This is a genomic window from Algibacter sp. TI.3.09 (genome assembly GCF_038154905.1).
Taxonomy (GTDB): domain Bacteria; phylum Bacteroidota; class Bacteroidia; order Flavobacteriales; family Flavobacteriaceae; genus Algibacter.
On record NZ_JBAKAN010000002.1, the window covers coordinates 692056 to 749726 of the forward strand.

The window sequence follows — 57671 nt, forward strand, 5'->3', positions numbered from 1 at the left end:
AAAACCTTTTTCTTCTAATCTTTTATATTTTTTGTAATCGAATTTATATAAGAAAGCACCCTTTTTAGAACCCGATTTATCCTTTTCATTTAATGGTATAAGTAATTTTAAAGACATTAATTTTTTTCTGAAATTTCTAGTATCTAGAGTTTTCTGGAAAATGGCTTCATATAAATTTTGAAACTGCGGAATCGTAAATTTTTTAGGAAGTAACTCAAAACCAATAGGATAAAATTTAGCCTTCCTGCGTAATCTATTTAATGCATCTTCAATCATTAAATCGTGATCTAAAACTAATTTCGGTAGTTTATCTACCTCGTACCAAATAGCATCGTGTTTTGCAACCAATTCCTTATCATAATCATCAATACGAATTAATGCGTAGTGTGCTACAGAAATACAGCGTGCACCAGGATCTCGGTCAATATTAGAGTAGGTTTTTAACTCTTCCATAAATATGTTCTCTAAACCCGTAATTTCTTTTAAAACCCGTCTAGCGGCCTCATTTGCAGCTTCGTTAGGTTTTACAAAACTTCCAATTAAAGATAAAGTACCTTTAAAAGGTTCTACGCGTCTTTCAAAAACTAATAATTTTAAAATGCCTTTATCAAAACCAAAAATGATACAATCTGTAGCCACATAAATGCGGTTTTCAGGCGCATAAATATCATTTAAGGGTAGGTTATTATGATCCATAAAAACAAATTTAAAAAATACCTTTAACTAAATTAGACTAAATGAAGTATTTAAAGGTTTTTAGTTGAGTAGGGTTTACTTTATGTGTTCTATTTGTTTTTTATAAATGAAACAGAACAATTTATAACCTTTTGAAGTTCTTTAGGTAGTGTATTCGAATCCCAAGGGTGTTTGGCATTAAATACATGATTTGCATCTGGTATAATTTCAATTTGGCTTTTCGGATTCCATTCATGAAGTTGATTAGCCTCATTAATAAGAACGCTGGTATCACTATCACCATGAATAATTAAGTGTGGCGTTTTTAAGTTAGAAACCGCGCGTTTTATGGTTAATCTTTCTTCGTTTTTAATGAAATCTTCATAAAACTGATAAAAATGTGGCATTTGTTGTTTTGTTCGTCCGTTTAAAACATATTTTACACCAGTGTTTTTCCACTCGGCCAAACCACCTGCAGTTGCTGTTCTTTTACCAAAGTCGCAAACACCAGCTAAGCTTATTACGGTTGTAACTCGTTTATCTTCTTCAGCTTTAATCAATACAATACCGCCACCTCTGCTATGACCTATTAAATTTAGACTGTTTAAATTTATTATAGGTTTAAGTTTTTTATTATCTGAAATCCAATCGATAACTGATTCTAAGTCATCTAATTCTTTTGTGTAATTATTGTTTCCGAAGGCATCTAAATCAGGAAAATCAATAGGCTGTTCCATGGTGCCACCATTATGCGAAAAATTGAATTTTATAAAACAAAATCCCGCTTCCGCGAAAGCGTTTGCCATTAAATTCCAAGCACCCCAATCTTTAAAGCCTTTGTAACCATGACAAAAAATAATAATAGGAATATTTGTTTTTTCGGCAATAAAACTAACATCAATTAAAATCGATTTTTTGTGCTTTCCGTTTATAATATAGCTTTCTTTGGATATCATATTATACTTCCTTTTCGGTGAATGGTATGTTAGGATTACAGATTTCTAAAATTAGTGTTTTTAATTCAACATAGAAATCATCGAGTGTTTCTTGAGTAATTAGAGCATCTTTTTTAGCGCCATTGCCAGCTTTATCTTTTTTAGAAAACTTTAAAAACCCTGCTTTTAAGTTTTTGAATGAAATAATGCCAGCTTCTACCGGAAGCGTAATTTCATTAGATAATAACATCATGTAAGCATAGGTTAACACCTGAAAGCTTTTGCTGTATTTGGTGTAGTCGGTCGTGATATCTTCCCAATTTACAATTTCAACTTTATTGGCATCAACACGGCCTGTTTTGTAATCTACAATTCTAGTTACACCGTTATATTCGTCCACACGATCTACTTTTCCTGTAAGTTTTACAGGGAAATCAAGTTCTGGAATTTCGATCAAAACATTGTTGTTTGATTCTATTGCAATTATTTTTATTTCATTTCCGGCTTTTAAATCTTCAATTTCTAAATCTAAAAAATTTGAAACATAACGTTTTGCAATTTCATAAATAATAAGATTTTTGCCTTTTGTAATATCACCTTCTTTAAATTCATTTTTAAAATGAAAAGTAACTTTTTCGTTAATTTGAGTTTTAAGCTTTTTAACAATATCAACCGATAAAAAAGAGTTTTCTAATGGTTTGTAAAAATCTTCTAACGTATTATGAACAACAGTTCCTAGAGTGTTTGCTGCAACGGTTTCTTCAACTTCATCATGTTCCTTAATTTTTAAAATTTTCTGATAATAAAAATCTATTGGGTTTCTAACGTAGTTAGTAAGCGAAGATGGCGAAAATCCTTTAGAGGCTATCTCTTTTAATCGGGTTTGCGAATCTTCAGTCTTTTCTACCACTTTTAATTCGGGAGTAATTACAGGTACATGTGGCGCTATAATTTCGTGGTGTATGTTATGGATGTTTTCTAATTCGAGTTGTGTAATAAAACGGCTTTTCTCACCACCTGTTAGCACATCTGCTTCTGTGTTATAAAGTATGTAAACATTTTTTGCACGTTGTAAAAGTCTATAGAAGTGATAGGTGTAAACGGCATCTTTTTCTTTATAAGTGGGTAGTTTATTTTCTATTTTAACATCAAAAGGGATGAATGAATTATTGCTTTTTCCTGAAGGAAGAATACCTTCATTTACCGAAGAAATAATTACGGTTTCAAAATCTAAAACACGCGATTCTAGCATTCCCATAATTTGTAAACCTTGCAAAGGTTCGCCTTGGAAATCTAAGGTTTCCGAACTCAGTAATTCTTTATAAACACCAAACAATGTTGAAATATCTTTGATGTGGTTGTATTTCGAGTTTAACAAGGAAAGTGCATTGAACAATTCATTAAAACGATACAGGTATTCTAAAGAAAGTAAATTAGCATCTTTGTTTTCGTCTAAATAGATTTTTATTTTTGAAATGATTAGACCGCAATTCTTTAGTGCTAAATCTATAGATGTATTCCAGTTTGAAAATAGTAAATCTAAAATCTCATTAGAGTGTTTGCTTATTTCTTTTAAACGGACTAGAGTAAGATACACCAGGTTGTTGCTATCTATGGTTTCAATAATTTTAGCAGCGTAATCGATATCGTCTATGTAAAATAACGGACGAACAAATTGATGGGATAACACTTTAACAACGTCTTTAAAATAAAAGGCGTTACCCGATGTTTTATGGATATGAAATAGACTTTTAAAAAGGGATGCTAATGGAATGGATTTTAATGGAAATCCCATGGTGATATTTAGCGCTTCTACCGATGATGGTATGGAGTTTAATACAGGGATTAATAGGTTTTCATCACCTAAAACAACAGCGGTGCTTTGTAGTGATTTAGTTTCTGCTTCTATATTTTTTAATAGTGTGCCGATATATTTGGCTTGCCCGATGTTTTTCGGAACGCCATAAATGTTTATATTTTTTTCTTTGGAATAATTTTCGGTAATCCATTCAAACGGATGGTTATCGAAATGTTTCCAATTTTTTTTGTGCTGTCTTGTAAAGAGTGCAGCATCATGTTTTGGATTGTTTATAAAAACACTATCAATATCCCAATAAACCTTCGCTAAGCCACGTTTTAAAAATTGCTGAATAATGTTCTCCTCAGCAGTATTTAAAGCGTTAAAGCCTAAGAAAACGTGTTGTTTATCGGTAAGGTTGTTTATATATGTGTCGCAGTTTTCTGCGGCCTTTCTATAAATTAAACCTTGGTAGCCAATGTTTTTATTTAAAAGTTCTTTTGTGAAATGTTTGTAATAGGTGTAAAGCTTATTCCAAAATTGTAAATATTTTTTAACAAACTCGGTTTGGTTTGCTTCAACAGACCAATGTGTTAATTCTTGAATGTCGCTTAAATAGTTAAATATATTTTCCTGAGGAATCAGGTAGCGATCAATTTCGTTAAAGTCTTGAAGTAATATTTGTGCCCATTTAGAAAAGGATTCAAAAGTATCTTGATCTTCCTTTTTTGTGAGTGCTAAATAGCTGTTGTAAAATTCGAAAAGTAATTCTGTGTTCGATGTGGTTTTAAGACCGGATAGATCTTCGACAAATTCTTCGATACTTATAATATCTGGAACAAATATCGTCTCTTGGATAACATGAACTAATTGATGTTTTAAAAAGAGACCTGCTCTTTTACTGGGTAGTACAAATGTGACTTTAGAAAGATTGTAGTTGTTCTTTTTTAAATCGTTTAAAACATCTAAAATGAAAGTTGTTATCATTTTATAAAAATAAAAAACGCTTCGGATATCCGAAGCGTTTTTTGTAAACTTATTTTATTTAAAGTTAACTTTATCTAATTACTTAGCTAAGTTAATTTCAACACGTCTGTTGTTTGCTCTACCAGTTCTAGTTTTGTTAGAGTCGATTGGTTTAGATTCACCGTAACCAAGTGCAGATAATCTAAATGCGTTGATACCGTTTTCAATTAAGTATTCTTTTACAGAATTAGCTCTTGAATCAGATAATCTTTGGTTAAGTTTTTCGCTACCAATACTATCAGTATGCCCTTCAACTGTAAATTTAGAAGTTGGGTATTCTTTTAAGATATTGATGATGTCACCTAATACAGTAGCAGATTGTGCTTTGATAGAAGATTTACCAGTATCGAATAAGATAGTTTTAGCATACTCGTTTAATTGTTTTTGAACAGCTGCAGTAACTTCTGGACAACCAGCGTTTGCAACAGTACCTTTTACTTCAGGACATTTGTCATCTTTGTCTAAAACACCGTCACCATCAGTATCAGGGTAAGGACAACCTTTGTTAGCAGCAGGACCTGCAACATCTGGACATTTATCATCAGCATCAGTTACACCGTCACCGTCAGCATCAGGACAACCAGCTAAAGATTTTAAACCTGCAACAGTTGGGCAGTTATCATCTTTATCAGCTACACCATCACCATCAGAATCAGGACAACCGTTAAATTCAGCAGTACCAGCTTCGTTTGGACAAGTATCTTTGCTATCTTCGATTCCGTCACCATCAGTATCAGGACAACCGTTGAAAGCAGCTAAACCAGCAACATCTGGACAAGCGTCATCTTTATCAAATATACCATCACCGTCAGTATCAGTTCCACCAAATTTGATAGAAATACCAGCAGTATGTTGGAAGTGAGTATCTAAGTAATCTTCAAACGCATGTTTGTAAGATGTTTGTAATGTTAAACCGATGTTTTCGTTAAACCAAACGTTTAAACCAACAGTACCATTTACAGTACCAGCACCAATTTCATCAATCCAAGTGTAACCACCACCAAGACCTACGAAAGGATCAATTGTAGTTCCATCTAAAAAGTTGTATTTAATTGTACCATCAACACCGTAGTATGATAAATCATCAACGCTGTTTTCTACATCTGGGTTAGAGCTAATATCTCCCCATTTTTCGATTTTATTTAAAGAACCTGTTACTCCAAAAGAGAAACCATCGCTTAAATATTTCGATACAGAAATAGTTGATAAAGAAGGTAAAATGTTCCAGTGATCAGAAGCATTTCCGAATTCATCTCCAAAAGAGTCACTCGCGAAACCGCCTCCAGCAAAAAGACTACCGTCTCCAGAAGGATAAGCATCAACTGCGTTTACACCGATGGTAATTTGCCAAGGATTGTTTTTGTCTTGCGCATTAGCGTTGCTATAACCAAGTACAAGCAACATAGCGAACAATAATCTGCTAAGATTTTTCATATTCAAAATTTTAAATTTTAAGTGTTAATTGTGAACAAAAGTAAGTTGTTATATGTTATTAACAAAGACAAATATATAAAAAATACATACAGAAGGGTAATTCGTCGGTACTATGGGTATGTTTTGGTTAAATTTTAACAATTTTATATCCTCTGCGATTGCTGTATTAACATTGTCTCGCCTTGGTTTAGTACAAGAAATTACATATTTTTTATAAATGCATACTTTTTTTTGTGGTATCTCAAAAAAAGCATCAAAAAGTGATAAATTTTATTTTTTTTTATAGCAAAATGAGATAGTTTGAGGTTTTTTCAAGATGTATAACATGAATTAAAACACGTTGTTATTTTCCTCTTTATTAATAAAATAAGGATTAAAGTGTTTCGATTTATTTATTTTGTATCAAATAAATAGGTCTTGTTAAATTAACATAAATAAGTTGAAAGCTAATTTAACATTTGCGCTTTAAAAAGGTAAGGATCGGACTTCAATTCCTTCATTAATGTATATTAGGTATTTCTGTTTTACTGTAAAATTCATACTCTTTAATACGTCTTGATAAACCTGTAATTGTTGTGCGTGTTTTTTGTCTTCCAAACCAGTTTTGTAATCTAAAATCACAGCATCGTTATTTTGGGTAATTACAACTCGATCTGGTCTTAAAATTACACCTTCTTTGGTTATAATATCGCGCTCGTTGTATATAGTGTTTTCCTTTGTGAAAAAGGTTTTTAGCGCCGTGTGGTTTACTATTTGTAAAACGAGTTGTTTTAGTTCTGTGGCTTGTTTTGGGTTTATAGTTGATGATGAAATAAAATCCTGAATTACCTCGTCGACATCATTTTTGGTTTCAATGTGCGACATAATATCGTGAATTAAATTTCCTTTTTCAATAGCTTCTTCCTGAGTAGTATCCCATAAAAAACCAGACTTTGTTACCACTTTTATATTATGATGCTCTTTTGAAGTTGAAATAAACTCATGCTGAATATTGGTTTCTTTTGAAGATATGGTTTCTTTTGATGTCTTTTTGCTGTCTCCAAAACTATAGGTTAATTCACTATCACTCCAAAGATTATTGTGTTCTAAATAGTTAATGAGCAATCCTGAATATTTTTTAGATTTCGCATCTTCTTTTAAGGCGCTATCATTTTTAGATATAATATAGAGCTGTTCTACAGGGCGTGTAAGTGCAACGTACAATAGGTTAATATTATCTAATTCTTGTTCAGCTTTATGATTTTCAAATATATGCTGGCCTTGTTCTCCAAAAAACTCAAAATCTTTATTGAAGTTTAAAAGTGTATGTGAGAAACCGTTATATTTTTCCTTATCAATTTCTAACCATTCTTTAGGTTCTATTTCTCTGTAGATGTCCAAATCTGCATAAGGGAAAATAACCACCGGAAATTCTAAACCTTTAGATTTGTGGATAGTCATAATCTGCACGGCATCTTGCCCTTTCGGGGAAATTATACTGAGGTTTTCTTTTTTCTTGTCGAAATATTCTAAAAAAGCCGGGATGTCCGACCCTTTTTTATGCGAAAAGTCGAGAACGATATCTAAATAGAACTGAACATAAGCATTCGATGTTTTTACTAAATTGAAATTTCTCACAATAGTTTCTGCTAAATCATAAAGCGGTAATTGTAATAGAGTATCACCGTTTATAAAGATATTAAAGGTTTCAAAACTTTTAAAGAAATCCGAAACACTTAATTTAATATGCTGAGAGAAAAACCCGTGTTTATCATCAACTTTAAAAAGCTTAGCTAAATAGTCTAAAACTTCAATTTTAAGCTCATCGTTTTTAGGTTGCATTAAATAACCTAAAACAGCATTAATAAAAACTACTTCTAGCGCATTATTAATAAGTAACGTTTCCGAAGAAATAATAGGGATATTATGCTGGCTTAAATAGTTGGCAACCGCAACACCTTCTTTTTTCTTTCTAACTAAAACACAAATATCCTCTAGCTTGTAACCGTTATCTAGACAGTTGTTTATGTTTTCTAGAACTTTTTCAGGAAACACTTCATCTTTATCGTCTTCCTTGTCGAAATCAAGAAAAGAAAGTTCTACATAGCCGGTTTCGTCTTTTTTGATGTTTTGACTAGCATTTTCATATAAATCTTTATAATCTTCCTTTTTAAAAATTTGATTAGAAAGAAATTTAAAAAAGCTATTATTAAAATCAACAATGGCTTTAAAACTTCGGTAATTATCTGGTAAATTATCAACAAACTGCTCTATTGGAAACGGATGCTCTTTTTTATTGAATAAATCTATAAATTGTTCTGCTTTGCCGCCACGCCAGCGATAAATGGCCTGTTTGGCATCGCCTACAAGCATAGTGCTTCCGTTTTCTGATGCTACTGAGTTTTCTAATAACGGAATTAAATTACTCCATTGACTCTCCGATGTATCTTGAAATTCATCAATAAAATAATGATTAAACTTTTCTCCAATACGCTCATAAATAAAAGGAGTGGGTTGGTTTTTTATTTCCTTGCTTATAATGCTATTAAATTCGGAAATCAACATTTTGTTTTGATCTTCTTTTAGTAAAGTAAGTTCTGTGTTTATGGCGTTTAAAACCGATAGAGGTGTAATGTTTTTATAAAAGGCGTTCAGAAATTTATGATTAAATATAGCTTGTTTCGTTTCATTAAAAACTAAAAATATGTGTGGTTGCAAACTGTCAATGGTTCCGGCTGTTTCTGGGGTAACGCGTTTTGGGTACAAGGTGCCGTTTTCTATATTGTCTTGCCATTTACTTCCAAAGGCTACGTTGAAATTTTTATCAGCTAGTTTTTCAAAGTGTTTTGGTAAATAGGCTCCGGAAAAATCTTTAAATTCTAATCCCGATGTATTAAATTGAGTTAAAAGTTGTTTGGCTTTTTCGGCAATTAGCTCCTCTTCTATATTAATATCTTTTTTAAGCTTGCTTTTTAGTGCTTTAAAATCATCGAGTGTTTTATCTTTTATTTTTTCAAAAAATGGAATATCGTTTTCATTAACAAGAAGCTTTGCTATTTTATTAAAATCGAAGGCTACATCGTAACTTTTATCATCATCGGCTTTTTCAATGGCAAAATCTACTAGCACTTTAGTGAGTACAGCATCGGTTCCTGCTTTAGAAATTAGACTATCTACGGCTTCGCGCAAAAGAGATTCTTGGTCTAATTCTACTTCAAAATTTAGAGGTAATTTTAAATCGTGAGCAAAGGTTCTTATTAATTTATGCGTAAAACCATCAATAGTAGAGATATCGAAGGCTGCGTAATTGTGTATAATGCTCTCTAGTAATGTTATAGCTTTTTGGTGTAATTGTTCTGGGCTTAAGTTTAATTCATCACAAATGGATAAAAACATCGGGTTTTCTAGCTTCAGAATGTTTTTGTCCGAGAATTGCTTTAAAGTATCTATAATACGGCCTTTCATCTCGGCAACCGCTTTATTTGTAAATGTAATTGCTAAAATATTCTTAAATAAATAAGGTTTATTCGAGCTAAATAAAATTTTTAAATAAGCTTTTACTAGGGTAAAGGTTTTTCCGCTGCCCGCTGAGGCGTTGTAAATAGTAAAAGGTTGGTTGTTTTGCATGAATTTAAATTTGCATACAAGGTAAAAACTATCAATGAGTTGATAACAATTTATTATTTTTAATTACCCCGTTTTATATGTAAATTTGAAATAAATTAAATATTAATTAAATAAATATAAAAATTATGGCTTTTGAATTACCAGAATTAGGGTACGCTTACGATGCTTTAGAACCACATATGGATGCACGTACTATGGAGATACACCATACAAAGCACCACCAAGGATATACAAACAATTTGAATAACGCTATTGCTGGAACCGATTTAGAAGGAAAATCTATTGAGGATATTCTTGCAAACTTAGATATGGATAATGGCGCTGTTAGAAATAATGGAGGTGGGTTTTTTAACCACTCTTTATTTTGGAGTGTAATGAACCCAGAAGGAAAAGGATATTTATCTGGAGATTTAAAAGATGCTATTGAGGCAGCTTACGGATCTGTAGACGATTTTAAAGATGCTTTTGCTAAAGCAGCAGCAACTCGTTTTGGATCTGGATGGGCATGGTTATGTGTACATAAAGGTGGTAAAGTAGAAATTTGTTCTACACCAAACCAAGATAACCCATTAATGCCAGGTGTAACTTGTGGAGGAACACCAATTTTAGGTTTAGATGTTTGGGAACACGCATACTACTTAAACTACCAAAACCGTCGTCCAGATTACATTAAAGCATTTTTTAGTGTAATTAACTGGAATGAAGTTGAAAAACGTTACGCTGAAGCAAAGTAAGCAACCAACATTAAATATTTTAAAAGTCGTTTCTGTTTAGCAGAAACGGCTTTTTTATTTGAAACAGTTTTATGTAAATGAATTTAGCTACGTTAAAATCTGTGGTGATAGCATGTGATTGGATATTAATAAACCAAAGAGAATTATGGAAAGCTTAATTAAGAAAAGCTTTTTAAGGAAATACGAAATTTTATAAAATGAAAAAGGTGAACAGATGTTCACCTTTTTGCCCCAAATCTACCATGAACTTAACCTACTTATGTTATGGTGAGACAAATATATGTTTGTAAGTCAGTTTGTTAAAATTTTTTAGTTAAACGACTTATATCTTGGTTTAAGCGGAGTATTAATTATATGTAGGGTTTAATTGAAGTTTAATAAAGAAAAACGAAAATAATGCGCATAAAAAAAGGCGAACAGAAGTTCACCTTTTTTTGCCCCAAATCTACCATGAACTTAACCTACTTATGTTATGGTGAGACTAATTTATGTGTATTTACTTTAAAGCTGTTATATTTTAGATGAAATACATTTTTTTAAGTTGAAATGCGTTTTTACTAATTAAATCCCTGAAAAATAGCAATTTCAAAATTAATATGCACGTTCATTATTACCTTCATAAAAATTGATAAAGGCACGATTTACAACACGATTACCACCATTAGTCGGGTAGTTTCCTGTAAAGTACCAATCGCCTAAATGTTCAGGGCAAGCTTTGTGCAGGGAATCCACCGATTGGAAAATAACCTTAACTTCAGTTTTAATAGTTTCATCACTTAGTAATTCTGAAATTTTATCTGAAATCTGCTCATCTGTAAACGGATCGTAGACTTCTTTCACAAAGTTTTGTACGTGTTTATCTTTTAATTCAGTTTGCTCGATACATTTTTTATAAACATCATCAATAATATGATACTGGTTGTTGTCTTTCAATAACGCTAAAGCTGCTTGGAAAGCAACTAAGCTTTCTAAGTTTGCCATATCGATTCCATAACAATCTGGATAGCGAATTTGCGGTGCAGATGATACAACAATAATCTTTTTAGGATTTAAACGATCAAGCATTTTTAAAATACTTTTCTTCAATGTAGTACCCCTTACAATACTATCATCAATAATTACTAAGTTATCGGTAGGCTTGATAACGCCGTAAGTAACATCGTAAACGTGCGCAACTAAATCATCACGACTACTGTCTTCTGTGATAAACGTTCTTAGCTTAACATCTTTAATAGCTATTTTTTCAACACGAGCGCGCTCCGATAAAATTTCGGTAACCTCTTCAGCAGATATTGAACGTTGTCCGTTTAAAATAGCTTCAGTTTTCTTTTTATTAATAAAGTCTTCTACAGTTTCAATCATACCAAAAAACGAAGTTTCGGCTGTATTTGGGATAAAAGAGAATACTGTATTTTTAGTATCGTTATCAATAGCTTTTAAAACCTTTGGCATAAGTAATCTACCTAGCATTTTACGCTCTTGATAAATTTCTGCATCACTTCCTCTTGAAAAGTAAATACGCTCGAAAGAACAAGATTTACGTTCTAATGGAGGTAGTATTTGTTTCAATCTAACTTCACCAGATTTTTTAGTAATAATAGCTTGTCCTGGTTCTAGTTCCTTAACATCTTCAAAATTTACATTGAAAACAGTTTGAATTACCGGACGTTCTGAAGCAACAACTACAATTTCATCATCTTGATAGTAGTAAGCAGGTCTAATTCCTGCAGGATCACGTAAAACAAAAGCATCACCATGACCTATTAATCCGGCCATAGCATAACCACCATCCCAATTTTTTGCAGCACGTTTTAAAATTTTGCCAACTTTTAAACGTTCGGCTATTAATGGAGAAGCTTGTTGTTTATTATAGCCTTCTTTCTTTAAATCACGGTATATTTTACTAACCGCATCATCAAGGAAATGACCAATTTTTTCCATTATAGTAATGGTATCTGTATACTCTTTTGGATGTTGCCCTAGTTCTATTAAGTTTGAAAATAATTCTTTAACATTTGTCATGTTAAAGTTTCCAGCCATAATAAGGTTACGGTGCATCCAGTTATTTTGTCTTAAAAATGGGTGTACACTCTCTACACTGTTTTTTCCAAAAGTTCCATAACGTACGTGCCCAAGTAAAACTTCTCCAATGTATGGAATGTTCTTTTTTTGTGCAGCCACATCATCCATATATTCTGGATGTTCTTTGAACTCTTTATTAACACGGTCGTTAATTTGTGCAAAAATATCTTGAATAGGTTGTTGTGCTATAGAACGTACTCTACTAATGTAACGTTCTCCAGGTTTTGTGTCTAATTTAATACTTGCAAGACCAGCACCGTCTTGACCACGATTGTGCTGCTTCTCCATCATTAAATACATTTTGTTTACGCCATAAAATGCGCTACCGTATTTTTCTTTATAAAATTCTAACGGTTTTAATAGTCTAATAACTGCTATTCCACATTCGTGTTTTAGGGCATCACTCATAGTCTAAATTATTTTATGCTTTGCGGTGTTTCTTTTTTAGATTCCTCGGTCTCCAAAGGAATTACATTTTAATGGTGGTCTCGAGATTTAGTCTCAAGAAAATATGTTCAATTAAAAACGCGCCCAAATTATGGGCGCGTTAGTTTATGTTAATTCTATTTCAAATTGAGTTAAGTGTTTAAACTGCATCAGTCGTTGTTGCACTTCGCTGTGCGACAAATTCTCCATGCGCTCGGTGCCAAACTTCTCAACACAAAAGGATGCTAGAGCAGAACCGTAAATTACGGCGTTCTTCATGTTTTCGAAAGATACGTCGCCTGTTTTTGCTAAATAGCCAGCAAAACCACCTGCAAAGGTATCTCCTGCGCCAGTTGGGTCAAAAACTTCTGCTAGAGGTAAAGCTGGTGCGTAAAACATTTGTTCGTTATGGAACAATAGTGCGCCATGCTCTCCTTTTTTGATAACCACGTATTTTGGTCCCATTTCATGAATTTTTTTCGCAGCAACAACTAGCGAATATTCGCCGGTTAATTGTCTTGCTTCTTCATCGTTTATGGTAATCACATCAATACGTTTTATAACGTTTTTTAAATCTTCTAAAGCGATATCCATCCAGAAATTCATAGTATCTAAAACTACTAATTTCGGTTTAACCGTCATTTGATCTAAAACACTAGATTGGACGAGTGGATGTAAGTTTCCTAACATAACCACTTCGGCATCTTTATAATTTTCTGGTACAACTGGGTTGAAATCTTCTAAAGTATTTAGCTCTGTTATTAAGGTGTCGCGAGAATTCATATCATTATGATATTTTCCGCTCCAAAAAAACGTTTTACCTTCTTTAACGATTTCAATACCTGAAATGTCGATATTTTTGCTAGAAAGTAAGTCTAAATATTTTTGTTCAAAATCGCCGCCAACAATAGAAACAATGGCAGAATCTACATCGAAATTAGATGCAGAAAGACCTATATAAGTACCTGCTCCACCTAAAATTTTATCGGTTTTACCGAATGGTGTTTCAATAGCATCATAAGCTACTGTACCAACTATTACTAATTTACCCATGAAAGTTCTTGATAATTTTCTGCAAATATAGGTTATTTATATGCTTAATCCTTATTATTTTTAATGTTCAATTTGAATGAAAATTGCTAAGATTAATGTTTTAAAAGAAGAAGAATTACTTTTACTTACGCCCAAAATCGGCTGGAATTTCTCCCCACGCCTTAGTTTCCCATTTTACAATTACGGTTTTGTAACTGTTGTTTTTAAGCCAGTCTAGGGCTCGATCTACTAAATCGAAAACGGGTTTGTTTTTTTCGTTGCGCTCTAATTTAGTGTTGCATATTTTTTTACGAACCCAACTCATGGCTGTTCGAGAGTCTGTATATAATAGAAGGTCGCTGTTATTTTTTTTAAGAATAGCTAAGCCGTGAACCAAAGCTAAAAATTCTCCCAAGTTATTGGTGCCTTCTGGAAAAGGGCCTTGTATAAAGAGTTGTCTTTTTGTTTTAGTATCTACGCCGCGGTATTCCATAATACCTGGGTTTCCGCTAGAAGCAGCATCTACCGAAATGGAATTGTAATTTGGTTGCCCTATTTTTCTGAGTTGTTCGGCTGTTAATTCACTTTTAAAGCCTTTGCTTTTTCCAATATAATCGAAATAATTACCCTGCAAAGCAGCTTCCGCAGCTTCTAAGGTTGTGAAAGATTTGTATTGAGCGCCATCAAAATTGGTTATTTGAGCTTTGCAGTCGTTCCATTTTTTAAAAACGCCGGTCTTTTTACCTTTCCAAACGGTGTAAAATTTCTTTTTTTTCGACATACTTTGGCATTTCCCACGAAAGTGGTAGTTGTTTAAATTGAGTTTTTTTAATTATTTTGATAATATATCGTTAACAACCTGCGGAAAGTGCTCCATTTCTAATTGGTGTATTTTGGCAGCAACATCATCGGCAGTGTCTGTGTCGGCTACATTACATGTTGCCTGAAAAATAACAGCGCCTTCATCATAATGTTCATTTACATAATGTATAGTAATACCGGTTTCCTTCTCTTTATTATTAACAACAGCATTGTGCACGTGCATACCGTACATGCCTTTTCCTCCGTAATTTGGTAGTAAAGCTGGGTGAACGTTAATTACTTTATTAGGGAAAGCAGCTAGTATGTTATCTGGGAATTTCCAGAGATAACCTGCTAGTACTATTAGGTCGGGTTTAGCGGCTTTTAATAAGTTTAGAACGTCTTCGGTCTCAGATATTGCTATTTTATTGAAAGAAAGTGCGCTAACCTTTAGTTTTTTTGCACGGTCCAAAACTTTGGCATGAGGATTGTTAGTTAATACCTGAATAACAGAAGCATTTTCTCTGTTGTGAAAAAACTTAATTAGATTTTCAGCATTAGTACCACTCCCGGACGCAAAAATTACAATTCGTTTCATTTACAGACAATGTGTTTAATAATTATTCAAACAAAAAAAAGAATAAATATTAACAATTTGAAGGTAAAAGAGAAATACTTAAAACTATTTTTAGTAAATTACACACACATTTTTAAGGTAAAGGTGTGTTTTAAAAATAAAGTTTTTTATTTTTGCCAACTAATTAAAACTTAAAATTAAAAATTATGTCAGACATTGCATCAAGAGTAAAAGCTATTATCGTTGATAAATTAGGAGTAGACGAGAATGAAGTTGTAACTGAAGCTAGCTTCACAAACGATTTAGGAGCAGACTCTTTAGACACTGTGGAATTAATAATGGAATTCGAAAAAGAATTCGATATCCAAATTCCAGATGATCAAGCTGAAAACATTGCAACAGTAGGTCAAGCTATATCATACATCGAAGCAGCAAAATAAGCAAAATATTTTATGGAATTAAAGCGAGTTGTAGTCACAGGATTAGGGGCTTTAACACCAATTGGCAATACCAAAGACGAATTTTGGGAAGGTTTAATTAGTGGTAAAAGTGGTGCTGCGCCTATAACATATTATGACGCCGAAAAGTTTAAAACGAAGTTCGCTTGCGAATTGAAAAACTTTAACGCAACAGATTTTTTTGATAGAAAGGAAGCTCGGAAAATGGACCGATTTGCACAATACGCTATGGTAGCTGCAGATGAAGCCATTGAAGATGCTAAATTGAATCTAGATGAAGTTGACAAATTAAGAGTAGGCGTTATATGGGGAGCAGGCATCGGTGGATTGGAAACCTTCCAGAACGAAGTATTAAACTTCGCTGCTGGAGATGGAACGCCACGTTTTAACCCTTTCTTTATTCCTAAAATGATTGCTGATATTGCACCAGGAAACATCTCTATAAAACATGGTTTTATGGGGCCAAACTATACAACGGTTTCGGCATGTGCATCTTCGGCTAACGCTATGTTTGATGCTTTAAACATTATTCGTTTAGGGCATTGTGATGTGGTTGTTACAGGCGGAAGTGAAGCAGCAGTAACTATTGCAGGTATGGGCGGGTTTAATGCTATGCACGCACTATCGACTAGAAATGAAAGTCCAGAAACAGCCTCACGTCCATTTGATGGAACGCGTGATGGTTTTGTTTTGGGAGAAGGTGCTGGCGCACTGATTCTAGAAGAATATGAGCATGCAAAAGCTAGAGGCGCAAAAATTTATGCGGAATTTGTTGGAGGAGGTTTATCTTCTGATGCTTACCACATGACGGCGCCACATCCTGATGGTATTGGTGTTGTAGCGGTTATGAAAAATTGCTTGCAAAATGCAGGACTTAAACCGGAAGATATAGACCATATTAATACTCATGGTACATCTACGCCTTTAGGTGATGTTGCAGAATTAAAAGCAATTTCAGAGATCTTTGGAAGTCACGCTAAAAACATAAATATTAATTCAACAAAATCTATGACTGGGCACTTATTAGGTGCAGCAGGTGCTATTGAAGCGATTTCGGTTATTTTGGCAATGGAAAACGGAGTTATACCTCCAACCATTAACCATACTACGGTAGACGAAAGTATAGATCCTGAATTAAATTTAACCTTAAACAAGGCACAAAAGCGGGACATAAAAGTAGGAATGAGTAATACATTTGGATTTGGCGGTCACAACGCCTGTGTAGTATTCAAAAAATTAGATTAAATCCCGAATGAAATACATTCGTAACATATTAAATTCCCGTTTTAAACGCAGCGGGAATTTTTTTATGGAAATAAACCAAATCCTTGGTTTTAAACCTAAGGATATAAAATATTTTAGAAAGGCTTTTACCCACCGTTCTATGAACATAAAGGATAGCGAAGGCAATGCTATTAATTATGAACGATTAGAATTTCTGGGAGACGCTATGCTAAGTGCTGTTATAGCATCTCATTTATATCTCGAAGTTCCAAGTGGAGATGAAGGATATTTAACTAAAATGCGCTCTAAAATTGTAAGTAGAGAACATTTAAATGAACTGGGTAAAGATTTAGGGTTAATTACTTTAGTTGAAAGTAAAATACCTAAAGGCCAATTTGGCGATAATATTCATGGTAACTTATTTGAAGCTTTAGTAGGTGCTATTTTTTTAGATAGAGGCTATAAGTATTGTGAAAAGTTTATCTACACTCGAGTTATTCTACCTTATGTAGATATTGCAACCTTAGAAGGGAAAGTAATAAGCTATAAAAGTTTACTGATAGAGTGGTGCCAAAAAGAAAAGAAAACTTTTGGGTATAATGTTTATGAAGATACAGGAAATGATGATGTTAGGCATTTTTCGGTAAAACTATCTATAGACGATAAAGTTGTTGCGAAAGCACGAGGTACTTCAAAGAAAAAAGCAGAAGAGAAAGCTTCTAAGCGTGCTTTTTTTGTGTTTCAGAGTAAAATTTCAAAATCAGTTTAGCAAAACTTCAGCTTAACTGAAAAAAACAATTAACTATAACGTTTTAGTATCGATTCTTATTAAGATTCGTTAAAACATGTATTTAGTAATTGTTATAAATACTATATTTACAAATAATAATAGGAAGTTATGGCTGTTCATAAACTGATACTTGATGATGTTTTTGACGATGTGACGTACACATTAGTAGCAATGCATTGTACACTTGAGGACTACAGATTGGCCTTTCTTCTTAATAAACATTTAAAGATCAAGCTTGCTAGGAGATCTAAAGATTTAGATTTTAACAAGGGGAAATCTAACTATTCTATATTTGAATGGGAAGATGAAAAGCAACTAACTACTTGGAGTTTAGTTTCTAATACTTGTAAAACAGAGAGTTTACAAGAAATTAGTTTTGGGTCTTTATTTGAAAATCAAGAAAAAATAACGAAAACAACTCATTTAATACCAGAATATAAGCGTGTTAACTACTTTTTAAAAATAGAAAACGAGTTCAGTTCGAGTAAGGAAAAATATATTTTAGATACTATATTAGAAATTCCTCAAATTGCAACAGCTTATAGTATTGATACATTTCAATTAAAATCAAAAGACAATTTAATTTTTAGCTAATGGCAACAAGAAAAAAAACCAAAATAGTAGCAACTCTAGGACCAGCTACAAGCACAAAAGAAGTATTAAAAGGCATGCTTGAGGAAGGTGTTAATGTATTTAGAATTAACTTTTCTCATGCCGATTACAAAGATGTGGCCGAACGTATCACCATGATTCGTGAGTTAAATGAAGAGTTTGGTTTTACTGCCGCTATTTTAGCAGATTTACAAGGTCCAAAACTTCGTGTAGGAGTTATGGAAGAAGATGTTGTTGTAAATCCGGGTGATGAAATTATTTTTGCTACAGGTGAACGTTTTGTTGGAAATAAGGAACGTGTTTACATGACTTATGATAGATTTCCACAAGATGCAAAACCAGGAGAACGTATTCTTTTAGATGATGGAAAATTACTTTTTACAGTTATTTCTACAGATGGTAAATCTGAAGTAAAAGCCAAAGTTGTACAAGGTGGACCATTAAAATCTAAAAAAGGTGTAAACCTTCCTAATACAAATATATCTCAGCCTGCACTTACAGAAAAAGATATCGAAGATGCAATTTTTGCTATTGGGCAAGATGTAGATTGGATGGCATTATCTTTTGTGCGTCATGCTGAAGATTTAATGCAGTTACGGGATTTAATTGCTAAACACGGAACGCATAAAATTCCAATTATTGCTAAAATAGAAAAGCCAGAGGCTGTAGAGAATATCGATAAAATTGTTACACATTGTGATGGTATTATGGTAGCTCGTGGTGATCTAGGTGTTGAAGTTCCTGCTGAAGAAGTTCCGTTAATCCAAAAACAATTGGTTTTACGTGCTAAAAAAGCTAGAATTCCAGTAATTATTGCGACGCAAATGATGGAAACTATGATTGATAGTTTAACACCAACAAGAGCTGAAGTAAATGATGTTGCCAATTCTGTTATGGATGGTGCTGATGCTGTAATGCTTTCGGGTGAAACTTCGGTTGGTAAATATCCTGTTGAAGTAATTAGACAGATGAGTAACATTTTAAAGAATGTTGAAGATTCTGAGTTAATTCAAGTACCACAATTACCTCCGCATATTAGAACTAATAGATATATTACTAAATCAATTTGTTATCATGCTGCACTTATGGCAAACGAAATTGATGCAAGTGCTATTTCTACGTTAACAAATAGTGGATATACGGCGTTTCAAATTTCGGCTTGGAGACCATCATGTCATATTTTAGTATTTACATCAAATAAGCGAATCTTAACGCGTTTAAGTTTGCTTTGGGGTGTTCGTGCTTTTTATTACGATAAGTTTGTTAGCACTGATGAAACTATTGAAGATGTTAATGCTATAGCTTGTAAACAAGGTTATTTAGAAGTTGGAGATATGTTAGTGAGTTTAGCTGCTATGCCAATTCAAGATAAAGGAATGGTTAATACGTTAAGAGTTTCAGAAATTACAACTTGTAGTCTTTAAAAACTTAAGTTTTATATATTAAAAAAGGCCAATAGATTTAAATCTATTGGCCTTTTTTGTTTGTAAATATGTGGTTTGTTTATTAGAACGTTCCAATAAAGTGGCTTCCTTCTACATTAACTAATTCAGCACCTTTTGTTACAACACCAGTTTCGGTATCTACAACATATATGTTTCCATTTTGTCCAACAGGAGCTTGAGTTAGGTATATTTCTGTTCCATCTACTACAAAACCTTGGTATTGGAATAAGTAGAAATCTTCGTGATATGGAATGTCTTCAATTTTTTGAGCTGTTTTAGCATTTAAATCAACAAGAGCAAAAAATCCTTGGGCTCCAGCAACACCTTCGGCAGAACCATCATGACGATAAGCTACCACAGCTTTTCCGTTAGAGGCTGGTCTCCATGCAAGAATATAAGCACCTTCAACACCTAAAGCTTCATCTAAATTAAAATCATAAGAATCGTCATAAGTGTTATCTGCATTAATTTTTAAAATATGAGAACCTTCTGGGTCACTTTGGTTAGCTTGATAAACGCTTCCGTTGTAAAGGAATGCATTAATGCTACGGTATCCATTTGTGTTTCCGTGTCCTGCTGTAGATGTAATTACAGTTGGATTTAAAAGTGATGGATAATCTAATACAATAGTTTTCGATCCTAAAATTTCATAATCGCTATCACTTTCTGTAGTAGCAGGGTCAACCTTACTTAAACGTGCACCAATATATAATTTATCGCCAGCAGCATTTAAAGTAGGCATATCAATTCTAGAAATATAGTAACCTAGAGCTTCTTCTTCAGCTGTTAAAGGCACATCGTGCTCTTGGAAGTTGTTTATTAGCGAGTTTCCTAAATCTAAAGTTACTACACCAATAGTAGCATTAGTTCTTGTGTAATTTCCATCAGCATCAGCTTCATGTTCCGTAGAAACATAAACAGCAGAACCTGTTTGGTCTCCATCGAATAATTTAATCCACCTTGGAGCTGTTCCTACGTAAGGTGCAATACTGATTTCTGTTCCTGTTTGTGTAAAGGTTTGTCCGCCTTCTACAAGATATTTGGTATAGTTACCACCAGTATCACCGGCGTAGCTAATATTGAAAATAGTACTACCATCTTCAGATGATTGTAAACGAGCCGTTCTGTTTGATGGTGCAATAAATCCATTTTCAAAAGCTTCAATAGAAACTGTTGGATCTTTAGCATCTTCACTGCTAACAGAGTAAATTAGAGTACCACCATTTCCGTCACCTGGGTTTTCGCCCATTCTAGCGGCTGCAACGGTTATCCATCTACTTCCTTCTTCAATTTCTTCATCTATAACTTCTTTTGGAGCATCGTCATCACTACAGCTAAAGGCTAGTAATAAAACACTAAATAGCAAGGCTAAGGTTTTAAGGTTTAAAATTTGTTTTTTCATGTTTTTAGAGTTAATTAAAATTTATTGATTGTATAATTCAGTTTAAAATAAAAAGCACGTCCTGGTTTTTGTACCGAAAGGTTATCGTAAACGGGCTCGTCGAAAATATTTTTAATATCGAAGCTCATTGCTAATCTTTTATTAGGAAATGAGTAGGTAAGACCTAAATCGTGAACTAATTGTTCGGGTACTTTAAAGAAATCGTCGCCAACAGTATTAGAACCTTGAGACACTAAGTATGAAAACTCGTCTGTGAAATACACGGAGTAGAAAAGGTTTAATAAAGATTTTTTCTGAATAAGCTCTTTGAATGAATACCTTAAACTACTATTCATTGTGAAAAATGGCGTGTTCGGAATATCGAATTCTGTTCCGTTAGTAGTTTCGCTTGTTAAATCGAAACGAGATACATTAAAATTAAAACCTAAGTTTTTATTGTACGTATAGTTAAGCTGTGCATCTATACCTTTAGATTTTGCATTACCCTGGTTAACGTATAGAATTAATTCGTCATCTACGTTTAAAGATGTTTCTATAGGTAATCCAATTCTATCTTTTATGTCTCTTATAAAAGCATTGGTTGAAATGGTAAAAGCATGTTTTTTTATTTTGAATCTACCAAATCTAAAGCCTAAGTTGAAATTATTACTAACCTCCGGGTTTAAGCTTGGGTTTGCAACAACATTATCTCCATCGTTACCAAAAACTTCCGTTTCGTTAGGTAATCTAATCGCTTTTTCGGCCGATGTTAATAAGCTAACTGTAGGTGTAATGGCATAAGACGCGGCAAAACCAAAACCTTCGTATTTGTTGTTGGCCTTTACAGTTTCATCAACTACGGTATCATTTCCTTCACTATCTGTTGCAATGGCAGGATCGATACTCAAAGTATTTTGGCTATAATATTTACCAAATATGCTTGTTTTTAATTGGTTGTTAATGGCAGATAACTCGTAGGTTAAAGCAAAAATATTTTTATATAAATCTCTAGTACCCATGAAGGTGTTTTCTAAAACCGTCCTTAAGGCATCGCTATCTTCTCTTTCAATACTAGAGTATGCATGGTTGAATAGTACTTTGTGATGCTCGTTTATGGTATAAGATAATCCGGTTCTCACAGCAGCAACGTTCCTTTCTATTTTTGCTAGAGTCGGTCCACCTTCTTGTTGAGAACCCCAAGTATATTCGTATTCATCTCCTCTAAAATCTACGGCTCTTTCTCCATTCCAACTATATGCAGCAGCGACGGTATCATTTACAGTTCGGTTTCGTTTACCGTACAACGCATTTATATTGACATCAAAACCTTCTGTAAAAAGGTCTCCCTTTTTGTAAATTAAATTACCTAGCAAAGCATTGGACTCTAAAAAACGATCTTTGTATGGAGTAATGGTCATAAAAGCGCCGTGTTGAACTTCTTTATAGTCATCGGAACTTGTAACTCCAACAAAAAATTGATCGGCCCATTTTACGTTTGTAAAACCAATTTGTGCCATGCCTCCTGTAGATCTGTAGGCATCATTAAATCGTCTTGCAGTAATTGGGGTTTGTGCACCACCTAAACCAGTAACAACCACGCTTCGCCCTGAAACTTTATAATCATTATCAGAATAATTATGAAACATCGACGCCTTAACCGTAAAACCAGATTTTTCGAATCTATATAATCCGTTTACATTGGTTTGAAATGTATTAAACGATCCATATGAAGCTGAAGCATTTAAATAATTTTTAGTTGAATTATGAAGTACTATATTAATGGCACCACCCAAAGCATCGTCTGCTAAATGCCCAGGGACAACACCTTTGTAAACCTCTATGTTTTTTATCATTGAGGCCGGAATACTGTTTAAACTATAAGAAGAACCATACATAGTGATTGGAACACCATCAATAAAAACTCTAACAGAACTACCCGATAAGCCGTTTAAACTATATTCTACATTGGAACCTAAACCACCATTCTGACGAATTTTTACACCAGCCGTAGTGTTTAGTAAATCGTTTGTTTGAATATTTCTAATACTAGCTTCCTTTGTTTTAATAACATTTACAGCAAAGCCTTTATCTTCAATCTGTCTTTTAAGGGTTTTACCTGCAATTTGTATTTCTTTTAAATCTTGATGTGAGGCAAAAGTTAATGTAACATCAACGTTTTTTTCTGAAGTATTTATGGTAATATCAATAGTTTTAACTTTAGCATCTAATGAATGAAACTGAAGTGTATAATTTCCGTAGGGAATATTTTCAAAGTAAAAATCACCGTTAATATCAGAGTTTGCTTCCTTTTGAAAACTAGGACCCTTTAAAATAATATAGGCTCCTGAAACAGGCTCGTTGGTGTCAAATTTAACTGTACCATATAGATCTCCCTCTTGACTAAAAGCAAAAAGGCTAGAGAAAAACAATAAGAAAGTTGAAAATGTTTTTACTGATGGCATGAGTAATTTTTTTACAAAATTACTCTTATTTGTATTCAGTCCAAATAAAGATAGCGGATTTGATGATAATTTAATGCAAAGGTAGATTTGCTTTTTATTTGCAAAAAATTCTATACTCTTGTTAAGAATATTTACGTTTTTTGTGTTTATTTTTAATTATTCTAAATAGTGATGCATCTTGAATTTATACATCTAGATAAGTGAATAAAGCAAAAAATGGCTAAAAATTGTTAAATAGAGTTAAGTTTAGTGATATTTCAATAAATATCTTAAACTTTTAAAATCCAAATTTTAGCTGCGCGCTAACACTTTTTGTTTCTGGTGCTTTTTTAGTTTCTGTATTCAAATTGGAAAGAGAGATGCCTAATAATCTGACCGAATTACTCATTTTTTCTTGATAAAGTAAATCTTTTGCCGTTTCTAGAATAATGTTTTTATCACTTATAAAATAGGGAAGTGTTTTGCTTCGTGTTTGTAAACTAAAATCGCTGTACTTTATTTTTAAAGTTACTGTTTTGCCTGCAACTTTGCTTTTTAATAAGCGTTTGGTAACTTCTTCAGAAATCTGTTCTAATTTCTCCATCATAAAAACTTCCGAAGATAAATTTTCACTAAAAGTACGTTCGGCGGCTAAGCTTTTTCTAATCCGGTTTGGCTTCACTTCACTGGTATGTATACCGCGAACTACGTTGTAATAATAGCTGCCCGATTTTCCAAAGTGCTCTTCTAGAAATTCTATAGATTTCTGTTTTAAATCTATACCTGTAAAAATGCCTTTTTGATACATTTTTTCGGCAGTAACCTTACCAACACCATAAAATTTTCTAATATCTAGCGTTTCTAAAAACGGAATAACCTCTTCTGGATTTACTGTTTTTTGTCCGTTAGGTTTATTGTAATCGCTGGCAATTTTGGCGATAAATTTATTAATGGAAATTCCTGCGGAAGCTGTTAAACCTACTTCATTAAAAATACGTGTTCTAATTTCTTCGGCAATCATGGAGGCGCTCGGGTTACCTTTTTTATTTTGGGTAACATCGAGGTAAGCTTCATCTAAAGAAAGCGGTTCTACCAAATCTGTATAGTCTAGAAATATTTTTCTAATCTTTTTAGATATAGAGGTATAGCGTTCAAAATCGGTTTTCACAAAAATTAATTCCGGACAAAGCTTAATAGCTAAGTTTCCAGACATGGCACTTTTTACACCAAATTTTCTGGCTTCGTAACTGGCAGCACTAATTACGCCACGCCTGCCGCTTCCGCCAACAGCAATGGCTTTACCAATTAATTCAGGATTATCCAATTGCGCAACAGACGCATAAAAGGCGTCCATATCCACATGAATAATTTTTCTTATTGGTAAATCGGTTAACATAGCGTAAATTTATCAATTCATATTTAAGGGCAATTCCTAAACTCAATATTTTTAAAATATTTTCGCTTTCGCGGAATTTTCTATGATAGAAATAGAACGTAAATTTTTAGTAAAATCTGAAGCTTTTAAAGATGAAGCTTTTAAGCAAACCCGAATTAGTCAAGGGTTTTTAAATACCGATAAAGCACGTACGGTTAGAGTTAGGCTAAAGGGGGAGCAAGGCTTTATAACTATTAAAGGCGCAAGTTCTGAGAGTGGGTTATCTCGTTTTGAATGGGAAAAGGAAATCCCTAAGCAAGAAGCCGAAGCTTTATTAGAATTATGCGAGCCTTCTATTATTGATAAAACCCGTTATGAAATAAAACTAGGACAGCATATTTATGAGGTCGATGAGTTTTATGGTGATAATTTTGGGTTAATTGTTGCCGAAATCGAACTAAATACCGAAACTGAAACGTATATAAAACCCGATTGGTTGGGTAATGAAGTTACAGGAGATGTGAAATATTACAATTCGCAGTTAAGTAAAAACCCTTTTAAATCTTGGATTAAATAACTAAATATTTATTTGTTATGAAAAAATTAATACTACCGTTTTTATGCATTTTATTGTTAGTATCGTGTAAAAATGAGACAAAGGAAGGAGCTTCTATCAATGAGGAAGCAGGAAAAACTGCAGATACTATTATAGTTGAAGTGCCAGCAGAGCCTGTTAAAAAAACATTGAAAGAAATAAAAGACGAGTTAACCGCTAAGGGTTTTAAAACTTATGTGCATGTTAATGAAGCAACAAAAGACACTGTATTAATGCAGCAATATTTTATGGCCTTTTTAAAAAAGAGCGCTATTAAAATGCAAAACGAAGAAGAGAGTGAGCGTTTACAAAAATTACATTTAGAGCATTTATCAAAAATGTACGAGTTAGGTTATGCAGATATTTCGGGACCTTTTGGTGACGATGGAGATATTAGTGGTATAACCATATATAATGTGCCAACTTTAAAAATGGCCGATAGTTTAGCTAAAGCCGACCCTATGGTTGAGGCGGAACGTTTAGAAATAGAAATACATCCATGGTGGGCAGCAAAAGGCGTTGGTTTAAGATAATACTTAAGGTTTTAAGTACGGGCATATTTATAGTAAACCTAATATGTGTTCTTGCTTTATTAGTACTCCATTTTTTAGTAAAAGATGCATCGTTTAAATTTGCCTATTGGTTTTATTTATTCCCTTTACCTATTATAATTACTATAGTTTTGGTGTTTTCTGTTTTTCTTGGAAAGCGTAGAAAATACAATCTTATTCTTGCTGGTATTTTATTGTTAGTATGGTTTTTTAGAAGTTTTAGCATCAGTTTTACGGAAGAAGTAAAAGATACTGATGTAGAAGTTGTGTTTTGGAATGCCTCTAGAGACGATGGTTTTGAATCCGCTTTTAAAGAGAACGAATCCATCCCGGATATTATGGTTTTAAGTGAGCCTAAAAAACGCAGTTTCGATAAAATTAAAGCAAAATATCCTCAGTATTATTTCTATAAATCGAACGGCGAAATTGAGATTTTTTCAAAAACACCACTTCATATAGAAGAGGAGCAACGTTCTAAATATAGTTCTACAATAGTAAAGTTTAGTTCTGCAGGTATTCAATTTTATGCTGTAGATATGCAAGGTAGTTTTGATGTGCCTAAAGCTTGGGAGTTTAAATTCGCGAACAGTATTATTCAAAATACAAGTAACACCATTGTATTGGGGGATTTTAATGCGCCTTACGAGTCTGTGTTTTTAGAGCGTTTAGAGCAAAATTACAATCACTTCTTTTCAAAAAAAGGTAATGGCTTTAGAGAAACTTGGCCATGGAATTTTCCGTTGTTGTCTATAGACCATATTTGGGTGTCTAAAGATTTAATTATGGTAAATTCGGAAAAAATAGCCACAAGAGATTCCGATCATAGTATGATTAAAACTGTGATTAGAAAATAAGGTGTCTCAAATTAAAACTTAAAGATTCCCTTTAGCAGATTCTACTGTTTTCTTAGAGTTTCCAATAAAAATAGCGTCACCATTTATTATTACAGGTCTGCTTAAAAACGTATAATGCTCTAAAATGTATTGCTTGTAATCGCGCTCTGTTAAGTCTTGGTTTTTTAAATCCATTTCTTTGTAAAGTTTGGCGCGTTTGCTAAAAAGAGACTCATAACTTCCAGAAAGGGCTTGCATTTCTTCTACTTGAGCTGCAGTTATAGGTTCTGTTTTAATATCTTGAAGTATATAATCGGCAGGAATATTAAGCTCTTTTATTATTCTAATACAAGTGCTACACGTTTTTAAATAATATACTTTTTTCATGACTTTTTGTTTGAAGCAAAATAACGTTAATTTTCAGTTTTAAACCAATTCATTTTAGAATTTATTAGAGAATATGCTTTAATTGTTTAGACTGTTTTTGGTTTTAGAAGTATATTTATGCAAAAATTAAAAACATGCAATTTACATTCGACGTTTTAGCTAATATTCGTGCCATGGCACAAAAACATATTGAAAATAATACTTTAGAGGATTTAAATAAAATCCCAGAAGGATTCAATAATAATATTATTTGGAATATAGCTCACATGGTGGTTACTACACAGGTTTTGGCTTATAAGCTATCTGGCTTACCAATGGTTGTTAGTGATGAGATGATTGGTAAATACAAAAAAGATAGTAAACCAGAAGGTGATGTTACTCAAGCTGAAGTTGATGAAATTAATGGTTTATTAATTTCTACCATAAAGCAATTAGAAGCAGATTATAAAGCAGGTGTTTTTAAAAATTATACTGAATATACGGTGTCTACCACAGGAAATACATTAAGAAGTATTGATGATGTATTACCGTTCGATTTAGTTCACGAAGGGATGCATTATGGTTATATTCTTGCCTTATCGCGCGCTGTTAAAGGCTAGGTAGCTCTCAATTTTATTAAAAGGAATTTCGAATTCTATAATACCTGTTGAATATGGGGCAATTTCGTATGCGTTATAAAGTAGAACAATACCTTCGTCGTTATAACCTATATTCTCGGGTAATTTGAAAGTGTCTAATTCTGGTTCAAAAATGTCTTTATCTTTTGTAGCTTCTTTAAAATAAGGCAAAGCGATTTCTTTAAAAGCTTCAGTATCTTTTATTAGGTTTTTATTCGGAATTGTTTTTCCGGTAGTTGCATCAAAGTTTAAGAAAGAAACTTTAAGCATGCCATGTGCACCACCTGTATTCATATATGATGTTAGTGCTAAGCTGTTGATTTCTGGAGAAGTGAACATAATTTCGCCATCAATTTGAGCTTCCCAAGGTTGAGAAATTTCAGGGAAATCTATTTGGAAGGTTTCAAACTCCTTGTTAAAGTTATTAATACCTTCTTCTATAGATTTAGCATTAATAGCGTTGGGTTCTCCAAGGTGTAAATTAGTTATCACCTCTTTTTCTATTTCAGAATTAATAACGCTAGAAACTGTTTTGTTACCAACCGCTTTAGGTATGTTAACTTCAACAACATTATTATTTTCTGTAGTGATATTTATATCTTCAAAAGTGGTGTTTACATCATCTTTACAACTGAAAAATAGAGTGAAACAACAAATTGTAAGTAGCGTGTTTATTTTAAGCATGGATTGTATTATTTAGCAACATTAAAGATAATTATTGCATTTGAATAGACCATATTAAAAGCTATTAATATTTAGAAAATCATAATAGAAAATGTTTTGTAATATGGGTAAAAGTTTTAAATGAAAAAAGCCTATATTTTCGAAATATAGGCCTTTTTAATATTTTATAAAATTGAGATTTTATTAATCTAAGTAATAAATATAACCAACGTTAAACCACATAAGCCAATCGTTGTTTTTATTATAATCTAATTGGTGATTAAGGCCATCAACCCAATCACTAAAGTAAAATTGGCCTCTAAAATCGATCATTAAATCCGAAACGCGATCTAATTTGTAACGCATACCAACACTCATTACAGTAGAAAAAGTACTGCCTGGTGTTGCATCTACAGATCCGGGATCCCAAAGTGAGTAAAAATTACTTGCATCGGTTACGTCGCCAATTGCTGTTGGGTCTGGATTAGCATAAGTTGTGGTTACGCTAGGCGTAAAGGCTGTATAATGAATTCCTAAACTAACAAAAGGCGCTACTCTTGGACTAAAAGATTGAAAATCGCGAATACTTAGTGGGTAAAATTCAATTTGCGTACCAATATCAAAATTTTCGGCAACACCTTCGTGGCCTCTAAGTCTGTTTGCATCGTCTGAGTTTTTATTAGCATCGACCCATCTGCCAACATGTTCTAGATTACTTTTATTGTATGATATTTCGTTTCTTAATTTAAAATGATCATTAAAATAAGATTCTGTAGTGTAGCAATTACAGTCGGCGCTATATGCAAAATTTAAATAGTGCACAATACCGATTCCAAAGCCTGAATTTTCAAAATTTGTACTAGAGTTATCTCTTTGGCCGTAATCTGCTCTAAATTGAACAGGACCCGCTATAACGCCGATTTCATGTGAAAATCCCAGTTGGGAAAATGCTGTTTGATAGGTAGCAAACAAGCAAATAAAACAAGCTAAACGCTTTAAGTTAAGCATAATTAGGATACTGTTTTTGAGGCATTAATAAAAGCAAATATAGAAAATCTGATGGAACTGGCAAATGTTTATGGCACGTGGACTAGTGTAATTGAATATTCTATTGCGAATTTTTAAAAAATTAAGCTATATTTTTAAAGATAACGTATATTTGTACTCTATAATTGTATATTATATAATTTTTAATACATTTTATAATAAATGAAAAATAACATTAAAGCGTTTTTAGACCTGGTAAAAGAACGAAACGGTGATGAGCCTGAGTTTTTACAAGCAGTAGAAGAAGTTGCGGAAACTGTAATTCCGTACATTGTTAAACATGATATATATTACGGTAAGAATATTTTATTAAGGATGGTTGAGCCTGAGCGTGTTATCACGTTTAGAGTGTGCTGGGTAGATGATGATGGTGAGATTCAAGTAAACCGTGGATATAGAATTCAGATGAATTCTGCTATCGGACCTTATAAAGGAGGGTTACGTTTTCATCCAACAGTAAATATGAGTATTTTAAAGTTTTTAGCTTTCGAGCAAGTCTTTAAAAATAGTTTAACCACATTACCAATGGGTGGTGGGAAAGGTGGAAGTGATTTTGATCCAAAAGGAAAAAGTGATAATGAAATTATGCGTTTCTGTCATGCTTTTATGGGTGAATTGTTTAGACATATTGGCCCAAATACCGATGTTCCTGCAGGAGATATTGGTGTTGGATCAAGAGAAATTGGCTTTTTATTCGGGATGTACAAAAAACTTAGAAATGAGTTTACTGGTGTATTAACTGGAAAAGGAATGTCTTGGGGTGGATCTTTAATTAGACCTGAAGCAACAGGATATGGCAATGTATATTTTGCAGAAAAAATGCTTGAAACTAAAAATGATAGTTTTGATGGTAAAGCCGTTGTAATATCAGGTTCTGGTAATGTAGCACAATATGCAGCAGAAAAAGTTTTACAATTAGGTGGAAAAGTACTTACGCTTTCTGATTCTTCTGGATATATTTATGATGAAGAAGGTATCGATGAAGATAAGTTAGCCTTCGTTATGGATTTGAAAAACGTTAAACGTGGTAGAATTAGTGAATATTTAGAAAGCTACCCGAATGCAACTTTTGTAAAAGGAAAAACACCTTGGGATGTTAAATGTGATATAGCATTACCATGTGCAACACAGAATGAATTAAATGAAGATGATGCAAAAGCTCTAGTTAAAAATGGTTGTATTTGTGTTAGTGAAGGTGCTAATATGCCATCGACTAAAGAAGCTATAACTGTATTTCACGAAGCGAAAATATTGTTTGCGCCAGGAAAAGCATCTAATGCTGGTGGTGTTGCAACTTCAGGTTTAGAGATGACGCAAAACTCATTGCGTTTTAAATGGACCAGAGAAGAGGTAGATACTAAACTAAAGGATATTATGTCTGATATTCATAAATCTTGTTTAGAGTTTGGCCAAGATGAAGATGGTTATGTAGATTATGTTCGTGGAGCAAATATTGCTGGCTTTGTAAAAGTAGCTGATGCTATGTTAGCACAAGGTGTGGTTTAAATCATAAGAGATAATTTTAATAAAAGCCTTCTGTTTTTGCAGAAGGCTTTTTTTGTTTTATTCATAAATATGAAAGAATCACGGCTATAATATATTTTTTTGAAGCTTAATTCGTTAGTTATAAATATATTTGAATCGAAATGGATTCTAAGTCGTTTTTTAAAGGCTAGTTTTAAAGTAAATATAGGTTTTTAGGCTAAATACTTAATCCTTGATGATATAAAAAAAGATGTTTAAGAAATTTATAATTTTTCTAATTTATATATTACCTCTTGTTCAGTTTGCACAAGATTTCTCAAATCTTTGGGATGGTTATTTTTCATATAATCAGGTAAATGAGGTTGTCACCGGAAACAATAAAATTTATGCGGCTTCAGAAAATGCTATTTTTAGTTTTGATAATCAAACAAAAACTTTAGAAGAAATTACAACAGTGCAAGGTTTGTCTGGAGAAACCATTTCAACTATATATTATAGCGAAGCTTACGAGTTATTGGTTGTTGGTTATGAAAATGGATTAATTGAAATTGTTTTCGACGAAGACGATGATATTTTAACAGTAGTAGATATTGTAAATAAATCTACAATTCTAGATGGTGATAAAAAAATTAATCATATTAATGCTAACGAAAACAACGTATATCTCGCTACGGGGTATGGTATATCTGTATTCGATTTAGAGCGTTTAGAGTTTGGTGACACTTATTTTATTGGAGACGAAGGAATTCAAATAGAAGTGAGCCAAACAACTATTTTTGGCGATTATATTTATGCGGCATGTCTTGATGGTAGCGGATTAAAAAAAGCACCTATTACAAGTCCTAACTTAATCGATTATAAAAATTGGGAGCAGGTAAGTAATGGTGAGTTTTTGTCTGTACAAACAAACGAAAACAAATTATATGCTATAAATACAGGTAAAAGATTATACGAGATTAATAACGATGTATTAACCAGTTTATTGGTGTTTGCCGATACACCGCTTAAAACAACTAGTTTAAATGAGAAGCTAATAATAACCACAAACAATAATGTTTTTGTCTACGATGTAGATTTTAACTTACTAGCACAAGCTGCAGATAACGCAGATTTTAATACAAACTTTAATGCGGCAACCATAGATGCGGATAATATCTATATTGGTACAGATAACTTTGGTGTGTTATCGACTTCAATTTTAAATCCTTTAAACTATGAAGAAATTCACCCAGACGGACCTTTATTGAATACCCCATTTTCAATTCAGGCAGATGTAAATGGTGTTTGGGTTACGTATGGTGGATATTCTTTTGTTTACGTTCCTCGTTGGGTTGCTAATGCAGGTATTAGTCGCTTAAGTAATGATGTTTGGGTTAACACTAAAAGCATTGATCTTTTTGGAACGAATTATTTAAATCAGATATCTATAAATCCTTTAAATAAAAATCAATTATTTGTGAGTTCTTTTTCTCTAGGATTACTTGAGCTCAATAATAGTGAGCCTATTGTTTTATATAATGAAAATAATAGTGGTTTGGAGTCACTTAAATTAGTGTCTAGTCCAAATACTGTCAGTATTCGAGTTAGTGGGTCTATATTTGATGATAATGGATTACTTTGGACTATTACCAGTTTAGTGGATAGGCCGTTAAAGTCGTTTAATTCATCAAGTAATCAATGGGTTTCTTATAGTTTCGAATCGATATTCGAAGACGCTGTAAACGATAATTTAGGTTTTCAGGATGTGGTTATAGATAACAATAATACAAAATGGGTGGCAAGTGCATCCAAAGGACTTATTGGTTTTAATGAGAATAACGGTAATCCGTTAATTCGAAATATTAGTGAAGATAAAGGGGATTTGCCAAGTAAGGATGTAAGAGCATTGGCTATAGATAATAGAAATCAGTTGTGGATAGGTACTGTTAGTGGTTTAAGAGTTTTATATAATACTTCCAGTTTTTTTACAGATGAAAACTCTACTGCAGAAGAGGTTATAATTCTTGAAGATGGTGTAGCTAGAGAGCTTCTTTCGGAACAAAGTATCACAGATATAAAGGTGGATGGTGCAAATAATAAATGGATCGGTACTATTGATGCTGGTGTGTTTTATCTGTCATCCGATGGTCAAGAAACTATTTATCACTTTACAACCGATAATTCACCGTTACCCTCAAATGCTATAAGTGAAATATCTATAGAAGAAACAAATAGTATTATTTATTTAGCAACCGATAAAGGTTTAGTATCTTTTAAATCTGGAGGTTCGAGCTCTTCAGGAGATTTAGAAACTGTTTATGCTTATCCAAATCCGGTACGACCAAATTTTGATATCGTCGAAAAAAAGGTGAAAATTAAAAACATTTCCGATAACGTAAATATTAAAATCACCGATATTGAAGGAAACTTGGTAGCAGAGGCACAATCGAGAATTAACCTAAGATATAATAATTACAACCTTGAAATAGATGGAGGAACTGTGTTTTGGAATGGAAAAAACATGGCGAATAATATTGTGTCCTCCGGTGTGTATTTAATCATGATTTCCGATTTAGACACCTTCGAAACTAAGGTTGTAAAATTAATGGTGGTTAGGTAATGTTAGTTAAAACCAACGCCATTGTGCTCTCTAAACTAAAATATAGAGACAACGATTTAATAGTTAAATGCTACACGGAAGAGTTGGGTGTGGTTAGTTTTTTACTTCGTGGTGTTTTAAAAAGTAAAAAAGGAGGTGCTAAAATCGCATACTTTCAATTATTATCTCAGTTACATATTACAGTAAATTATAAAGATAGTCGTTCGTTACAAAGCTTAAGTGAGGTGCGTTTAAATCATTTGTATAGTAGTTTGCATACCAATGTTTTAAAAAGTGCTATCGTGATGTTTTTATCCGAGGTTTTAAGCAGTGCTTTGCGCGAAGAGGAGCAAAACGAAACGCTTTTTAGATATTTAGAAACAACACTGTTATGGTTAGATGAGCAAAGTGACTATGCTAATTTCCATTTATTGTTTCTACTCAACCTCACAAAGTATCTTGGTTTTTATCCTGATAGTTTGGATAGAGAATTAGATCATTTTAATTTAATTGAAGGTAAATTTCAAGTAAGACAAGATATTCGAAATACCATTGCAGGTGAAGATTTAAATCTCCTCAAAAAACTATTAGAAACAACCTTTAACGACTTGCAAAATGTGAAAATTAACGGAAGGCAAAGGCAATCGTTTTTAAATATGATTTTGCTATATTTTGAACTACATTTGGGGAGTTTTAAAACACCAAAATCTTTAAAAATTTTTAATCAAGTTTTTAGTTAAGCATGAAGTCTTTTTACATAATATTTTTCATCCTATTTACCTGTGTAAGCTTTGCTCAAAACGTAAAAGTGCTCAATAAAACTACACAAGAACCGATTTTTGGTGTCGCTATATATAATGTTGATAAATCGAAATCTGAGATTACAAACTTTAGAGGCGAAGCTTCTTTAAGTGAGTTCGATGAAGGTGAAGTTATTTATTTTAAACACTTATCACATGTTTTAAAACAAACTACTAAGTTTATCATTGGTTCTAGAAACAAAATATATTTAGAATCTAACACCGAAGGCCTTCAGGAAATTGTAATATCTGCTTCAAAATTTCAGCAAAACAAAAGAGATATTCCTCAAAAGATAGTAAGTCTAAACAGTAAAAACATACAGTTTACTAATCCGCAAACAAGTGCCGATTTATTAGAAACTACAGGCCAAGTTTATGTGCAAAAAAGTCAAATGGGTGGTGGTAGTCCAATGATACGCGGGTTTTCAACCAATAGGTTGCTTATCACGGTAGATGGCGTGCGCATGAATAATGCCATTTTTAGAGGAGGAAATCTTCAAAATGTGATAGCTATCGACCCCTTTTCAATTCAAAATACCGAGGTAACACTTGGTGCAGGTTCGGTAATTTATGGTAGTGATGCCGTTGGTGGTGTAATGAGTTTCTATACGCAAAAGCCACAATTATCTTATACAGATTCGCTTTTAGTAAAAACGAATGTTGTTGCACGATATGCTTCTGCAAGTAATGAAAAAACAGGGCATTTCGATTTGAATTTAGGTTACAAAAATTGGGGTTTTGTTACTAGTGCGAGTTACACCGATTTTGGAGATTTAAAAATGGGAAAAAATGGACCTGATGATTATTTAAGATTCGAATACGTTGTGAACACTGCAGAAGGAGATGTTGTTCAAGAAAACAACGATCCTTTGATTCAGAAATATTCTGGTTACAATCAACTAAATTTAATGCAAAAAGTGAGGTATGAGCCTTTAGAGAATTTAAGTTTCGATTTAGGTTTGTTTTACACCACATCATCCAATATTCCAAGATACGATCGTTTAATCAGGTATCGTAGTGGTACGCTGCGTTCTGCAGAATGGAATTATGGTCCACAAAACTGGTTTATGTCTAACTTACAGGTTACTAAATTAAGCAGTAATTCGAATTTATATGATAAAATTAAAGCAACCGTAGCTTATCAGAATTTTGAAGAAAGCAGAATGGATCGTGATTTTCAATCGTCTATCAGGAGTATTCGAGAAGAAGCTGTAGATGCTTACTCCTTTAATTTAGATTTAGAAAAAACTTTAGATTCCAAAACACAATTCTTTTATGGTTTTGAATACGTTTATAATAAAGTAACTTCTAATGGAGAGGATGAGAATATCGATACTAATACATTCGAACCAACTGTTTCGCGTTATCCAAATGGAGCGACATGGCAATCTACCGCTGTGTATTCTAGTATAAAATATAAGCCGAATACTAAATTTGTGTTTCAGTCAGGTTTACGTTTTAATCATGTGGTTTCTAAGGCCGATTTCACCGAAAATAATGTTTATTTAAATTTACCTTTTACGGTTTCTAATAACGAAGCAGGTGCACTTACCGGAACCGCTGGAGTGAGTTGGACTCCAAACAAGATGATGCAATGGAAATTAAATGCATCGTCTGCTTTTAGAGCTCCAAATATTGATGATATTGGTAAGGTTTTCGATTCTGAACCAGGATCCGTTGTAGTGCCTAACGATAATTTAAAGCCTGAATATGCTTATGGTGGTGAAGTAGGACTGAAGTTAAATTTTAACGAAAGCCTTATTTTAGATTTAAACACGTATTACACGTATCTAGATAACGCCTTAGTGCGTCGCGATTATAGTTTAAATGGTGAAACTGAAATTATGTACGATGGTGAGTTAAGTAACGTGCAAGCTATTCAAAATGCATCTAAAGCTTGGATTTACGGGTTTGAAGTTGGTTTGAAGTATAAACTATCTAAAGAACTCGAGCTTACTTCGCAATACAACATTATAGGTGGTACAGAAGAAGATGAAGGCATTGAAGTTCCAATTAGGCATGTTGCACCATATTTTGGAAACACACACATTACATGGACTAAAAACAAGTTGAAAGTTGATGCTTTTGCAAATTATAATAACGAATTATCTTTTAATCAATTAGCGCCTTCGGAAATTGAAAAAGATTATATCTATGCTTTAGATGCAGATGGCAATCCGTACTCGCCAGCTTGGTATACGCTTAATTTAAGAACGCAATATCAATGGCGTAAATCAACATCAATTTCGGCAAGTTTAGAGAACATAACTAACCAGCGTTACAAAACCTATTCGTCTGGAATTGCAGCCGCTGGAATAAATGTTATTTTAGCATTAAAGTACAGCTTGTAATTTCGGTGTAAACCTAATTATCTTTTTATAGCTTTTTTAGTGATTATTACTCCTGTAGATAATTCCGCTTTAGCGAGATAAATGCCTGTTTTTATATTTGGAATATAAAATGTTTCCGAACTATTTCCGCCTTTAAATTGATATACTTTTCTACCAAACAAGTCGTAAATAGCAATCGATTTTAAAGTAGCACTCGTTCCTGTTTTAAAGGTAACACGGTCGCTGTCATGTTGAATAATTTGGAATGCACTTTCGTTATTAATAATATCATCAACTGTTAGTGTGTTTTCTTCTTTGAATACTACTTCAAAACGATCTGTAAATGCTCCTGTTTCCGATGTAAAGTTGTAATCGCCATCCGATAGGTTATGGGTAATGTTTAGTAAATTATCTTTTAAATAAACCGTGTTATTGTTTAGAAAATCACCTTGTAGTTTATCAATAGATAAGGTATATGGTATTTCATTATTAATATAATTAGTAAAACCGAGATTTATAATCTCTTCTTCATTAATACTTTCAACGGCTTTACCTTGTATGGCAAACTTTTTATTAGAGTTACCGATAGTAGAATATAAGGCTGCACCCGAATTGGTTGGGTATTTGGTAGCATCAAAAGTTAATCCATCATCTTCATTAGTTGCTCCATTTACATAAGCTATTAAAATTTGATTATAAACACCAACCTCTGATGTTAAGTTAATCCATAGCTTATCTGCAATATTTGTGTTTTTAGATGATGTTCCTTTGAAAAATACACTATTAGCTGCTACATCGGTTACGCGCATTGAGTTGTTGAATGTGATAACGCCTTCCGATATATCTCCAGTAGTAGAAATGGGTATCGCCCCATCTGAAAAAGCTACAAAGAAACCTTGCCCCGAAGAGATTGCTCTGTTTGAATTAGATAATGTAGCGGCAGTTGTGCCATCGCCACCTGTAGTTTCTCCAGATGCATTTATAATAGAGTAATCATCATTAGAAAAGTTTAATGGTTCGTTGCCATTAGTGGTAGCCGAAGGTAGTGTGTTTTGAGACCATAAAAATATAGCGCCATTTATGTATCCTGATCCGGCAACACTAGTAGAAATATTACTGTTGGCTGCTAAAAACAAATCGGCATCAATCGCCGATGGGTATGGGTTTCCAATAAAGTTCCAGTTAATATCGTTGTTTTCCGAGTTGTTTCTGTAAATAGGCACGGATATTACACCATTGTTAAATGGCCCACTAAAAATATAATCAAATTGATAAGGAGCGCTTCCTGGACCCGCAAAACCAACAGGGTCATGCATTGCTGCGTATCCAACGCCGGGTTGCATAACGGTTGTCCCATTTACATTAAACCAATCGTCTCCATTGTCGTCAATATCATCTTGTCCGGCAACAGTTGCATTGTTGTTGTTTGTTTCTGCAGTAGCATCCAGAAAATTTTGCGCATTGAATGAGTAGCGTCTGTTCGATTTAGCCTCACCCAAACCATTATCAATATCGGCATTGGCTACAGGCGAACTCCAGTACGTGTATTCGTACCAATTGTTTAGTGGTGCTGTTGTTTTTGTAACTTCAACCGTACCCAAAACATCGACTAAACCGGCATCGCTATTTTGAACAAAGGCACCTTGAGAAGCCACATATATAAATGCTGTTGCTTCTACTGTTAAGTCGTTTTCTACTTCAACAAAAGTACCATCACCAATAGTTAAAGTATTTCCAGAACTAACGGTTAAACTGCAGGCTTGAAAGCTTGGTAAACTATTTGTGTCATAATCGTCGTTTAAAATAACTTCAGTGGTTAGGTCTGGTGCGGAACTCCAGCTACTTCCATTCCATGTTACAGTTGAAGCACATGGCGAACAAGAGAAAGTACAATCTCCTAACGTTAATAAACTATTCGAGGTATTCCAGTTTAAGTTATCCGATACGGCTGATAAAATAAGAGCAGGATTAGATTCTATTGAGCAATCATATTTTGCATTTCTGGTTTCTCCCAGAGCGACTGCATTTACACCATTACTTAAGCCTGGTGGTAATGCCGAAGTGTTAGAGCTAGTGGAATTAGACCAACCAGTTGAATCAGATATAATGGCATAGATGAAAGTTGGGCTTGAATCAACACCTTGATATGCTAAAATTTGATCTCCGGCTGTCGCTAAAGCAAAGATACCGGATGTTGTTAATGATCCAGTGGAAGGTGTAAGGCTTCCATTATTAATTATGGTTACTGTGGTTCCGCAAGGTAAATCGGTATTTGCTACCCAAGTAATGGTGCCCTCATTGGAGCGAAATGCAGGGGCTGGAAAAGCAGAAGTGTCCCATCCGTTATCAGTAAATTTAATAGTTGTTGTATTCGTAATATCTGTGAGTAAAACAAATGTAAATTCATCTGGCGTATCAGAATTAAAACCAGTAATTGCAATATCGCCAGCACTTAATGTAGTTTGCCCAAACCCAAAATCAAAGGCTAAAAGCATTAATATTAAAAGGAATAATTTTTTCAAAATTCTTAGGGATTAAAAGGTTCTATTCATTGCTTTTTAGGCAATTAGATCGAACTAAAATAAAGAATTATTAGTTAATAAGGTTTTTTATCTAGATGTAACAGCTGTTTTTTAGGTTGATTTGCAAATAGCTGTCGATGAGTGATTTGTTGTTTTTGATAAAAATCAAATTTAGTTGCTTGTTTCCCTTAAGGCTGAAAAGTTTAAAGCTGGGTGGCGCGATTATTAAAACTGTTCTAAAAAGCACGTTTATTTAATCTAATTGTTATTTTTGTTACCTATGCAACGTTCCACAAAATCTTATACTTTAGAAGAAGCTACCAGAAAAATGGAGCATTATTGCGCATACCAAGAGCGTAGTCATTACGAGGTTAGGCAAAAGCTAATTAGCATGAATATGATTCCTGAAGTTATCGATGTGGTTGCCGTACACCTTATAGAACACAACTTCCTTAACGAAGAACGATTTGCAATGGCGTTTGCACGCGGAAAGTTCCGTATTAAGCGTTGGGGTAGGGTGCGCATATCCATGGAACTCAAGAAAAAGCAGATTAGTAAAGTAAATATAAATAGAGCACTTTTAGAAATTGAAAACGAGGGTTATATCGAAACTTTCAATGAGTTAGCTGAAAAAAAAGTAGAAACTCTAAAAGAGAGCGACGTTTACAAAAAACGTAAAAAGTTTGTCGATTATTTTCTTTATCGTGGTTGGGAGTCTCATTTGGTTTACGAGAAAGCACACGAAATCATTAAGTAAAAGCAAAAAAAAAAGCTGATAGAAATAATTTCTATCAGCTTTTTTTTTATAAAAATTATCCTTAAAAAAGTAGGGATAAACTATATATTATAAGTTAAAAACAGCACCTAAGTTAACTGTAAATTGATTGTGTAAAGTTTCAGAAGCTGTTAACGTTCCAGATTTATATTTAGCGAAAGGCGCATTAAATTCTGTGTAAACACCAAAGCCATCAGAGAAAAAATAACGAGCACCTAAGTGACCACCAAAGTTTTTAAGTCCAAGACTTAAACCAGGATAAACATCAAAGTTTTCATCAACATTAATAACATTACCAAGGTTAGCATTAAAACGAGCTCTTAAGTCAAAACGTGTATCAAAAGCATCATCCAAAATAACGTCGTTAACGCTTAAAAGGTATGAGGTAGAAAAACCAACTGAAATGTTTTCGCCAACACCAAAATCGTAGCTTAAATTAAGTCCAGTTCCGTTATCTTGTAAGTTAGCACCAACTTGGAATTTATTGTCACCTTTACCTTCAAATGCTTGCGAATGTGCAAACGATACGCTAAGTACAACTAATACTAATAAAATTAAATTTTTATTCATGATTTGAGTTTTATTTAAGTCGGCAAAGATATTACAACTTTTTTAAAATCAAAGGTTTAATTTACAAATGCTTGTTTGTGCGCAGTATGGCCTGTTCGTTTTTCCAGTCAATCCATTTTTGCCCTTTAATTCTACGCATTAAATTATCATAATTACGCATAATAAATACATTGTAAATTGCTTTGCCAAAGTGTTTTGGGGTTCTAGCAATAGCACGCAAACTCATAGAAAAACCAGGGGTTATGTAGCGCATATAGTGCCAATAACCTTCGGGCATATAGAGTACTTCGCCATGGTTAAGTTCCGTTTTGTAACCATTTGCTTTTTTTAATGCAGGCCATTTTTCAAAATCCGGATTATTAAAGTCAATATCCTCGCGAGTAATTAAAGCATGCGGCACTTTGTATAAAAACTTATTCTGCTTTTGGTCAAACAAAATACACTGCTTTTTACCCTCAAAATGAAAGTGAAAAATGTTAGCCAAATCAATATCATAGTGCATAAACGTATGCGAGTTCTCACCGCCAAAAAACAACATCGGTATACCTTTCATTAAACGTAAACCAAAATCAGGAAACGTAAAGTCTTTCTGTAAAACAGGAATTTCCTTTAAGGCGTTCCATAAAAATATTCTGAATTTAGTAGGCTCGCGCTTCAATAAATCAATATAATCGGCAAGTTTCATTTTTGCATGTGGCTCGTTAAAACCATCCTTAAAATCCACAGGTCTATCATCGTAAAGTGGTACGGTAATATCGCCACCAACTTGCTTCATGTATTCCAAACTCCATTTAGAATACGCAGGCCAGTCATCAATAAAATGCTCGATAACCACAGGTTTTTGCGGTGTAAAATAGTGTTTTATAAAATCCGATTTCGTAATATGTTTTACGCGCGGAATATCCTGTAAGTTCAAGGTTAAAGCTTGTTTGTATTCGGGGTCAAAGTTAACAAAACGTTACCGATTTAAAAATACTAATTTGGGCGTTACCCGAAAAGGGTCGCGCTTTCACTACTCGCTCCTCCTAAGGTCGGGAGCTCAAACAGGCCGTTCAATCGCTAACGCAAAAGAAAACCCGTCTCGTTTTTCTAGAACGAGGCGGGTTTTTAAAAATATTAAATAGCAACAAACGTTGCGTGGTTGAGGTTCAAATTACAGTGTGCCCCTTTTAGCTTGTTCACGCTCAATAGATTCAAAAAGCGCTTTAAAATTACCAGCACCAAAGCCTTTAGCGCCCATACGCTGTATGATTTCAAAAAATAAGGTCGGTCTATCTTCCACGGGTTTTGTAAAGATTTGAAGCAAATACCCTTCTTCGTCAGCATCAATCATGATACCAAGTTTTTTTAGGCCTTCAATATCTTCACGAAGTTCATGGCTGTAAGCTTCTAGCCTTCCTGGTACGGCCCTGTAATATTCCTCTGGCGGAATCGATAAAAACTCTACACCATTGGCTTTTAGTTGGCTTACTGTTTTTATAATATCATCTGTAGCAACGGCAATGTGCTGCACGCCTGCACCTTCATAAAAATCTAGATATTCCTCAATTTGTGAGCGTTTTTTACCTTCCGCAGGTTCGTTTATCGGGAATTTTATACGGCCGTTACCATTACTCATTACCTTACTCATTAAGGCAGAATATTCGGTATGGATTTGTTTATCATCAAACGATAAAAAGTTTACAAAGCCCATAACATCTTCGTAGAATTTAACCCAAGTATCCATTTGGTTCCAACCTACATTGCCTACCATGTGGTCTATGTATTTAAGACCGGCAGGTTTTGGGTTGTAGTCAGAATTCCATGCCTTAAATCCTGGTAAAAAAGCGCCATTATAGTTTTTGCGTTCAACAAACATGTGTACCGTTTCGCCGTAAGTATAAATACCGGCTCTAACAACTTCGCCATGTTCGTCGGTTTCAACGGTTGGCTCCATATACGATTTTGCTCCTCGACTGGTAGTTTCTTGGTAAGCTTTTCGAGCATCTTCTACCCAAAGAGCAACCACTTTAACGCCATCGCCATGTTTAACAATGTGTTCGTTTATTGGTGATTTACTGTTTAGAGGTGTGGTTAAAACCAGTTTAATTTTATCTTGGGTAAGCACGTAGCTTACGGAGTCTTTAGATCCGGTTTCTAAACCTTTATAAGCATACGATTGAAAACCGAATGCTGTTTTGTAAAAATGAGCCGATTGTTTCGCGTTACCAACGTAGAATTCTACATAATCGGTACCAAGAAGTGGTAAAAAATCTTGTGCGCCTTCAAATATTTTTTCTAATCCGTAGTTTACTGATTCTATATCTTTACTCATGATATCTTATTTATTAGTTGTGGATTTGTGTTTTATTCACCGCTATCGGTGGGTTCTATAAGCTCTTCAACCTCTATGCTGTCTATAGTAGTTTCAGATTCGTAGTACTCGGTATCACTAAAAATAGTATCCGATTCATATTCGTAAATTTCCTCTGTCTCGAAGTTGTCAAAGTTTTTAAATTCATCAAAAACACCTGTAGACCACATGGTGCCGTAGAATATAAGTGCACCTATAAACATAAGCACTATAATACCGTTAAAAACAATGGCAATTATGTTTAGCACGCGTGCTGTTGAGACGTTGCTTCTAGTTTGTGGTGAATAAACATCTGGATTGTTGCCAAATTCTTTTAAACTTCTATTGGCGCTCATTAAACCAATAATGGCTATTATTAATGGGATAATGGCAAAAACACCATAACAACAACAGCCTGCAAAACCTAATACTAAGGCTACAATACCTAATACTAGTGAACTTGGATCGGCTGGTAATTTACTGTAATTCATAATAATTTACCTATAATTAAACTTCTTGTTTAGAAGGTGCTCAAACAGGGGATTTGAGTGTTTTTAGGTTAAGCCTTTTTGTTGGCGGTTAGGTTAGCCCTGATTGCAGCGACATCCTTTTTACAAAGCGTTTTAATGTTCTAAACGTTGTGTTTTACTAAATTTTTAATGAAAGTAATAAAACTTAAATAATAGACCAGTGGCTTTGTTAAAAGATATAGCGGAAAGCAGGATTAGCTTCTTATTATTTTATTCTAACCAAGATTTATAATAGTTTTCGTCGGCAATTTTTAGGGCTTCTTCGGTTAGCATGAGCGGTTTAAAGGTGTCTACCATTACGGCGAGTTCGTTGGTTTCGGTTTTGCCAATACTACGCTCGGTGGCTCCTGGGTGCGGACCGTGTGGAATACCAGCAGGATGCAGAGAAATATGACCTTGATCGATATCGTTACGACTCATAAAATCGCCGTCTACGTAATACAAAACTTCATCGGAATCTATGTTGCTATGGTTGTATGGCGCCGGAATAGATTGCGGATGGTAGTCGTAAAGTCGCGGCACAAAACTGCATATTACAAAGGCATCGGTTTCAAAAGTTTGGTGCACCGGTGGCGGTTGGTGTATGCGGCCTGTTATGGGTTCGAAATCGTGAATAGAAAAGGCGTACGGATAATTGTAGCCGTCGTAGCCCACAACATCAAAAGGATGGGAGGCGTAAACCATTTCTATAATATCGTCTTGTTTTTTTACTTTTATTAAAAAGTCTCCATTTTCGTTATGGGTTTCTAATTCTGCTGGACGGCGAATATCACGTTCGCAAAATGGAGCGTGTTCCAAAAGTTGCCCAAACCAATTGCGGTAACGTTTTGGTGTGTAAATTGGACGGCGCGATTCTACTATAAAAAGCCTATTGTCCTCGGTGTCGAAATCTATTTTATAAATAATACCACGCGGAATTAGAAGGTAATCGCCGTATTTGAAATCGAGATTTCCTAGGTGTGTGCGCAGTTTTCCGGTGCCTTTGTGTACAAAAATAAGCTCGTCGGCATCGGTGTTTTTATAAAAATAGTTTTCTGTAGATTGTTTCGGTGCTGCTAGAATAATGGCGCAATCGCTATTTATTAAAACGGTTTTACGGCTTTCTAAATAATCGTTCTCTGGTTTTACTTTAAAGCCTTTTAATCTATATGATTTTATATTGTTTTTTAATGCAATTTTTGGAGCAACACTGTATTGGTTTTTTATGGCTTTTACTTGTGTTGGTCGTTGTTCGTGGTAGCTATTGGTTGCCATACCATCGAATCCAATAGTGCCAAAAAGTTGTTCGGCGTACAAACTGCCGTCTGGTTTTCTAAATTGTGTGTGTCGTTTAGGAGGAATGTTTCCTAGTTTATGATAAATAGGCATACTTTTTAGAATTATAAGTTAATAATTAAACGTTTTAAAGCGTGTGGCTTTAAACTTTAAAAAAGTGATTTAAATATACAATAATGCCTGCTTATTCAGGATTTCTCTTGATAAGAAAATTAAGGTGCTGAAGTAAATTTGCCCAAAACAGTGTCATATTACCACAAATATCGTAAAATTTTAAATTATAACTCGTAAAATAGAATTTATTTTGAATAAATCGTAATCGTTGGTTTAGAACCAAAAACCTAAATTAAAGAACCAGATGCTTTGGCCTAACTCGGGCGCATAGCTGTATTTTACTTGTAGCGGACCTATTAGGGTTTCCATGGCGTAACCTAAGCCGTAACCGCGATTGTCGGGAAGCGAGAACCATTCGCCAGAGTCGAAAATATCGTCGTCTATGTTGGCCCAGTTGCCTTCTAGCGTAATGTGGTGTTTTTTGAAAATTTCGTAATCGGCAATAAAAGATGCTTTTACGTAACTATTCCCCGTAAGGGAAATAAAATCGTGACCAATAAATGGTATAAAGTTGTTTATTAAATTGTTACCGTATCCACCAAGGGCAAAATCTAAGGTTTTAGTCGATTTGTTACCGGTTTTAAAACCACCACTTGTTTTTAAATTGAAAGCTAAATTGTGTGATGCGCTAAAGGCATAGCCTATATCTGCTTTGGCAATCGAAAAGTTTTCGAAATCCTTATTGAAGTTGGAAGCAAATAAGTAAGTGTGTAAATCGCCATTAAAATACACGCCTTTTTTAGGGAAATATTTATTATCGTAGGTGTCTAGTTTTAAGTTTCCAAAAACACTTAGATAATCTGTTTTTTCGAATACATATTCCTCATCTGGACTATCTGTTAAAAAAGTTTCTGAGCTTAACTCTAAACGCTTGTGTTCTGCTCCTATACTAAAGGCAAAATCTTTTCTAAATAGTGTTTGTAGATAAAATTGATTGGTTTGATCGTCTAGTTCTGTACCTATTTTGTTTAATCCGGTGGCATCTATTTCGCTATCTTCTAGCAGTAGACTAGCACTTACGTTTTTATTAAACGTATTGAAACTAGAGCGGAAACCAACACTCCAATAAAAACCTTTGTCTATTAAGTAATCGAAATTGTAACGCACATTATCGCCTAATATAAAATCGAAAGAAGCGATATCATTTTTAAATAGTAATCGTTTTTTAGTGATGTTTACTAGAATGGCACTTTTGTATAAATCATCAAAATGGATTCCTAGTTTTAAAAATGTGGTGTTTTGGGTTTCGGTTAAATGCGTCTCTAAATCGTAAGTTTCAGAAGCTCCTGTACGTTTTAATTTATATTGAAAAGAGTCGAAGTTATTGGTAGCTACTAAGTTGTTAACTCCTTTAATGAAATCTGTATAGCTTATTTTTTCGCTTTGTTTTAATTTCAGTTTTCCTAAAACATAGGCGCGTGTGTAGTTGTTATTGCCTTTTACCGATAAGTTGTTTATGGTAATACTATCTGGCACTCTTTCTTTAAGTTTTTGTTCTTTTTCTCTAAGAGGTAGATTTTTAAAATCTTCTAGGTTTGCTAATGTGGCTATTTTTCCACTTTCAATAATTTCTCTACCTTCGTTAAAAGATACCACGTTGTATTCTTTAATATTTGGTTTTATGTAAATATCGGTAAGCTTGGCTTTTAATTTCATGTCGCTTACCGTTCTGAAATTATTTATTTGAAGTAAAACATCGGGAGCCGAGGTGAGTTCTTTACGATTTAAAAGATCGTCTTGTACATCTACACCAATAATTTTATCCATGCCTTTAGCACGTAATTCTCCAATAGGGTAGTTGTTAATTACACCACCATCTACAAGTACATCGCCATTAATTATAACCGGCTGGTAAAGTGATGGAAGCGCGCTACTCGCCATAATAGATTGTGTTAAATCGCCCGATTCTAAAACCACCTGGTTACCCGTTTCTACGTTTGTGCCAATACAAAAAAACGGAATAGGTAATTTGCTAAAATCGCTAGTTTCGTTTATAGATAGCGTTAAGGTTGAAAATAAATTATAAGTGTTTTGACCACGAGAAAGTGCAGATGGTAATTTAATTTTAAAATCGTCGAAGGGTAATTTCACCGCATATCTTTCGGCGTTATCACGTTCGTAAAAGGCCTTAGAAGCTCTTGGTAAATCGTCGTTTATAAGTTTATCAAAATCTACTTGATGAAAAATGGAGTCTAACTGTTTGCCCGAATATCCCGATGCGTAAAGCCCGCCAATTACAGCACCCATGCTTGTGCCTGCAATATAATCTATCTTAATACCTAAGCTGTCTATAACTTTTAAAACACCAATGTGTGCAAGTCCTTTTGCGCCACCACCACTTAATACCAAGCCTACTTTTGGAGTCTTTTTTTCTGTTTTATTTTGCGCTTTCGCGGAAAAGCCAACGAACAGAATTAGGAGTAATATGGCGGTTTTTTTTATCAATGTTTTTATTTTAACGAGTGTGTGTTTGGTAATAATATTTTACTGATAAGTGGTTTGCGGTTTAAGTCTCCTTTTCGTGATAAAAGGTGTAAATTTTTGACGCTCGCGATACGCCAACAACATCTTCTAACTCATCTAGTTTAGCATTTGCTACACGTTTTGCCGATTTAAAATGTTTTAATAATTCTACAATAGTTTTATCTCCAATACCAGGGATGGTTTCAAGCTCGGTATTTAAAGCTGATTTACTACGTTTATTACGGTGATGCTCAATACCAAAACGGTGCGCTTCGTTTCGTAATTGCTGAATTATTTTTAAAGTTTCGCTTTTTTTATCTAAATATAAGGGAATTGGATCGTCTGGATAGAATAATTCTTCTAAACGTTTTGCAATTCCTATAATAGCAATAGTATTTCGTAGACCTAAAGCGTCTAAACTTTTTAATGCTGAAGATAGTTGCCCTTTTCCACCATCTATTATTATAAGTTGCGGTAAAGGTTGTTCCTCTTCAACTAAGCGCTTGTAGCGGCGATAGACAACCTCTTCCATAGAAGCAAAATCGTCTGGGCCAACTACGGTTTTTATATTAAAATTTCGATAATCCTTTTTGCTAGGTTTACCATTTTTAAATACAACGCAAGCGGCTACAGGGTTTGTACCTTGTATGTTCGAGTTATCGAAACATTCAATGTGGCGAGGTTCTTCAGAAAGACGTAAATCGGCTTTCATTTGTGCCATAACTCGGTTGGCATGCCTGTCTGGATCTACTATTTTTATTTGTTTAAAACGCTCCATTCGGAAATACTTAGCATTCCGAAGTGATAGGTCTAAAATATGTTTTTTATCGCCTAATTGTGGTACTGTGACTTTTAAGTTTTCGCCTATATTAACTTTAAAGGGCACGTAAATTTCTTTAGAATTAGAATCGAAACGTTGTCTAATTTCGGTAATTGCGAGTTCTAGTAATTCTTGGTCGGTTTCGTCTAGCTTCTTTTTAATTTCTAAAGTATGCGAACGTATAATGGAACCGTAGGATAGCTGTAAAAAATTGATATAACCATAACCTTCGTCGCTCATGATAGAGAACACATCTACATTGCTAATTTTTGGATTTACAATGGTAGATTTAGCTTGGTAATTTTCTAAAACCTGAATTTTCTCCTTCATTTTATGGGCTTCTTCAAACTGCATGTTATCCGCTAGATCGCGCATTTGCTGTTTAAATTGCTGTAAGGAGTCTTTGAAGTTTCCTTTTAAAATTTCTTTTATTGCTACTATGTTTTTGTTGTATTGGGCTTCGGTTTCGCGGTTTTCACAAGGGCCTTTGCAGTTGCCTAAATGATATTCTAAACAAACTTTATACTTGCCAGAATTTACTTTTTCTTGAGATAGGTTAAAGTTACAGGTGCGTAAACTGTAAAGTCCTTTTATTAAATCTAAAAGTGTGTAAACGGTTTTGCCGCTGGTGTATGGTCCAAAATAATCGCTGCCGTCTTTAAAAACACGGCGTGTAGAAAACACGCGTGGGAAACGTTCGTTTTTTATGCAAATCCATGGGTACGATTTATCATCTTTTAATAAAACATTGTATCGTGGTTTGTACTTTTTTATCAGGTTGTTTTCCAGTAAAAGTGCATCGGTTTCGGTATCGACCACAATGTGCTTTATGTTGGCTATTTTTTTTACCAACACGCGAGTTTTACCGTTATCGTGGGTTTTAGTGAAATAGGAGGTAACCCTTTTTTTAAGGTTTTTGGCTTTACCAACGTAAATTATGGTGTCATCTTTATCAAAATATTGATAAACACCAGGTTGATTTGGCAGGGTCTTTAATTGTATGTCTAAATCAGGGGTATCCATTGTTTCAAAGGTAATTATTTTATTGATGTTTTTTAGATAGTAATCTCACGAATTTATACGAATAGATGTTATAACTTATGCCTGTTAATTTATAGATAGAAATTATTTTTTAAAAATGTTTTTTGAATTAACTAATTGTATACTTTCGCCACTTTTAAAAATGCTTCTAGTTTGCTAGGATGTGTTTTGTTTATTGACGAAAATTGATGTTTGCAGATGAGCTTGCGTTAGGGATTGGAGCATTGTTGGAGCTATTTTTGTGTGGTTGCACCTATGCAACACAAAAAAGCGACTGCGGAAAGCCCGACCCTTGTGGTAACGCCCAAAGAAATAATTGAAAAATGAGTAAAAAGATTTTAGGTAGAACCGATGTTTTAGATTTTCCGGCATTAGGTTTGTTTAATATTGATGTAAAAATGGATACTGGTGCTTATACATCGGCAATACATTGTACGGAAATAATTGAAGAAAATAATGTGCTAAAATGTGGTTTTAGTAGTGATGTACATCAAAATTTTGGTGATACGGAAATTGTGTTTACCGAATTTTCACGAACTAATGTGAAAAGTAGTAACGGTTTTAAGGAAAATAGATATAAAGTAAAATCTGAGGTGGTAATCTTTGGTAAAACATACAAGATTAACTTAACTTTAAGCACGAGAAGCGATATGAAATATCCGGTATTGATTGGAAGACAATTTTTAAAACAAAAATTTTTGATCGATGTGGATTTGGAACAAGTTTCTTTTAAAATGAAAAAACAATAACAATGAACATAGTAATTTTATCGCGTAATGCGGAACTGTATTCGACTGATCGCTTGGTGGAAGAAGGGAAAAAAAGAGGTCATAAAATCGAGGTTATAGACCCGTTGAAGTGTGACCTTATTATTGAAAAGGAAAATCCAACGATTTTTTATAAAGATCGATATTTAGACTATGTTGATGCTATTATACCTAGAATTGGAACTTCGGTTACCTTTTTTGGTTGTGCTGTAGTGCGCCAGTTTGAAATGATGGGGGTTTTTACCACAGTAACATCGGATGCGATTATTCGTTCTCGTGATAAATTGCGTAGTTTTCAGCGTTTATCTAAAGCAGGAATTGGTATGCCTAAAACGGTGTTTACTAATTATTCTCGCGATGTAGAACGTGTTATTGAGCATGTTGGTGGTACACCGGTTATTATTAAACTTTTGGAAGGTACTCAAGGTTTAGGAGTGGTTTTAGCTGAAACTAAAAATGCTGCAGAATCTGTTTTAGAGGCTTTTAATGGTTTACAGGCTCGTGCGTTGGTGCAAGAATACATATCGGAAGCTAAAGGTGCAGATTTACGTGCTTTAGTTGTAGATGGCCAAGTGGTTGGTGCTATGAAACGCCAAGGAAAAGAGGGAGAGTTTAGATCTAATTTACACCGTGGCGGATCGGCTGAAATTGTAAAGCTTAATCACGACGAATTAAAGGTGGCTATGAATGCAGCTACGGCCTTAAAACTTCCTGTTTGTGGAGTAGATATGCTACAATCGGAACGTGGTCCATTACTGTTAGAGGTGAATTCTACGCCTGGTTTAGAGGGTATTGAAGCTGCTACAGGACGAAATATTGCAAAAAATATTATTGTTTATATTGAAAAAAACACGAAATAAATGCCAGAATTACGCAACAACATTTTAACTATTTTAGGTGAAGATATAGGTCCGGGAGAGAGTAGAGAGGTTAATTTTGATGTAGCTAATTTACATACCTCAACACCTGTAAATGTACCGGTTATAATTTCGCGTGCTAAAAAACCTGGTCCAATTGTGCTTTTTACGGCTGGAATTCATGGTGACGAAGTGAATGGTGTTGAAATTGTTAGGCAACTTATTGCTAAAGGCATTAATAAACCGAAAATAGGAACCATAATTTGTATTCCGGTTATTAATGTTTTTGGGTTTATAAATTTAAAACGAGAATTTCCTGATGGACGCGATTTAAACCGTGTATTCCCTGGGAGTCCAACGGGATCGTTAGCGGGGCGTGTAGCCTTTAAATTGGTGAATGAAATTTTGCCACACGTCGATATTATATTAGATTTTCATACAGGAGGTTCGGGGCGTTTTAATGCGCCACAATTACGCTATACAAAGGATGATATTGAGCTTAATAATTTAGCTAAAGCTTTTGCGGCTCCCTTTGTTTTATATTCTAAAAACTTATCGAAATCTTTTAGAACGACTTGTTATAAATTAGGGAAACCTTTGTTGCTTTTTGAAGGAGGAAAATCGAATCATATTGATGATGCGGTTACTAGCTCGGGAGTAAATGGTTCTAAGCGAGTTTTAAAATATTTAGGCATGTTAGGTGTGCATTTTAAATCGGCTACACCTAGAAAACCAACGGTTTTTATTGATGATAGTAAATGGCAAAGGGCTAAGTTTTCAGGGATGTTTAAAGCTTCTGTAGCCATTGGGTCTTATGTGGACAAGCGTGATGTATTGGGTAGTATTATGGATCCTTACGGGAAGTTTGACTATGTTGTGAAAGCGCCAAACTCTGGATATATTATTAATGTAAATGAATCTCCTATTGTATATCAAGGTGATGCTTTGTTTCACATCTCTACAACCTTGAAACATTAAGTTTTGATAATATGATTTTAGTATGACTAAAAATGAATTACGAAAAACATATAAAAATCTTAGAAACGATTTATCTGTAAATCAAATAGACGATTTTAGCTTGGCTATTGCTAATCAGCTTTTAAAATTACCAGTTTGGAATGCTTCTTTCTATCATGTTTTTCTAGCTATCGAGGAACACAAGGAAGTAAACACCGATTATATTCTGAATATTTTATCGGGAAAAGATAAAAATATTTTAATTTCTAAAAGCGATTTTAAAACTGGTGGTATGCAGCATTTTTTGTTAACCGATAACATGGTTATTAAAAAAAACAACTATAATATTCCAGAACCTGTTGATGGTATCGAGATTTTAGATGATAAGGTTGAAGTAGTGTTTATTCCGCTCTTAGCCTTTGATACACTTGGTAACCGTGTTGGTTATGGTAAAGGTTTTTACGATCGGTTTTTAGCCAAATGTAAACCTGAAACTATTAAAATAGGCTTGTCTTTTTTTGAAGCTTCCGCCGAAATTACCGATGTTTTTGAAAGTGATGTGCGCCTAGATTATTGCGTAACACCAGAACGTGTTTATGAGTTTTAGTAAAAAATAAACTTAATCTTTGCTGAACGCTTTTTTATTGAATACAATAAGCATTAGAAAACCTGTACTTATAGCCATATCGGCCACGTTAAAAACAGGTTCGAAGAAATTAAAGCGTTGTCCGCCATATAAAGGCAGCCATTGTGGTAAATTTACTTGAAATAAGGGGAAATAAAGCATGTCTACCACCTTGCCATGTAATAAGCTGTCGTATCCACCGGTTTCTGGTAAAAACGTCGCTACTTGGTTCATGCTGTCTTCAAATAAAACACCATAAAACACTGAATCTATAATATTACCTAAAGCACCAGCAAAAATTAAAGCAATAGCTGTAATTAATATTTTAGAACTTTGCTTTTTAGTAGCGTCTACAAGCCAATAACCAATACCGAAAATAGCAAAAACTCTAAATAAGGTTAAAGCAATTTTTGCAGTTCTATCATCTATAAAAGAAGCGAAATCACTAATTTTTGTACCCCAAGCCATTCCATCGTTTTCTATAAAATATATTTTGAACCAACTAAATACCTCAACATTATCGTGAAGTGCGAAATTGGTTTTGATGTATATTTTACTAATCTGATCGATTAATAATAGAATAACGATAAGAAGGATAGATTTTTTTAAAGACATATTTAAAACTAAAAAACGCCTCATAAAAGTATGAGACGTTCAAATATAAAATTTTAATTGCGATTATTGCATGTTTTTCGCCTCGATACTTAATGTAGCATGTGGCACAAGCTCTAAACGTTTTTTGTTTATCAGTTTCCCTGTAACTCTACAGATACCGTAAGTTTTGTTTTCAATACGGATTAAAGCATTTTTTAAATCACGTATAAATTTTTCTTGACGGATAGCCAATTGCGAGTTAGATTCTTTACTCATTACAGCACTACCTTCATCGAAGGCTTTAAATTGTGGCGATGTATCTTCAGTTCCATTATTATGGTCGTTCATATACGCACTTTGTATAAGTGCTAAATCGTGTTGTGCTTTCTTAATTTTTTCGCCTATTAGCAATTTAAATTCTGCTAAATCAGCATCCGAAAATCTTACAGTATTTTCTGCCATAGTTTTAGTTTTTTTGGATATATAATTTGGTATTTACCTCATCAAAAGCAATTTCTATACCATCTTCCAATTTATCAATAATTTTTAATTCGTTTGTTAGTGTTTCAGACTTAATATACGCAAGGTTTGCTTCTACAGCCTTTACAATATTGTCGTCTTTTTGAAAAGTAACATCTATACGGTCTGTTACTTCAAAGCCCGAGTCTTTTCGTAAATTTTGTATGCGGTTAATTAATTCTCTCGCAATACCTTCTTTACGTAATTCTTCAGAAATTGTTACATCTAAAGCCACAGTTAAAGCGCCGTCGTTTGCAACTAACCATCCTTCGATATCTTGAGATGTTATTTCAACATCTGTACGTTCTAAGGTAATACTTTTTCCATTTACTTCGACTTCCAAAATACCATTTTGCTCAATGTTTTTTATATCGCTAGCTGTGAAGTTATTAACTAATTGAGCAATGGCTTTCATGTCTTTTCCAAAACGAGGGCCAAGAACTTTAAAGTTTGGTTTTATTTGTTTTACCAAAATATCCGAAGCATCCTCTAGAACTTCAATTTCTTTTACATTAACCTCAGATTTTATAAGGTCTGCAACTGCTAGTATTTCGTTTTTTTGAGATTCACTATCAATAGGAATCATTATTTTTTGTAGCGGTTGTCTTACTTTTATTTTTTCTTTTGCACGTAATGAAAGCACTAATGATGAAATAATTTGAGCGCTTTCCATCTTGTTCTCTAAAGACTTATCAACAAAATTCTCGTCGAATACTGGGAAGTTTGATAGGTGTACACTCTCAAAAGATTCTTTTTTGGTTACTGAATTTAAATCTAAGTATAATTTATCCATAAAGAACGGTGCAATTGGCGCGCCTAATTTCGCAATAGTTTCCATACAGGTGTAAAGTGTTTGGTATGCCGAAATTTTATCTTGTTGGTAATCTCCTTTCCAGTAACGTCTTCTACTTAAGCGCACAAACCAGTTACTTACGTAATCTTGTGTAAAATCGGAAATAGCTCTGGCTGCTTTTGTAGGCTCGTAATCCGCATAAAAAGCATCTACTTTCTGAATTAAAGTGTGTAATTCTGAAAGAATCCATCTGTCAATTTCTGGACGTTCGTTTAAAGGAATATCGGCTTCGCTATAGTTGAAATTATCAAGATTAGCATAAAGCTGAAAGAAAGAGTAGGTGTTGTAAAGTGTTCCGAAGAATTTACGTTTTACTTCTTCTATACCTTCTAAATCGAATTTTAAATTGTCCCAAGGGTTCGCATTAGCAATCATATACCAACGCGTAGCATCGGCACCATATTTTCCTAAAGTTTCAAATGGATCTACGGCGTTACCTAAACGTTTAGACATTTTTTGACCGTTTTTGTCTAATACCAATCCGTTAGAGACTACATTTTTGTAGGCTACAGAATCGAAAACCATAGTGGCGATAGCGTGAAGCGTATAAAACCATCCACGAGTTTGATCGACACCTTCTGCTATAAAATCTGCTGGGAACGATTTATTCTCGTCAATTTTTTCTTTATTTTCAAAAGGGTAGTGCCATTGTGCATAAGGCATAGAGCCAGAATCGAACCAAACATCAATTAAATCGCTTTCGCGTTTCATTGGTTGCCCGTTTGCTGAAACTAAAGTAATTTCATCAACTATATTTTTATGTAAATCTATTTTCGCGTAGTTTTCTTCGGAATTGTTTCCAACTTCAAACTCTTCAAAAATATCTTTAGCTAGCACACCTGCTGTAACTGCTTTTTGCATTTCTGCTTTTAGTTCTTCAACAGAACCTATGCAGATTTCCTCTTTACCATCTTCAGTTCTCCAAATTGGTAACGGAATTCCCCAGTAACGTGAGCGAGATAAATTCCAGTCGTTTGCATTTGCTAACCAGTTTCCAAAACGGCCTGTTCCGGTTGCTTTTGGTTTCCAGTTAATACCTGTGTTTAACTCGTGCATACGACCTTTAATATCGGTTACCTTAATAAACCAAGAATCTAATGGGTAATATAAAATTGGTTTATCGGTACGCCAGCAATGTGGGTAACTGTGCTTATATTTTTCAACCTTAAAGGCTTTGTTTTCTTCTTTTAATTTAATTGCTAACTCAACGTCTATAGAGCGTTCTGGAGCTTCACCATCGTTATAGTATTCGTTTTTAACATATTTACCACCAAACTCTTGCATCTCTGGTCTAAAACGCCCTTGTAAATCTACTAGTGGTACTAAGTTGTCGTTTTCATCTTTCACCAACATTGGCGGAATTTCTGGTACGGCTTGTTTTGCAACCAAGGCATCGTCTGCACCAAAGGTTGGAGCTGTATGTACAATTCCTGTTCCATCTTCTGTGGTTACAAAATCTCCAGCAATAACTCTAAAGGCATTTTCTGGATTATCGTTCGGTAAGGCGTATGGTAATAATTGTTCGTATTTAATACCAACAAGATCTTTACCTATAAATTCTTTTACAACGAAATATGGTATTTTTTTATCACCATCTTTATATTCTAAAAGTGCTGATTTTTCTTCAACTCTTTTAAATTTTCCATCAAATTGTTTGTTAACTAAAGCTTTTGCCAAAATAACATTCATAGGTTTGAATGTGTATTGGTTATAAGTTTCAACTAAAACGTAATCTATTTTTGGACCAACGGTTAACGCTGTATTAGACGGTAAAGTCCAAGGTGTTGTAGTCCATGCTGTAAAATGGACATCGCCTTCGTTTTGTAAAAAATCTGGCAAGGTGCTTTCTACTGCTTTAAACTGAGCAACAATGGTTGTGTCTGTTACATCTTGGTAAGCTCCAGGTTGGTTAACTTCGTGCGAACTTAAACCTGTACCTGCTTTTGGCGAATAAGGCTGAATTGTATAGCCTTTATACATTAAGTTTTTAGTGTATATTTCTTTTAATAGCCACCAAACTGTTTCCATATATTTTGGCTCGTAGGTAACGTATGGATCGTCCATATCTACCCAATAACCCATTTTTTGGGTGAGGTCGTTCCAAACATCTGTATAGCGCATTACTGCTTTTCTACAAGCTGCATTGTAATCTTCTACAGAAATAGTTTTACCAATATCTTCTTTGGTAATCCCTAATTCTTTTTCTACGCCTAATTCAATAGGTAAACCGTGTGTGTCCCAGCCAGCTTTACGCTTAACTTGGTAACCTTTCATGGTTTTATATCGTGGAAAAATATCTTTAATAGCACGTGCTAAAACATGGTGTACACCAGGTAATCCGTTTGCTGAAGGTGGACCTTCAAAAAACACGAAAGGTTTTTTGCCTTCTCTTGTGGTTACACTTTTTTCAAATATGTTATTTTCTTGCCAATAGTTTAAGATCTGGTCTGCAACATTTGGTAAGTCAAGTCCTTTGTATTCAGGAAATTTAGCGCTCATGTATCATCAATTCTAGTAAGGTTGCGAATTTAAGGAATAATACTTAAAACATTAATTTTTTGAAATAAAAAAAGACCACTAGTGTTGTGGTCTTTTTGAATTGCGTGTATGTGTTTAATTTTTAGTTAATTACTATCTTTTTGGTAAGTACTTCATTTATGTCTGTTCTTAAACATACAATATATGTTCCGGTTGCTAAATTATTAAATTGAATACCGTTACTTAATTCTGAAGATGATACGTTTTGTTGTTCTAAAACTGTTTGTCCTCTCATGTTTACTAAGGTTAATTTAGTAACGTCGCTGTTTAATTTTTTAACGTAAAATGTGTTTACCTTGTTTTGGAAATACATAAAGTTTTCGGTAGCTGTAACTTCTTCGTTGCTTAAGGTTTGTGCTTCATCTTGAAATACAATTTCGAATCTTTTATTAAAGATACCTTGTGCAGATGTGAAATTGTAGGCAGCCTCTTGTGTTAAATCGAAATAGATTCCTAGTAAATTATCACGTAAGTACACATTTTGATCTTCATTTAAATTAATTTCTTCAGAGATTTTAATTTCAAAAGCATTATCTCCAGACGATCTAAAATTTAGGGGTACCACTTTGTCTTCTGTGATTTCTCCGTAAGCTTGCAAATTCATGTTTTTACCATCCAGATCAAGATTTAAATCGTTGTTGTTGGTGTCGTCAGATTCAGCATCGTAGCCATAATCATAAGCATCTGTGGTTTCTTCGCTAAAGCCAAGTAAAAGTTCTCGTTTAGCTTCAGGTCCAGATATAGAATTGAATTCTAGTCTTATTTTTTGCATACTATTTTC

General features: G+C 33.9%; 46 protein-coding genes (2 of these 46 only partly in view). 19 read left to right on the plus strand and 27 right to left on the minus strand.

The features are described from left to right. The 5 genes from V6246_RS10630 to V6246_RS10650 form a co-directional block, all read right to left on the minus strand. On the minus strand, nt 1–696 hold the 5' portion of the coding sequence (locus tag V6246_RS10630; protein WP_341560436.1) for an NUDIX hydrolase. The gene continues 24 nt to the left of window position 1, outside the view; the window shows 696 of its 720 coding nt (coding positions 1–696); its start codon is at nt 694–696; its stop codon lies off the left edge, out of view. Nucleotides 697–785: 89 nt separating this feature from the next. Continuing rightward, the gene (locus V6246_RS10635; RefSeq protein ID WP_341560437.1) at nt 786–1631 is read right to left on the minus strand and encodes an alpha/beta hydrolase family protein; all 846 of its coding nucleotides are present in this window, start codon (nt 1629–1631) and stop codon (nt 786–788) included. A gap of 1 nt (nt 1632) precedes the next feature. Further along, the gene (locus tag V6246_RS10640) at nt 1633–4395 is read right to left on the minus strand and encodes a PD-(D/E)XK nuclease family protein (protein WP_341560438.1); all 2763 of its coding nucleotides are present in this window, start codon (nt 4393–4395) and stop codon (nt 1633–1635) included. A gap of 78 nt (nt 4396–4473) precedes the next feature. After that, a complete protein-coding gene (locus V6246_RS10645; RefSeq protein WP_341560439.1) occupies nt 4474–5868 on the minus strand; it encodes an OmpA family protein in 1395 nt (464 codons plus the stop codon). A gap of 465 nt (nt 5869–6333) precedes the next feature. Then, nucleotides 6334–9474 (minus strand): UvrD-helicase domain-containing protein, encoded by a 3141-nt coding sequence (locus tag V6246_RS10650; protein ID WP_341560440.1) that lies wholly within the window; start codon nt 9472–9474, stop codon nt 6334–6336. A gap of 125 nt (nt 9475–9599) precedes the next feature. On the opposite strand from V6246_RS10650, the gene V6246_RS10655 reads away from it, so the two are divergent. Beyond that, the gene (locus V6246_RS10655; RefSeq protein ID WP_341560441.1) at nt 9600–10208 is read left to right on the plus strand and encodes a superoxide dismutase; all 609 of its coding nucleotides are present in this window, start codon (nt 9600–9602) and stop codon (nt 10206–10208) included. 591 nt (nt 10209–10799) lie between these two features. Here V6246_RS10655 and V6246_RS10660 read toward each other — a convergent pair. From V6246_RS10660 to purN, 4 genes are all read right to left on the minus strand, one after another. Next, entirely contained in the window at nt 10800–12698 is a 1899-nt protein-coding gene (locus V6246_RS10660) for an amidophosphoribosyltransferase (protein ID WP_341560442.1), read from the minus strand. Nucleotides 12699–12842: 144 nt separating this feature from the next. Then, on the minus strand, nt 12843–13769 hold the full coding sequence (locus V6246_RS10665; RefSeq protein WP_159018883.1) for a PfkB family carbohydrate kinase: 927 nt from the start codon (nt 13767–13769) through the stop codon (nt 12843–12845). Between the two features lie 121 nt (nt 13770–13890). Further along, complete coding sequence (locus tag V6246_RS10670) at nt 13891–14529, minus strand: ribonuclease H family protein (RefSeq protein WP_341560443.1); 639 nt, start codon at nt 14527–14529, stop codon at nt 13891–13893. 51 nt (nt 14530–14580) lie between these two features. Continuing rightward, entirely contained in the window at nt 14581–15147 is a 567-nt protein-coding gene (gene purN / locus V6246_RS10675) for a phosphoribosylglycinamide formyltransferase (protein ID WP_341560444.1), read from the minus strand. Nucleotides 15148–15332: 185 nt separating this feature from the next. Here purN and V6246_RS10680 point away from each other — a divergent pair, with 185 nt between their 5' ends. The 5 genes from V6246_RS10680 (at nt 15333) to pyk (ending at nt 19634) form a co-directional block, all read left to right on the plus strand. Next, a complete protein-coding gene (locus V6246_RS10680; protein WP_007647141.1) occupies nt 15333–15566 on the plus strand; it encodes an acyl carrier protein in 234 nt (77 codons plus the stop codon). Nucleotides 15567–15578: 12 nt separating this feature from the next. After that, nucleotides 15579–16829 carry a beta-ketoacyl-ACP synthase II gene (gene fabF / locus V6246_RS10685; RefSeq protein ID WP_042504040.1) on the plus strand — a complete coding sequence of 417 codons (1251 nt, stop codon included), beginning with the start codon at nt 15579–15581 and terminating at the stop codon, nt 16827–16829. A gap of 7 nt (nt 16830–16836) precedes the next feature. Further along, nucleotides 16837–17577 carry a ribonuclease III gene (rnc, locus tag V6246_RS10690; protein ID WP_042504038.1) on the plus strand — a complete coding sequence of 247 codons (741 nt, stop codon included), beginning with the start codon at nt 16837–16839 and terminating at the stop codon, nt 17575–17577. Nucleotides 17578–17706: 129 nt separating this feature from the next. Continuing rightward, nucleotides 17707–18192 carry an IPExxxVDY family protein gene (locus tag V6246_RS10695; RefSeq protein WP_159018887.1) on the plus strand — a complete coding sequence of 162 codons (486 nt, stop codon included), beginning with the start codon at nt 17707–17709 and terminating at the stop codon, nt 18190–18192. Beyond that, on the plus strand, nt 18192–19634 hold the full coding sequence (pyk, locus tag V6246_RS10700; RefSeq protein WP_341560454.1) for a pyruvate kinase: 1443 nt from the start codon (nt 18192–18194) through the stop codon (nt 19632–19634). Before V6246_RS10695 ends, pyk begins: the two co-directional genes overlap by 1 nt. 82 nt (nt 19635–19716) lie before the next feature. Here the strand turns inward: pyk and V6246_RS10705 are convergent, their stop codons facing one another. From V6246_RS10705 to dinB, 3 genes are all read right to left on the minus strand, one after another. Then, nucleotides 19717–21057 (minus strand): hypothetical protein, encoded by a 1341-nt coding sequence (locus tag V6246_RS10705; protein ID WP_341560456.1) that lies wholly within the window; start codon nt 21055–21057, stop codon nt 19717–19719. A gap of 14 nt (nt 21058–21071) precedes the next feature. Continuing rightward, a complete protein-coding gene (locus V6246_RS10710; RefSeq protein WP_341560458.1) occupies nt 21072–23498 on the minus strand; it encodes a TonB-dependent receptor in 2427 nt (808 codons plus the stop codon). Between the two features lie 277 nt (nt 23499–23775). Then, nucleotides 23776–24873 (minus strand): DNA polymerase IV, encoded by a 1098-nt coding sequence (gene dinB / locus V6246_RS10715; protein ID WP_341560459.1) that lies wholly within the window; start codon nt 24871–24873, stop codon nt 23776–23778. Nucleotides 24874–24955: 82 nt separating this feature from the next. Between dinB and V6246_RS10720 the strand changes: the two genes are divergently transcribed. Genes V6246_RS10720 through V6246_RS10730 form a run of 3 tightly spaced genes read left to right on the plus strand, consistent with a single transcriptional unit; the run spans nt 24956 to nt 26852 of the window. Continuing rightward, the gene (locus V6246_RS10720) at nt 24956–25429 is read left to right on the plus strand and encodes a CYTH domain-containing protein (protein ID WP_341560461.1); all 474 of its coding nucleotides are present in this window, start codon (nt 24956–24958) and stop codon (nt 25427–25429) included. A 17-nt stretch (nt 25430–25446) separates the two neighbouring features. Then, nucleotides 25447–25980 (plus strand): YciI family protein, encoded by a 534-nt coding sequence (locus V6246_RS10725; RefSeq protein ID WP_341560462.1) that lies wholly within the window; start codon nt 25447–25449, stop codon nt 25978–25980. After that, on the plus strand, nt 25947–26852 hold the full coding sequence (locus V6246_RS10730; protein ID WP_341560463.1) for an endonuclease/exonuclease/phosphatase family protein: 906 nt from the start codon (nt 25947–25949) through the stop codon (nt 26850–26852). The genes V6246_RS10725 and V6246_RS10730 overlap by 34 nt, the downstream gene beginning before the upstream one ends. 18 nt (nt 26853–26870) lie before the next feature. Here the strand turns inward: V6246_RS10730 and V6246_RS10735 are convergent, their stop codons facing one another. After that, complete coding sequence (locus V6246_RS10735) at nt 26871–27218, minus strand: arsenate reductase family protein (protein ID WP_341560464.1); 348 nt, start codon at nt 27216–27218, stop codon at nt 26871–26873. 134 nt (nt 27219–27352) lie between these two features. Here V6246_RS10735 and V6246_RS10740 point away from each other — a divergent pair, with 134 nt between their 5' ends. Next, nucleotides 27353–27817, plus strand: a complete 465-nt coding sequence (locus tag V6246_RS10740; RefSeq protein WP_341560465.1) for a DinB family protein — start codon at nt 27353–27355, stop codon at nt 27815–27817. Here V6246_RS10740 and V6246_RS10745 read toward each other — a convergent pair. Continuing rightward, complete coding sequence (locus V6246_RS10745) at nt 27794–28519, minus strand: DUF3298 and DUF4163 domain-containing protein (RefSeq protein WP_341560466.1); 726 nt, start codon at nt 28517–28519, stop codon at nt 27794–27796. The two genes, V6246_RS10740 and V6246_RS10745, sit on opposite strands and share 24 nt — an antisense overlap. Nucleotides 28520–28702: 183 nt before the next feature. After that, nucleotides 28703–29506: a THC0290_0291 family protein gene (locus V6246_RS10750; RefSeq protein ID WP_341560468.1), complete on the minus strand. Its 804-nt coding sequence runs from the start codon at nt 29504–29506 to the stop codon at nt 28703–28705. Nucleotides 29507–29707: 201 nt separating this feature from the next. Here V6246_RS10750 and gdhA point away from each other — a divergent pair, with 201 nt between their 5' ends. From gdhA to V6246_RS10770, 4 genes are all read left to right on the plus strand, one after another. Further along, entirely contained in the window at nt 29708–31051 is a 1344-nt protein-coding gene (gdhA, locus tag V6246_RS10755; protein ID WP_341560470.1) for an NADP-specific glutamate dehydrogenase, read from the plus strand. Between the two features lie 229 nt (nt 31052–31280). Next, complete coding sequence (gene porZ / locus V6246_RS10760; RefSeq protein WP_341560472.1) at nt 31281–33629, plus strand: type IX secretion system anionic LPS delivery protein PorZ; 2349 nt, start codon at nt 31281–31283, stop codon at nt 33627–33629. Continuing rightward, on the plus strand, nt 33629–34348 hold the full coding sequence (recO, locus tag V6246_RS10765; RefSeq protein ID WP_159018899.1) for a DNA repair protein RecO: 720 nt from the start codon (nt 33629–33631) through the stop codon (nt 34346–34348). The genes porZ and recO overlap by 1 nt, the downstream gene beginning before the upstream one ends. 2 nt (nt 34349–34350) lie before the next feature. Next, complete coding sequence (locus V6246_RS10770) at nt 34351–36759, plus strand: TonB-dependent receptor plug domain-containing protein (RefSeq protein ID WP_341560473.1); 2409 nt, start codon at nt 34351–34353, stop codon at nt 36757–36759. A gap of 17 nt (nt 36760–36776) precedes the next feature. On the opposite strand, the gene V6246_RS10775 is transcribed toward V6246_RS10770, so the two are convergent. Then, entirely contained in the window at nt 36777–39260 is a 2484-nt protein-coding gene (locus tag V6246_RS10775; RefSeq protein WP_341560474.1) for a T9SS type A sorting domain-containing protein, read from the minus strand. 280 nt (nt 39261–39540) lie between these two features. On the opposite strand from V6246_RS10775, the gene V6246_RS10780 reads away from it, so the two are divergent. Further along, a complete protein-coding gene (locus tag V6246_RS10780; protein WP_341560476.1) occupies nt 39541–40017 on the plus strand; it encodes a regulatory protein RecX in 477 nt (158 codons plus the stop codon). Nucleotides 40018–40104: 87 nt separating this feature from the next. Here V6246_RS10780 and V6246_RS10785 read toward each other — a convergent pair whose 3' ends face one another. From V6246_RS10785 to uvrC, 7 genes are all read right to left on the minus strand, one after another. Further along, a complete protein-coding gene (locus V6246_RS10785; RefSeq protein ID WP_042499523.1) occupies nt 40105–40605 on the minus strand; it encodes a DUF6646 family protein in 501 nt (166 codons plus the stop codon). Between the two features lie 61 nt (nt 40606–40666). Then, nucleotides 40667–41521, minus strand: a complete 855-nt coding sequence (locus V6246_RS10790; protein WP_341560480.1) for a cupin-like domain-containing protein — start codon at nt 41519–41521, stop codon at nt 40667–40669. Between the two features lie 237 nt (nt 41522–41758). Further along, nucleotides 41759–42919, minus strand: coding sequence for a 4-hydroxyphenylpyruvate dioxygenase (hppD, locus tag V6246_RS10795; RefSeq protein ID WP_341560482.1), 1161 nt, complete (start codon nt 42917–42919; stop codon nt 41759–41761). A gap of 32 nt (nt 42920–42951) precedes the next feature. Further along, nucleotides 42952–43428 carry a CCC motif membrane protein gene (locus V6246_RS10800; RefSeq protein WP_341560484.1) on the minus strand — a complete coding sequence of 159 codons (477 nt, stop codon included), beginning with the start codon at nt 43426–43428 and terminating at the stop codon, nt 42952–42954. 249 nt (nt 43429–43677) lie between these two features. After that, nucleotides 43678–44835, minus strand: a complete 1158-nt coding sequence (locus V6246_RS10805) for a homogentisate 1,2-dioxygenase (protein WP_341560485.1) — start codon at nt 44833–44835, stop codon at nt 43678–43680. Nucleotides 44836–45069: 234 nt separating this feature from the next. Beyond that, nucleotides 45070–47298, minus strand: coding sequence for a patatin-like phospholipase family protein (locus V6246_RS10810; RefSeq protein WP_445818998.1), 2229 nt, complete (start codon nt 47296–47298; stop codon nt 45070–45072). Nucleotides 47299–47362: 64 nt separating this feature from the next. After that, on the minus strand, nt 47363–49162 hold the full coding sequence (uvrC, locus tag V6246_RS10815) for an excinuclease ABC subunit UvrC (RefSeq protein WP_341560488.1): 1800 nt from the start codon (nt 49160–49162) through the stop codon (nt 47363–47365). A gap of 341 nt (nt 49163–49503) precedes the next feature. Between uvrC and V6246_RS10820 the strand changes: the two genes are divergently transcribed. From V6246_RS10820 to V6246_RS10835, 4 genes are read left to right on the plus strand one after another with little or no spacing between them, the layout of a single operon-like run. Then, complete coding sequence (locus V6246_RS10820) at nt 49504–49929, plus strand: ATP-dependent zinc protease family protein (RefSeq protein ID WP_133967826.1); 426 nt, start codon at nt 49504–49506, stop codon at nt 49927–49929. Between the two features lie 2 nt (nt 49930–49931). Further along, a complete protein-coding gene (gene rimK / locus V6246_RS10825) occupies nt 49932–50807 on the plus strand; it encodes a 30S ribosomal protein S6--L-glutamate ligase (protein ID WP_042504010.1) in 876 nt (291 codons plus the stop codon). Continuing rightward, complete coding sequence (locus tag V6246_RS10830; RefSeq protein ID WP_341560491.1) at nt 50808–51782, plus strand: succinylglutamate desuccinylase/aspartoacylase family protein; 975 nt, start codon at nt 50808–50810, stop codon at nt 51780–51782. Nucleotides 51783–51804: 22 nt separating this feature from the next. Then, nucleotides 51805–52368 carry a 5-formyltetrahydrofolate cyclo-ligase gene (locus V6246_RS10835; protein ID WP_341560493.1) on the plus strand — a complete coding sequence of 188 codons (564 nt, stop codon included), beginning with the start codon at nt 51805–51807 and terminating at the stop codon, nt 52366–52368. Between the two features lie 12 nt (nt 52369–52380). Here V6246_RS10835 and V6246_RS10840 read toward each other — a convergent pair whose 3' ends face one another. The 4 genes from V6246_RS10840 to V6246_RS10855 form a co-directional block, all read right to left on the minus strand. After that, the gene (locus V6246_RS10840) at nt 52381–53001 is read right to left on the minus strand and encodes a lipoprotein signal peptidase (protein ID WP_341560494.1); all 621 of its coding nucleotides are present in this window, start codon (nt 52999–53001) and stop codon (nt 52381–52383) included. A gap of 63 nt (nt 53002–53064) precedes the next feature. After that, nucleotides 53065–53442 (minus strand): TraR/DksA family transcriptional regulator, encoded by a 378-nt coding sequence (locus V6246_RS10845; protein WP_341560496.1) that lies wholly within the window; start codon nt 53440–53442, stop codon nt 53065–53067. Nucleotides 53443–53446: 4 nt separating this feature from the next. Beyond that, the gene (ileS, locus tag V6246_RS10850; protein WP_341560497.1) at nt 53447–56851 is read right to left on the minus strand and encodes an isoleucine--tRNA ligase; all 3405 of its coding nucleotides are present in this window, start codon (nt 56849–56851) and stop codon (nt 53447–53449) included. Nucleotides 56852–56972: 121 nt separating this feature from the next. Then, a protein-coding gene (locus tag V6246_RS10855) for a LamG-like jellyroll fold domain-containing protein (RefSeq protein ID WP_341560499.1) crosses the window boundary here: on the minus strand, nt 56973–57671 show its final stretch. The gene runs 3912 nt beyond the window's last position; the window shows 699 of its 4611 coding nt (coding positions 3913–4611); its start codon lies off the right edge, out of view; the stop codon is at nt 56973–56975.

Coding starts and splice junctions, on each gene's coding strand:
- V6246_RS10770 (WP_341560473.1), top strand. CDS start 34,351: ATGAAGTCTTTTTACATAATATTTTTCATCCTATTTACCTGTGTAAGC.
- recO (WP_159018899.1), top strand. CDS start 33,629: ATGTTAGTTAAAACCAACGCCATTGTGCTCTCTAAACTAAAATATAGA.
- V6246_RS10720 (WP_341560461.1), top strand. CDS start 24,956: ATGATAGAAATAGAACGTAAATTTTTAGTAAAATCTGAAGCTTTTAAA.
- V6246_RS10830 (WP_341560491.1), top strand. CDS start 50,808: ATGCCAGAATTACGCAACAACATTTTAACTATTTTAGGTGAAGATATA.
- pyk (WP_341560454.1), top strand. CDS start 18,192: ATGGCAACAAGAAAAAAAACCAAAATAGTAGCAACTCTAGGACCAGCT.
- V6246_RS10660 (WP_341560442.1), bottom strand. CDS start 12,698: ATGAGTGATGCCCTAAAACACGAATGTGGAATAGCAGTTATTAGACTA.
- V6246_RS10710 (WP_341560458.1), bottom strand. CDS start 23,498: ATGCCATCAGTAAAAACATTTTCAACTTTCTTATTGTTTTTCTCTAGC.
- V6246_RS10670 (WP_341560443.1), bottom strand. CDS start 14,529: ATGTCGAAAAAAAAGAAATTTTACACCGTTTGGAAAGGTAAAAAGACC.
- rimK (WP_042504010.1), top strand. CDS start 49,932: ATGAACATAGTAATTTTATCGCGTAATGCGGAACTGTATTCGACTGAT.
- V6246_RS10635 (WP_341560437.1), bottom strand. CDS start 1,631: ATGATATCCAAAGAAAGCTATATTATAAACGGAAAGCACAAAAAATCG.
- V6246_RS10680 (WP_007647141.1), top strand. CDS start 15,333: ATGTCAGACATTGCATCAAGAGTAAAAGCTATTATCGTTGATAAATTA.
- rnc (WP_042504038.1), top strand. CDS start 16,837: ATGAAATACATTCGTAACATATTAAATTCCCGTTTTAAACGCAGCGGG.
- V6246_RS10730 (WP_341560463.1), top strand. CDS start 25,947: ATGGTGGGCAGCAAAAGGCGTTGGTTTAAGATAATACTTAAGGTTTTA.
- V6246_RS10805 (WP_341560485.1), bottom strand. CDS start 44,835: ATGCCTATTTATCATAAACTAGGAAACATTCCTCCTAAACGACACACA.
- ileS (WP_341560497.1), bottom strand. CDS start 56,851: ATGAGCGCTAAATTTCCTGAATACAAAGGACTTGACTTACCAAATGTT.
- fabF (WP_042504040.1), top strand. CDS start 15,579: ATGGAATTAAAGCGAGTTGTAGTCACAGGATTAGGGGCTTTAACACCA.
- V6246_RS10800 (WP_341560484.1), bottom strand. CDS start 43,428: ATGAATTACAGTAAATTACCAGCCGATCCAAGTTCACTAGTATTAGGT.
- V6246_RS10780 (WP_341560476.1), top strand. CDS start 39,541: ATGCAACGTTCCACAAAATCTTATACTTTAGAAGAAGCTACCAGAAAA.
- purN (WP_341560444.1), bottom strand. CDS start 15,147: ATGAAACGAATTGTAATTTTTGCGTCCGGGAGTGGTACTAATGCTGAA.
- V6246_RS10785 (WP_042499523.1), bottom strand. CDS start 40,605: ATGAATAAAAATTTAATTTTATTAGTATTAGTTGTACTTAGCGTATCG.
- V6246_RS10665 (WP_159018883.1), bottom strand. CDS start 13,769: ATGGGTAAATTAGTAATAGTTGGTACAGTAGCTTATGATGCTATTGAA.
- V6246_RS10640 (WP_341560438.1), bottom strand. CDS start 4,395: ATGATAACAACTTTCATTTTAGATGTTTTAAACGATTTAAAAAAGAAC.
- uvrC (WP_341560488.1), bottom strand. CDS start 49,162: ATGGATACCCCTGATTTAGACATACAATTAAAGACCCTGCCAAATCAA.
- V6246_RS10840 (WP_341560494.1), bottom strand. CDS start 53,001: ATGTCTTTAAAAAAATCTATCCTTCTTATCGTTATTCTATTATTAATC.
- porZ (WP_341560472.1), top strand. CDS start 31,281: ATGTTTAAGAAATTTATAATTTTTCTAATTTATATATTACCTCTTGTT.
- V6246_RS10735 (WP_341560464.1), bottom strand. CDS start 27,218: ATGAAAAAAGTATATTATTTAAAAACGTGTAGCACTTGTATTAGAATA.
- V6246_RS10820 (WP_133967826.1), top strand. CDS start 49,504: ATGAGTAAAAAGATTTTAGGTAGAACCGATGTTTTAGATTTTCCGGCA.
- V6246_RS10745 (WP_341560466.1), bottom strand. CDS start 28,519: ATGCTTAAAATAAACACGCTACTTACAATTTGTTGTTTCACTCTATTT.
- V6246_RS10645 (WP_341560439.1), bottom strand. CDS start 5,868: ATGAAAAATCTTAGCAGATTATTGTTCGCTATGTTGCTTGTACTTGGT.
- V6246_RS10835 (WP_341560493.1), top strand. CDS start 51,805: ATGACTAAAAATGAATTACGAAAAACATATAAAAATCTTAGAAACGAT.
- V6246_RS10725 (WP_341560462.1), top strand. CDS start 25,447: ATGAAAAAATTAATACTACCGTTTTTATGCATTTTATTGTTAGTATCG.
- dinB (WP_341560459.1), bottom strand. CDS start 24,873: ATGTTAACCGATTTACCAATAAGAAAAATTATTCATGTGGATATGGAC.
- gdhA (WP_341560470.1), top strand. CDS start 29,708: ATGAAAAATAACATTAAAGCGTTTTTAGACCTGGTAAAAGAACGAAAC.
- V6246_RS10655 (WP_341560441.1), top strand. CDS start 9,600: ATGGCTTTTGAATTACCAGAATTAGGGTACGCTTACGATGCTTTAGAA.
- V6246_RS10845 (WP_341560496.1), bottom strand. CDS start 53,442: ATGGCAGAAAATACTGTAAGATTTTCGGATGCTGATTTAGCAGAATTT.
- V6246_RS10705 (WP_341560456.1), bottom strand. CDS start 21,057: ATGAAAAAACAAATTTTAAACCTTAAAACCTTAGCCTTGCTATTTAGT.
- hppD (WP_341560482.1), bottom strand. CDS start 42,919: ATGAGTAAAGATATAGAATCAGTAAACTACGGATTAGAAAAAATATTT.
- V6246_RS10695 (WP_159018887.1), top strand. CDS start 17,707: ATGGCTGTTCATAAACTGATACTTGATGATGTTTTTGACGATGTGACG.
- V6246_RS10740 (WP_341560465.1), top strand. CDS start 27,353: ATGCAATTTACATTCGACGTTTTAGCTAATATTCGTGCCATGGCACAA.
- V6246_RS10750 (WP_341560468.1), bottom strand. CDS start 29,506: ATGCTTAACTTAAAGCGTTTAGCTTGTTTTATTTGCTTGTTTGCTACC.
- V6246_RS10650 (WP_341560440.1), bottom strand. CDS start 9,474: ATGCAAAACAACCAACCTTTTACTATTTACAACGCCTCAGCGGGCAGC.